At 53.0% G+C, this 56,277-nt stretch carries 51 protein-coding genes, 1 other RNA gene and 10 pseudogenes (1 of these 62 only partly in view); 44 read left to right on the top strand and 18 right to left on the bottom strand.

Translation table 11 applies throughout. The features are described from left to right. Positions 1–233: pseudogene (locus tag ACTVIM_RS07695) on the top strand (IS4 family transposase) (it extends 1,129 nt beyond the left edge of the window). 160 nt (positions 234–393) lie between these two features. Here the strand turns inward: ACTVIM_RS07695 and ACTVIM_RS07700 are convergent. After that, a complete protein-coding gene (locus ACTVIM_RS07700; RefSeq protein WP_445614159.1) occupies positions 394–1,539 on the bottom strand; it encodes an IS701 family transposase in 1,146 nt (381 codons plus the stop codon). A 230-nt stretch (positions 1,540–1,769) separates the two neighbouring features. On the opposite strand from ACTVIM_RS07700, the pseudogene ACTVIM_RS07705 reads away from it, so the two are divergent. Beyond that, positions 1,770–3,103 (top strand): annotated as a pseudogene (locus ACTVIM_RS07705) (ISLre2 family transposase). Between the two features lie 276 nt (positions 3,104–3,379). Here the strand turns inward: ACTVIM_RS07705 and tnpC are convergent. Next, the gene (gene tnpC, locus ACTVIM_RS07710) at positions 3,380–4,828 is read right to left on the bottom strand and encodes an IS66 family transposase (protein ID WP_445614160.1); all 1,449 of its coding nucleotides are present in this window, start codon (positions 4,826–4,828) and stop codon (positions 3,380–3,382) included. A 466-nt stretch (positions 4,829–5,294) separates the two neighbouring features. Then, entirely contained in the window at positions 5,295–6,731 is a 1,437-nt protein-coding gene (locus tag ACTVIM_RS07715; protein WP_445612449.1) for a DDE-type integrase/transposase/recombinase, read from the bottom strand. 168 nt (positions 6,732–6,899) lie between these two features. On the opposite strand from ACTVIM_RS07715, the gene ACTVIM_RS07720 reads away from it, so the two are divergent. The 3 genes and pseudogenes from ACTVIM_RS07720 to ACTVIM_RS07730 form a co-directional block, all read left to right on the top strand. Beyond that, the gene (locus tag ACTVIM_RS07720; protein ID WP_324697644.1) at positions 6,900–7,316 is read left to right on the top strand and encodes a DUF4288 domain-containing protein; all 417 of its coding nucleotides are present in this window, start codon (positions 6,900–6,902) and stop codon (positions 7,314–7,316) included. A gap of 223 nt (positions 7,317–7,539) precedes the next feature. Further along, positions 7,540–8,566 (top strand): annotated as a pseudogene (locus ACTVIM_RS07725) (IS1634 family transposase). 278 nt (positions 8,567–8,844) lie between these two features. Next, a pseudogene (locus ACTVIM_RS07730) lies at positions 8,845–8,969 on the top strand (transposase); the annotation flags it as partial. A gap of 207 nt (positions 8,970–9,176) precedes the next feature. Here ACTVIM_RS07730 and ACTVIM_RS07735 read toward each other — a convergent pair. Both ACTVIM_RS07735 and ACTVIM_RS07740 read right to left on the bottom strand, forming a co-directional pair. Continuing rightward, entirely contained in the window at positions 9,177–10,313 is a 1,137-nt protein-coding gene (locus ACTVIM_RS07735; RefSeq protein WP_445613533.1) for an IS110 family transposase, read from the bottom strand. A gap of 328 nt (positions 10,314–10,641) precedes the next feature. Further along, on the bottom strand, positions 10,642–11,775 hold the full coding sequence (locus tag ACTVIM_RS07740; protein ID WP_445613702.1) for an IS4 family transposase: 1,134 nt from the start codon (positions 11,773–11,775) through the stop codon (positions 10,642–10,644). A 149-nt stretch (positions 11,776–11,924) separates the two neighbouring features. Between ACTVIM_RS07740 and ACTVIM_RS07745 the strand changes: the two are divergent. The 3 genes and pseudogenes from ACTVIM_RS07745 (at position 11,925) to ACTVIM_RS07755 (ending at position 14,089) form a co-directional block, all read left to right on the top strand. Then, positions 11,925–12,475 (top strand): annotated as a pseudogene (locus ACTVIM_RS07745) (DUF6431 domain-containing protein). An 88-nt stretch (positions 12,476–12,563) separates the two neighbouring features. After that, positions 12,564–13,296 (top strand): annotated as a pseudogene (locus tag ACTVIM_RS07750) (integrase core domain-containing protein); the annotation flags it as partial. Then, a complete protein-coding gene (locus ACTVIM_RS07755; protein WP_445614161.1) occupies positions 13,289–14,089 on the top strand; it encodes an ExeA family protein in 801 nt (266 codons plus the stop codon). The pseudogene ACTVIM_RS07750 and the gene ACTVIM_RS07755, both read left to right, overlap by 8 nt. A 616-nt stretch (positions 14,090–14,705) precedes the next feature. Here the strand turns inward: ACTVIM_RS07755 and ACTVIM_RS07760 are convergent. Continuing rightward, positions 14,706–15,254 carry a maleate cis-trans isomerase family protein gene (locus tag ACTVIM_RS07760; protein ID WP_445614163.1) on the bottom strand — a complete coding sequence of 183 codons (549 nt, stop codon included), beginning with the start codon at positions 15,252–15,254 and terminating at the stop codon, positions 14,706–14,708. Positions 15,255–15,504: 250 nt separating this feature from the next. Continuing rightward, positions 15,505–15,785 (bottom strand): annotated as a pseudogene (locus tag ACTVIM_RS07765) (IS701 family transposase); the annotation flags it as partial. Positions 15,786–16,439: 654 nt separating this feature from the next. Between ACTVIM_RS07765 and bioB the strand changes: the two are divergent. The 3 genes from bioB (at position 16,440) to ACTVIM_RS07780 (ending at position 18,735) form a co-directional block, all read left to right on the top strand. Beyond that, on the top strand, positions 16,440–17,453 hold the full coding sequence (gene bioB / locus ACTVIM_RS07770; protein WP_445614164.1) for a biotin synthase BioB: 1,014 nt from the start codon (positions 16,440–16,442) through the stop codon (positions 17,451–17,453). Positions 17,454–17,700: 247 nt separating this feature from the next. After that, complete coding sequence (locus ACTVIM_RS07775; protein ID WP_445614165.1) at positions 17,701–17,934, top strand: YozE family protein; 234 nt, start codon at positions 17,701–17,703, stop codon at positions 17,932–17,934. Between the two features lie 153 nt (positions 17,935–18,087). Then, on the top strand, positions 18,088–18,735 hold the full coding sequence (locus ACTVIM_RS07780; RefSeq protein WP_033019961.1) for a hypothetical protein: 648 nt from the start codon (positions 18,088–18,090) through the stop codon (positions 18,733–18,735). Here the strand turns inward: ACTVIM_RS07780 and ACTVIM_RS07785 are convergent. Beyond that, entirely contained in the window at positions 18,701–18,829 is a 129-nt protein-coding gene (locus tag ACTVIM_RS07785) for a hypothetical protein (protein WP_255358704.1), read from the bottom strand. The two genes, ACTVIM_RS07780 and ACTVIM_RS07785, sit on opposite strands and share 35 nt — an antisense overlap. Positions 18,830–18,958: 129 nt before the next feature. Between ACTVIM_RS07785 and ACTVIM_RS07790 the strand changes: the two genes are divergently transcribed. After that, entirely contained in the window at positions 18,959–19,138 is a 180-nt protein-coding gene (locus ACTVIM_RS07790) for a YozD family protein (RefSeq protein ID WP_033019951.1), read from the top strand. A 48-nt stretch (positions 19,139–19,186) separates the two neighbouring features. On the opposite strand, the gene ACTVIM_RS07795 is transcribed toward ACTVIM_RS07790, so the two are convergent. Continuing rightward, positions 19,187–20,293, bottom strand: a complete 1,107-nt coding sequence (locus tag ACTVIM_RS07795) for a DUF2515 family protein (protein WP_445614166.1) — start codon at positions 20,291–20,293, stop codon at positions 19,187–19,189. A gap of 158 nt (positions 20,294–20,451) precedes the next feature. Here ACTVIM_RS07795 and ACTVIM_RS07800 point away from each other — a divergent pair, with 158 nt between their 5' ends. After that, on the top strand, positions 20,452–20,769 hold the full coding sequence (locus tag ACTVIM_RS07800) for a hypothetical protein (protein WP_033843948.1): 318 nt from the start codon (positions 20,452–20,454) through the stop codon (positions 20,767–20,769). 153 nt (positions 20,770–20,922) lie between these two features. Then, on the top strand, positions 20,923–21,087 hold the full coding sequence (locus ACTVIM_RS07805; RefSeq protein ID WP_445614167.1) for a hypothetical protein: 165 nt from the start codon (positions 20,923–20,925) through the stop codon (positions 21,085–21,087). Between the two features lie 122 nt (positions 21,088–21,209). Here ACTVIM_RS07805 and ACTVIM_RS07810 read toward each other — a convergent pair whose 3' ends face one another. Beyond that, positions 21,210–21,368, bottom strand: coding sequence for a hypothetical protein (locus ACTVIM_RS07810; RefSeq protein ID WP_165570926.1), 159 nt, complete (start codon positions 21,366–21,368; stop codon positions 21,210–21,212). Positions 21,369–21,480: 112 nt separating this feature from the next. Between ACTVIM_RS07810 and ACTVIM_RS07815 the strand changes: the two genes are divergently transcribed. From ACTVIM_RS07815 to ACTVIM_RS07825, 3 genes are all read left to right on the top strand, one after another. Continuing rightward, a complete protein-coding gene (locus ACTVIM_RS07815; protein ID WP_033019945.1) occupies positions 21,481–21,888 on the top strand; it encodes a hypothetical protein in 408 nt (135 codons plus the stop codon). 281 nt (positions 21,889–22,169) lie between these two features. Next, the gene (deoD, locus tag ACTVIM_RS07820) at positions 22,170–22,880 is read left to right on the top strand and encodes a purine-nucleoside phosphorylase (protein WP_144974262.1); all 711 of its coding nucleotides are present in this window, start codon (positions 22,170–22,172) and stop codon (positions 22,878–22,880) included. Positions 22,881–22,922: 42 nt separating this feature from the next. Next, the gene (locus ACTVIM_RS07825; RefSeq protein WP_445614168.1) at positions 22,923–23,813 is read left to right on the top strand and encodes a M15 family metallopeptidase; all 891 of its coding nucleotides are present in this window, start codon (positions 22,923–22,925) and stop codon (positions 23,811–23,813) included. A gap of 382 nt (positions 23,814–24,195) precedes the next feature. Here the strand turns inward: ACTVIM_RS07825 and ACTVIM_RS07830 are convergent, their stop codons facing one another. Further along, complete coding sequence (locus tag ACTVIM_RS07830; protein ID WP_033843945.1) at positions 24,196–24,918, bottom strand: class I SAM-dependent methyltransferase; 723 nt, start codon at positions 24,916–24,918, stop codon at positions 24,196–24,198. Positions 24,919–25,094: 176 nt separating this feature from the next. Between ACTVIM_RS07830 and ACTVIM_RS07835 the strand changes: the two genes are divergently transcribed. From ACTVIM_RS07835 to ACTVIM_RS07845, 3 genes are all read left to right on the top strand, one after another. Then, positions 25,095–25,985 (top strand): cation diffusion facilitator family transporter, encoded by an 891-nt coding sequence (locus ACTVIM_RS07835; RefSeq protein ID WP_445614169.1) that lies wholly within the window; start codon positions 25,095–25,097, stop codon positions 25,983–25,985. 292 nt (positions 25,986–26,277) lie between these two features. Beyond that, complete coding sequence (locus tag ACTVIM_RS07840; protein WP_445614171.1) at positions 26,278–26,667, top strand: CorA family divalent cation transporter; 390 nt, start codon at positions 26,278–26,280, stop codon at positions 26,665–26,667. Positions 26,668–26,700: 33 nt separating this feature from the next. Beyond that, positions 26,701–26,790 (top strand): YjcZ family sporulation protein, encoded by a 90-nt coding sequence (locus ACTVIM_RS07845; protein WP_445614172.1) that lies wholly within the window; start codon positions 26,701–26,703, stop codon positions 26,788–26,790. A gap of 27 nt (positions 26,791–26,817) precedes the next feature. Here the strand turns inward: ACTVIM_RS07845 and ACTVIM_RS07850 are convergent, their stop codons facing one another. Beyond that, entirely contained in the window at positions 26,818–27,039 is a 222-nt protein-coding gene (locus ACTVIM_RS07850) for a hypothetical protein (protein WP_445614173.1), read from the bottom strand. A 60-nt stretch (positions 27,040–27,099) separates the two neighbouring features. Here ACTVIM_RS07850 and ACTVIM_RS07855 point away from each other — a divergent pair, with 60 nt between their 5' ends. The 4 genes and pseudogenes from ACTVIM_RS07855 to ACTVIM_RS07870 all read left to right on the top strand — a co-directional run bounded on the left by ACTVIM_RS07855 (position 27,100) and on the right by ACTVIM_RS07870 (position 27,779). Beyond that, positions 27,100–27,198, top strand: a complete 99-nt coding sequence (locus ACTVIM_RS07855; RefSeq protein WP_011231081.1) for a YjcZ family sporulation protein — start codon at positions 27,100–27,102, stop codon at positions 27,196–27,198. 33 nt (positions 27,199–27,231) lie between these two features. After that, complete coding sequence (locus ACTVIM_RS07860) at positions 27,232–27,378, top strand: YjcZ family sporulation protein (RefSeq protein WP_081897218.1); 147 nt, start codon at positions 27,232–27,234, stop codon at positions 27,376–27,378. Between the two features lie 139 nt (positions 27,379–27,517). Then, positions 27,518–27,625 (top strand): annotated as a pseudogene (locus ACTVIM_RS07865) (DUF1028 domain-containing protein); the annotation flags it as partial. Positions 27,626–27,674: 49 nt separating this feature from the next. After that, positions 27,675–27,779 (top strand): putative peptidoglycan binding domain-containing protein, encoded by a 105-nt coding sequence (locus tag ACTVIM_RS07870; RefSeq protein ID WP_445614330.1) that lies wholly within the window; start codon positions 27,675–27,677, stop codon positions 27,777–27,779. 127 nt (positions 27,780–27,906) lie between these two features. Here the strand turns inward: ACTVIM_RS07870 and ACTVIM_RS07875 are convergent, their stop codons facing one another. Together ACTVIM_RS07875 and ACTVIM_RS07880 are read right to left on the bottom strand one after the other, a co-directional pair. Further along, a complete protein-coding gene (locus ACTVIM_RS07875; RefSeq protein WP_445614174.1) occupies positions 27,907–29,274 on the bottom strand; it encodes an MATE family efflux transporter in 1,368 nt (455 codons plus the stop codon). A 98-nt stretch (positions 29,275–29,372) separates the two neighbouring features. Further along, entirely contained in the window at positions 29,373–30,635 is a 1,263-nt protein-coding gene (locus ACTVIM_RS07880; protein WP_445614175.1) for a two-component system sensor histidine kinase NtrB, read from the bottom strand. A gap of 380 nt (positions 30,636–31,015) precedes the next feature. On the opposite strand from ACTVIM_RS07880, the gene ilvA reads away from it, so the two are divergent. Next, positions 31,016–32,194 (top strand): threonine ammonia-lyase, encoded by a 1,179-nt coding sequence (gene ilvA / locus ACTVIM_RS07885; RefSeq protein ID WP_445614176.1) that lies wholly within the window; start codon positions 31,016–31,018, stop codon positions 32,192–32,194. Between the two features lie 143 nt (positions 32,195–32,337). Here the strand turns inward: ilvA and ACTVIM_RS07890 are convergent, their stop codons facing one another. Next, positions 32,338–32,595 (bottom strand): DUF6154 family protein, encoded by a 258-nt coding sequence (locus ACTVIM_RS07890; RefSeq protein WP_033019935.1) that lies wholly within the window; start codon positions 32,593–32,595, stop codon positions 32,338–32,340. A 138-nt stretch (positions 32,596–32,733) separates the two neighbouring features. Here ACTVIM_RS07890 and ACTVIM_RS07895 point away from each other — a divergent pair, with 138 nt between their 5' ends. Beyond that, the gene (locus tag ACTVIM_RS07895) at positions 32,734–33,525 is read left to right on the top strand and encodes a GNAT family N-acetyltransferase (RefSeq protein WP_445614177.1); all 792 of its coding nucleotides are present in this window, start codon (positions 32,734–32,736) and stop codon (positions 33,523–33,525) included. 54 nt (positions 33,526–33,579) lie between these two features. On the opposite strand, the gene ACTVIM_RS07900 is transcribed toward ACTVIM_RS07895, so the two are convergent. Continuing rightward, the gene (locus ACTVIM_RS07900; RefSeq protein WP_268746086.1) at positions 33,580–33,714 is read right to left on the bottom strand and encodes a hypothetical protein; all 135 of its coding nucleotides are present in this window, start codon (positions 33,712–33,714) and stop codon (positions 33,580–33,582) included. A gap of 6 nt (positions 33,715–33,720) precedes the next feature. Beyond that, the gene (locus ACTVIM_RS07905) at positions 33,721–33,969 is read right to left on the bottom strand and encodes a hypothetical protein (RefSeq protein ID WP_033019930.1); all 249 of its coding nucleotides are present in this window, start codon (positions 33,967–33,969) and stop codon (positions 33,721–33,723) included. 446 nt (positions 33,970–34,415) lie between these two features. Here ACTVIM_RS07905 and ACTVIM_RS07910 point away from each other — a divergent pair, with 446 nt between their 5' ends. The 12 genes from ACTVIM_RS07910 to ACTVIM_RS07965 all read left to right on the top strand — a co-directional run bounded on the left by ACTVIM_RS07910 (position 34,416) and on the right by ACTVIM_RS07965 (position 46,504). Then, positions 34,416–35,042, top strand: coding sequence for a TetR/AcrR family transcriptional regulator (locus ACTVIM_RS07910; protein WP_445614178.1), 627 nt, complete (start codon positions 34,416–34,418; stop codon positions 35,040–35,042). Positions 35,043–35,179: 137 nt separating this feature from the next. Further along, the gene (locus ACTVIM_RS07915; protein WP_144974290.1) at positions 35,180–36,322 is read left to right on the top strand and encodes an acyl-CoA dehydrogenase; all 1,143 of its coding nucleotides are present in this window, start codon (positions 35,180–35,182) and stop codon (positions 36,320–36,322) included. Positions 36,323–36,381: 59 nt separating this feature from the next. After that, positions 36,382–38,016, top strand: a complete 1,635-nt coding sequence (locus ACTVIM_RS07920) for an AMP-binding protein (protein ID WP_445614179.1) — start codon at positions 36,382–36,384, stop codon at positions 38,014–38,016. A gap of 64 nt (positions 38,017–38,080) precedes the next feature. Further along, positions 38,081–39,433: an acetyl-CoA carboxylase biotin carboxylase subunit gene (gene accC / locus ACTVIM_RS07925; protein WP_445614180.1), complete on the top strand. Its 1,353-nt coding sequence runs from the start codon at positions 38,081–38,083 to the stop codon at positions 39,431–39,433. A 22-nt stretch (positions 39,434–39,455) separates the two neighbouring features. After that, entirely contained in the window at positions 39,456–39,668 is a 213-nt protein-coding gene (locus tag ACTVIM_RS07930) for an acetyl-CoA carboxylase biotin carboxyl carrier protein subunit (protein ID WP_031409738.1), read from the top strand. 194 nt (positions 39,669–39,862) lie between these two features. Beyond that, positions 39,863–40,762: a hydroxymethylglutaryl-CoA lyase gene (locus ACTVIM_RS07935; RefSeq protein ID WP_445614181.1), complete on the top strand. Its 900-nt coding sequence runs from the start codon at positions 39,863–39,865 to the stop codon at positions 40,760–40,762. A gap of 11 nt (positions 40,763–40,773) precedes the next feature. Then, a complete protein-coding gene (locus tag ACTVIM_RS07940; protein ID WP_445614182.1) occupies positions 40,774–41,556 on the top strand; it encodes an enoyl-CoA hydratase in 783 nt (260 codons plus the stop codon). 155 nt (positions 41,557–41,711) lie between these two features. Next, positions 41,712–43,265, top strand: a complete 1,554-nt coding sequence (locus tag ACTVIM_RS07945; protein WP_445614183.1) for an acyl-CoA carboxylase subunit beta — start codon at positions 41,712–41,714, stop codon at positions 43,263–43,265. 62 nt (positions 43,266–43,327) lie between these two features. Continuing rightward, positions 43,328–43,517, top strand: a non-coding RNA gene (gene ssrS, locus ACTVIM_RS07950) — 6S RNA. A gap of 184 nt (positions 43,518–43,701) precedes the next feature. Next, entirely contained in the window at positions 43,702–44,142 is a 441-nt protein-coding gene (locus tag ACTVIM_RS07955; protein ID WP_445614184.1) for a MarR family winged helix-turn-helix transcriptional regulator, read from the top strand. 3 nt (positions 44,143–44,145) lie between these two features. Beyond that, positions 44,146–44,784, top strand: coding sequence for an efflux RND transporter periplasmic adaptor subunit (locus ACTVIM_RS07960; protein ID WP_445614185.1), 639 nt, complete (start codon positions 44,146–44,148; stop codon positions 44,782–44,784). A gap of 10 nt (positions 44,785–44,794) precedes the next feature. Continuing rightward, positions 44,795–46,504: a DHA2 family efflux MFS transporter permease subunit gene (locus ACTVIM_RS07965; RefSeq protein WP_445614186.1), complete on the top strand. Its 1,710-nt coding sequence runs from the start codon at positions 44,795–44,797 to the stop codon at positions 46,502–46,504. A gap of 313 nt (positions 46,505–46,817) precedes the next feature. Here ACTVIM_RS07965 and ACTVIM_RS07970 read toward each other — a convergent pair. Then, a pseudogene (locus ACTVIM_RS07970) lies at positions 46,818–47,007 on the bottom strand (IS1634 family transposase); the annotation flags it as partial. 517 nt (positions 47,008–47,524) lie between these two features. On the opposite strand from ACTVIM_RS07970, the pseudogene ACTVIM_RS07975 reads away from it, so the two are divergent. The 6 genes and pseudogenes from ACTVIM_RS07975 to ACTVIM_RS08000 form a co-directional block, all read left to right on the top strand. Further along, positions 47,525–47,976, top strand: a pseudogene (locus ACTVIM_RS07975) (IS701 family transposase); the annotation flags it as partial. A 265-nt stretch (positions 47,977–48,241) separates the two neighbouring features. Next, positions 48,242–49,258, top strand: coding sequence for a Wadjet anti-phage system protein JetD domain-containing protein (locus ACTVIM_RS07980; protein WP_445614187.1), 1,017 nt, complete (start codon positions 48,242–48,244; stop codon positions 49,256–49,258). Further along, entirely contained in the window at positions 49,240–50,742 is a 1,503-nt protein-coding gene (locus ACTVIM_RS07985) for a replicative DNA helicase (protein WP_445614188.1), read from the top strand. The genes ACTVIM_RS07980 and ACTVIM_RS07985 overlap by 19 nt, the downstream gene beginning before the upstream one ends. Then, the gene (locus ACTVIM_RS07990) at positions 50,739–51,485 is read left to right on the top strand and encodes a DUF6063 family protein (protein ID WP_445614190.1); all 747 of its coding nucleotides are present in this window, start codon (positions 50,739–50,741) and stop codon (positions 51,483–51,485) included. Before ACTVIM_RS07985 ends, ACTVIM_RS07990 begins: the two co-directional genes overlap by 4 nt. Further along, on the top strand, positions 51,469–55,881 hold the full coding sequence (locus ACTVIM_RS07995) for a hypothetical protein (RefSeq protein WP_445614191.1): 4,413 nt from the start codon (positions 51,469–51,471) through the stop codon (positions 55,879–55,881). Before ACTVIM_RS07990 ends, ACTVIM_RS07995 begins: the two co-directional genes overlap by 17 nt. A gap of 243 nt (positions 55,882–56,124) precedes the next feature. Further along, the gene (locus ACTVIM_RS08000) at positions 56,125–56,274 is read left to right on the top strand and encodes a DUF2639 domain-containing protein (protein ID WP_081917044.1); all 150 of its coding nucleotides are present in this window, start codon (positions 56,125–56,127) and stop codon (positions 56,272–56,274) included. Positions 56,275–56,277 lie beyond the last annotated feature (3 nt).

Genomic DNA, 56,277 nt, shown 5'->3' on the forward strand with positions numbered 1-56,277 from the left:
AATGGCTCTATCGAAAACAGAAAAAGGAATTGAGCGAATAGAAGGCGATGAGTATGATCAAGGAGTGGGGGATGGATTGATTTCAAGCCTTATGGTGTTCTGAGGCGCTAGCTGCCCAGCTCCTTTCTAAACTCTGTAACATAATCGCTCAACACGGAAAAAAATCAAGGCGTTATACAAAAAAGAGCGCTTTAGACATGATCGAGAGTTTGGTCATCATGCCGTTGTCGTAAGGAATTCCCATCTTATACCATAAAAAAACCTTCTATAGGGAAGGTGTATTTGGCATGCCTATCTTTCCATATTCCCACGGTCACAGCCTCCAAAGATATAGAGTGAAGCCTTGGAGCTACTCGCTCCAAGGCTTCACTTGATGGCTATGCAGGGGACCCCTTAGGCGACATGGAGCTGTTTTTTGATCACATCAATGGGAATCTCTTGCTTTGCGGCGTCATAGATGAACTCAACGACGCTGTGTCCTTTCCGAGACCGAAGAAGCTCCAGTCCGGAAGAGATGTCTTGTTGAGATTCCGCGATGCTGGATACGCAGGAAAATAGCACCACTGCCCAATACCGTTTCACCGCCCGAACGTGACGAACGCGGTACCCATCAAGCTTTAGCTGGTCTTTTGCCTGCCGGAAAACGCATTCGATCGTCCAGCGCTGGGCATAGTAACGCAAGATCTCTTCATCGCCTAGCTCCCGGTCGGTGCTCAAGACAACATGGAGATGATCTGGCGTCATCGGTTCATCCGCCTTCCAAGCCAGCAGCACCACCGCGTCATCAAGACCGTTGAGCGCGCCTTCGCAGCGGTAGACACGATCACGCTCGTTCCCCACCGTGACGAGGCGGGTGTCGTTGGGCTCGATATAGCGGGCGAACTCCTTTGCTTGGACGGGGATGCCTTTCGGGTAGAGAATCCGGTTCGTCTTGAGCATGGCGATGACATGGAATCCTTGTTTCAGGCAGGCTTCGATGAGCGCTTGGGACGGATACCACGAATCCATGAGCATATACATCGGCTGAGCCCGCTTCCCCTTGAGCAAAGAAAGCATCTCGATCGCTAGGTCGATTTTGCTTCTTCCCGCCGTCTTGTCATACAGACGAAAGGCGAACGGAAACGCTTGGGTGAAGGTGTGCACCATCAGCCAAACGAGCGAATGCCCCCAGACCCATTGATGATCGCTGTGAGAGAAATGCCAGTCACACCCTTGAATGGGGTGGGCGGCCCGTGACGAAGGCTTCGTTTTTTGACAAATCGTATCATCGATCAAAAGGAACAGAGGTTGATTCGTCCGTTTGGCCAAGCGTTCGATCTGGCGAAGGATCCATTCTTGCAGCTTCTCAAGCCGTTTTTCCTCGTTCCAAGGGCTTTTCGTGAAAAAGTGGCTCAGTGTCGTTCGATGATTCGGGTGAAAACTCCAGTACCGGACATCCGTCAATGTCCCCGAAAATCCCTTGGTCGTCAAGGCGTCGACAAGATGAACCAGATGCTTGATGACTGGTTTCGAGAAATAAAGCGCCAATCCCAACGTCATGTGTGAGTAAAATATTTGTGGGTGACGTTCAGGAAGGATCCCCGACGAGGGTTGCGAACTTTTGTTCGCGACGCTCGTCGGGGCCACCAAGCGAAGCGCGGTAGGAAAAAGCGGATCTCATGCAAAAAGGACTCTCTCCCTGCTATGATAGTGATTGTCCACATCAACCGAAAACAGGAGGGAGAGAGTCCATGAAACATCTTACCACACAATGGCCTGTATGAAAAGAGCTGGAGGAACCATTGTTGAGAACCCTTCAAAACGTGTTTGCCACCTTGTTGGCGTCCCTTTTGGAGGAAATCGATCAACAACTGGCGGAAGCAAGGGACAAGCGCCGCGATCAGCTGAAAGACAAACGGCCGACCACCCTCCAAACGCTGTTTGGAGAAGTGACGTTTCGACGGAACTACTACTATGATCGGCAGGCAGGGGCGTATACCTTCTTGTTGGATGCCGAGCTGGGCTTTGATGGAGCCCAATCGATCCGTCCTTGCCTCGAGGAAACGGCGGTCGAGTTGGCTGTAGAGTGCTCTTCCTACCGCAAAGCAGCCCGCACGTTGGAGGCGATCGTGGGGTATGCGGTTCTCAGCCATGAGGCGATTCGTCAGCTGGTGTTGGCGGCCCCTATCTCGCTGCACCACCCTGTTTCCCAACGGCATGGCCGGGTGCTATTGGTGGAAGCGGATGGACTGTTCATCTCCCGCCAAGGGAAAGGGAAACGGGCGAAAGAGCAGAAAATCTTGGCGGTTCACGAGGGATGGAGACGGAACGGCTCGCAACTGGAGCTCGTGAACCGGCGCCACTACCTCCATGAAGGGGCGGGGGACGTGTGGGAAGGGTTCGAAGCGTGGCTGATGAAGGAATATGCCTATGACCCGTGCCGGGACCTGTTGGTCGTCAACGGCGACGCGGCATCTTGGATTACCGCCTGCCGGGAGTATTTCGGAAAGCGGGCGTGCTTTCAGTTGGATCGGTTCCATGTGGCGCGGGAGCTTCGTCAGTGTCTGTCCGGCCACCCGCGTTGGCGGGAGGTGCGGAAGAAGCTGGCGAAGCAAGACGAGGAAGGACTTTTGGTGGAACTGAACAGCGCCGTCGGCACGTTGGGGGACGAAGCCAAAGAAGAGCAGTTGGCCGAAATGATCCGCCGGATCGAGTCGATGCCGGGATGCATCCGGGACTACCGGGAGTGGCTGTCGGCGCAAGGGGTGGAGACGGCCGGCATGCGTCCGATGGGCCACGCCGAGAGTGTGATGAGCCGGTTCGCGTACCGGGTGAAATCCCGCCGCAGCTGGAAGGACCAAGGACTTTGGGCGTTTCTGAAGGCGATGGTGGCCCAAATCGACGGAATAGGATCGACGGAATATGGCGGAGAAAGGGGCAGTTGGAGGAGGAAGAGCCCTAGAGGGCAGCCTCAGCCCCGACGAAGCTGGAGCGGATCAAACAGGCCAAACGGAAGGCAGGGCGGTTGTTGGCGAAGGTGATGCGCCAGAACATCCCGTATCTTCAACAGTCATCGGGGACGCCGATCTACCAAGCATTGTCGGCGCTTCGGGACGGTGGGTAGATGTAAAAAAATGGATATAAAAAACCATCTCTAGATGAGGGATGAGAGTCCGAAAGCGCTTACGATATCAATTCCTAAAAATGGTCTACCAACTGGTGATTGACAACGCCCGTAGTGGACCGAAAAAATGTTCTCCACAAAGTCTTGACTGACTCATTTCTCTATGACCACTTTACATTTTTTGACGACCATTTTATAATAAGGTAACTATTCACCCCGATAGTAGTATGTAAAGAAACCCAGCACAAATAGGGCATTTCTGTTATAGAAAACGCCCTAAGTAGTAGAAAGAATATCATCGAGTGTTTCGCCTTTCAACAGACGACACAACGAATTCCACACGTTTTTTTCGTGTTTCGTGAGTGTGGAAACAATGCTTCTTGCGATACAAAAAGACTGGGCGAATGTTTCGTCGCGAAACGTGCCCGAGATGTTCTCTTTCACTTTGACCATACGAAGATCCCGTTCTGCTTGGTTGTTGTCAAAGGGAACATGAGCTTCTCGCAAGAAACGAAGCGCTTCTTCCTTTCGTTTTTGAAGCCGTCGAACAAAGGCAAGTGCCTTTTTTGGGAGGGGCGTCATCGTTTCCAATCGGCGCTGTGCTTTCGCTAAGATGCGATCATACACACGCTCCCATCGTTTCGCTTCTTCGTTAGGGAGTGCACCGTGATGGGCTTCGACCGCCTGTTTGGCGGCGAACAGAAAGGTGGTCATGCGCATGGCCCATGTCTGCCCTTGTTCGATGAAGTTCTTCAGATCACGCAAATGATGGGCGTGACAAAGGGCATGGGTGGCTTCCGTGTAGTTCGGGTACGTACCGAACGCATCATGCATCATCGTCCCTTTATATCGTGGAAGAATCCCGATATCATCGGTCGCTTTCTTTCCACGGGAAGCGTGAGGAGCCACGTACGTATATTTCGATGTGCACGCGACAGGAACCCATGCCCGTTTCCCTTCGATGCACAAACTCGTTTCATCGACATGCAAGATATTGGAATCCAGCAAAGCGTCTTCGATGATGTCCAGGTTGGGTTCCAGCGCTTCGCGTCCTCGTTTCACCATATTGGTAAGAGTTCCTGTGCTGATCGAGTGCTGATATAACGCTTCGATCATCTCACTTAAACGCTTGTACGGAATCAATTGAATATGGTGTAAATAAACAACGAGCGCAATGAGTCGTGGGCCATATTGCACATGATTCGTTACGTGTGGTGGGAACGGGGCTTGTTGGACACATTGGCAATGCGGACACGATTTCACCTCACGCTCGTGTTGGGTGACTTCGATCGCCGCAGGAGGGAGATCGAACACTTGACGGACATCGACTTTGAAAGGTTGGACTTCACACAAAGAAGCCCCACATCCTTGACACCTGTTCACACGATGGACGACACGATGATGGGGATGTTCCACTTGACGGAGCGTCGTTCCACGATGTCCTTCTTGTCCGCCTGGCTTTTTGCCAGATGGCTTACGTGAAGAACGAGGGCGGGCAAAACGGTCAGAGGATGGGGGCAAATGGCTATTGGAGCTGTTTTTTTTCGTGCGTGCTTCCAGCTCTTGAATGCGACCTCTGAGTCGTTCATTTTCTTTGCTTAAGTGCTTGTTTTTCTGACGCAACTGTTCATTTTCTTGGATGAGCTGATGAATGAACTGGTTTTGTTGTTGGATTTTGTCCATGAGGCTCTCCATTGTCAATACAGCTTGTTGTACCGTCAACATGTGATTCACCTCCTTGTCTATGAGTATTCATATCATAGACAAGAAATACAAAAACTATTCAACTCACTTTATTATGTCGCTGAATAGTTACAAAAAATTGTTAACCGATAAGAGATTTGATAAATAATTTTTTTAGGATTTAAAACCGTATTTAGAACCCTTAAGCGAATTGGTTAAGGGTTCTAAATACTATTTTCTCATGGTAGCGTCAAAAGTTCTATGAAAACTCCACACAGACCATCCCATTGAGCATCGTGGGGCATGCAGAGAGCCGGATTCGCCCTTGACCAACACCCGCCAAAGGTGCGGAAGAGTCGTCAAGGGCGACGGGGACAAAAAAGAAGGCAATAGGAAAGCCGCCCTTGCCTTTACCGAATTTTACCTTTGGCGGTGTTCGGTTGGTCAAGGGTTCGCTTCGCCGAATCCGGCAGGAGTTCTGTTCAACGGGCTCTGGAGGACAAAAAAGTTAGGCTGCCTCGTTTTGAAGGAAGTCCTGAGCCATGGCGATCAGCTTCGTCCACCGGGCCGGCATATGCGGCAGCTCGGCGAGCTCCGGGATGACGACCGGCACCCGGCCTTCGAGCGCGCTATGCGGGCGCAGAAAGTTAAAATACGCCACAAACAGCGTCACAAAGGACACCGAGCCTTCCTCGGCGCCAAACCCATGGGTCGGGCGGTAGTTGCCTTTAAAGGTCCGGTTGAATCGCTCGATGATCTGCTTGAGAGGGCGAAATTCTTCCGAGACCGGATCTTCGTTGGTCAGGCCGATTACCTGGCGGACGTCAAACGAAATCCCGTGCTGGGCAAAGAAGTGTTGCGCCAACAGGTAAATCGGGTTGCCATCCACGACGAACGACAAGTCGTCTGGAAGGGACGGCAGCTTCCTGAGGACATCATTGATCGCCTTGATGGCCGAGAGCGTGTCCCGGTTGGGCGAGACGCGATAGGACAGCACGATCTTTTTCACCGCGTCGAACATAAAGAATAGGTAATGCCAACGGCCCTTCACACGAATATATGTCTCGTCCCCACAGAACGAACCGGACAGCTCATACGGAAATCGGTCGACAAAGGGCTTGATCCAAAGCGCGACGCTGTTGGCGTAGTTGAGCACCGTCTGATGAGAGATCGAGACGCCATGGATGTCCTTCAGGGCGGCGGCGGTTTCCCTCGAGGACATCCCAAAGTTGACGTAGTACGTCAACACGAGCCCCAACACGTGCGGCGACGCAGCCAGCCGGGACAAATCGACCTTCGGCTTGATGAGCGACGAGGAAGCCAACGGGAGAAAGTCAAACAAGAACTCCCGAAACAAATACCGCACCTTGAAGGCTTGAGGATTCTGTTGAAACTGTTGGCGCTCTTTCTTCGTCATCCGGCGAAGGTTGGCCTGGTAAAACGGGCAATCGTTGTTCTTGCACTTATAGATGTTGTATTCCTTGCGCTCCTTGATTTTTTCCAACGTCTTTTTGCAGTGCGGACAACGAAAGACCGCTTGCTTGGTGAACCGATTTCGGTGGTTGAACCGGCATTGGCACACTTTGCATTGGTATTGCCCTTTTCCGCCGTTATTGGCGTACAGGTAAGAAGAGGGAGCCTGGCAGCGAGGGCAGGTCAACGAATCCGGCACACGGTGTTTCGCATTCGCGCGGCGCTGGATGGGCCGTAAAGGACGTCTGTGCTGGGCTTCATAGTCTGCCAACAGCTTCCGGTAATCAAGGGTTTCCGGCACATCGATGATCGGAAGGTCATCGACCTGAAGTTTCCGGTACGGCTTTTGGATGGGTTCGTCCCAGTCCTCGAGATGCAAGGATTTCCCCAATATCACACCCATTAAATACACAATGATTTGATATTGGGTCTTGATAATTTCGAGCAAATAGGCTAATAATTGAGGTAACAAAGCTTGTCACTCCTTTGTTTTGGCTGTTGGGTGTCGTTACCTCAATGATGGCCGAAAACAATGGGGGTGGCAAGCTTTTTTTCGTTCAACCGTTGAAACTCAAGGGAAAACCGTGAGTGTGGAGGATAAACTTTTGACAATACCTTTCTCATAGAGGGGGGATTTTTTATGGAACCAAATTTACAGGAGTCTCAAATAAATTGGTACGCAGTCAAAATATTATTTGAATCTATACACTTTGGAAACCCACTTCCCGATAAAATTGATGAACACTACTACGACAATAACAAAAAGCTTTTTGAAGAAAGTATTATTCTTATTAAAGCAAAAACAATCGAACAAGCATACAATATTGCAGAAGAGCAAGCTAAACAATCAGAGCACGAATACTTAAATTCTTATGGTCAATTGGTAAGATGGAAATTTGTGGATATATTACATGCGTTCGAGCTTAATGATGATGAATTTAAAACCGGAACAGAAATTTATTCAAGATTTATACACGCTAAGAAAGAAGATACGTATAAAGATATTATTATTCAGTATTATCCGGAAGCCTTAGATAAAAAAGACGAACCTAAATAAAGAAGAAAATATCAAAAAACATATATTGAGTTTGTTTTGAATATAAAGAAGCCGATTCTCCCTTGAAGTGAGGGGAAATCGGCTTTTTCTATGTGAGAAATTGCTTAACGTCTCACATTTCGCACCCTCTCGACAAAAATCGGGAGGATTTTTTTATCTTCCTGTCGAATCAAACCTTGAAACACAAGGAAAGCAAAGGAGTTTGCCCATCATGGACGTTTGAATTCGGGCCATTTATGAAAGTTCTTATTTGAATAGAATAAGCGCCCTGTTCAAAGATCTTGGCCTTCCTCAGCTGATTGATCATCTCGTTCCCGTGAATCCGCAATGCCAAACTTGAGCCAGCGATATCGTCAAGCTAATCGTTCTGGATATCTTGAGCGGCCGGCAAGCGCTCGTTCATGGGGAACAATGGGCGCATGACATCGATTGGCCGAAGCGGATTCGGCCAGGGCTGGAGCCGTCTTGGTTCAACGACGATGCCATCGCGCGTCATTGGGATCGCCTGTATGAGGCGAATCTCCATCAAGTCCTTTCGTCTTGCCTCGTGCAGATCGACAAGAAAGAAGGTCTCTCTCTTCGCGTCTTCCACGCCGATACGACGGACAAGACCGTTTACGGCGCGTATGAATCGGTCTCGTCAGAGGCCCTGCAGATCACGCATGGCTACAACCGGCACCATCGTTGACAAAAACCAATCGGTTTCGGGCTGATCGGCAACGAAGACGGCATCCCGTTTTCCGGCGATGTGCACGACGGCAACGTGCCGGACAAAACGTGGAATCCCGAGGTGCTCTCCCGTGTCCATGAACAGCTGAAGCAAGCCAAGATCCAAGACGATTGGATTTACGTGGCGGATTCCGCTGCGATGACGAAAGATACACTGACGCTCCGTGGAGATGAACTTCTCTTTCTTGAAAGACCCGTTCTTTACGGATGAGATTTACGTCAAAAAACCAGAACGGGTCGCGGTATTGGGTGATTTGTTTCTGTTGGCCTTGGCCATTTACCGCGTCTTCCAGCGCCGGGTGCGTCCGTTCATCACCCCGGAACGCCCATTCAAGGGCGCGGGAGGCCGGAAACTGACCCGACCCACCGGGCAGGCGATTTTTCAGTTGTTCCGGTATGTGAAAGTCGTCCTACTGGAGCTGCCGGATGGGCACATCCAACGCGCGTTAGGGAAACCGCTCACCCCTGATCAGCGAAGGATCCTGCAGGGATTGGGCATGGATGAGAGCATTTACGTGTAACGTCATACGGAACGACTAGCGATGGTAAAAAAAGGATTGCCATCGCTCGTTGTGTTGGTCGAAATGTTATTCTGAAAAACGAAATAAAACATCCTTTCTTTCTACCCTGTTAGGGTGCGAAATGTGAGACAGAAGACGAATATGAAATCAAAAAAGTGATGGGTATAAAAGGACTGAAATTAGAGATTGATCGCTAGGCTGGAGAATTTAACATTTTTTGAAAGAAGTCTTCCACCTCTAAATAATTAGTCTTATATAAATGAAAGATTGTTATATCAATGAAATTAGATGATAATAATAATGAATGTTGTATTATCATCTTGTTCTGGTTGTAAAATATCGCAGACAAGTTATTGATGGCACCATATCTGACTATGCAAAAGATATGTTTTGTAAATTATCATTTTATTTCAGCACAAAACACCCATTTTTTTGCACATTTCTTCAGAAAGCCCTCTCCCCTTTTCTGTGAAAATCCCCACCACTGGGTGAGTGCTGTATACGCTCCTGATCCGTGTGGGTATACTGAAAATGGCCAAAGAAGGCAATAGGAAAGCAGAGGTGCCCGATTTTCGGACATCTCGTATGATCTGGCTGCCTGTTGGCTATACTAGATAAGTTGTGGTTGGCGGAACGGCTCTTTGCGGGAGATCATGCAAAAGATGATCACCAACATTCGTCGAGCCGTGGCGATGAGGGCTTTTTTCTTCCCGCATCGGGCCGCCAACGACCAAAATTTTCGGGACAAGGGATGTGTCTTGGATCGAGATGCTGACCATGCCGCCTCGCATAACGCTGATCGAAGATGGGGATTGCCTTTGGTGGTGCGCGTGCTCTTTCGCTTTCCGGCGCTTTCATGGTTGCCGGGGGACAACCCCGTCCATGACGCCGCCCGTTCCGGCGTTTCAAAGACGCTCATGTCGGTTCCCATCTCGGCGATGATGACGGCGGCGGTTTGTTTTTTGATTCCAGGCATGGTCATCAGTAAGTCCACTTCCTCCCGATACGGCTCGAGCAGGCGGTCGATGTGCTGGTCGACTTCTTCGATGAGCCGCTCGCATTCCTCCACGTGTTTCCACAAGAGGCGAAGGAGACAGAGCTCATGTTCGGTCAAGGTGCCCAGCAGCGAATCGTACACCGCCTGCTTTTTCGTTTTGAGCCTGCCGCGCAGGCATTGATCCAGCTCGTCCTTGTCCACGTATCCCTTCTCGAGCAGCCGGGCAAGGATGTTTCGTCCGGAAACGCCGAAGAGATCCGAGAGGACGGAGCCTAGTTTGACATTGGAAGACTCCAGCACTTTTTGAATCCGGTTTTTCTCTGAACTCAACTGTCCGACCCACTTTTTGCGCAGGCGGGTAAAATCCCGCAGTTCACGAATGGGCGCTGGGGGGACGAAACTTTTTTCAATGAGTCCATGGCGGAGCAGCTTCGCCATCCACTCGGCGTCAGAGACATCGGTTTTTCTTCCCGGGACATTTTTGATCCGCTGCGGATTGGCCAACGTCAAGTCGACATAGCCCTCGAGGAAAGCAAAGACCGGTTTCCAATACACGCCGGTGGATTCCATGGCGACATGGGTGACCCCATGGTCTTCGAGCCACTCGAGCAGGTCGCCAAGCCCTTTCGAGAACGTTGAGAACGTTTGGATCTCCTTTTGGATCTCCCCCTCTTCTTCCCATAGGGCACAAGCGACGATGGTTTCGGTATGAACATCCAATCCTGCGCAGCGAGGATAGATGACATCCATGATGAAACGCCTCCGTTTCGATGATGGAGTGCGCAAACAGCGAATCCACGGGAGACATGCGGCAGTTTTCTGTTCGTCGTCACCTTTCTCTGTCACAGGAAAGGGCGGACAATGGGTGGTGCACCCAGTGGATTCAAACACTTTTCTGTACAGGGTCTAAGCCACCATTAAGCATAACGTCCTGTTGAACTGTTTGCGCCTATTCTTCATTATGGGAAGAAAAGGGGGATTTTCATCCCCGGGTGGAGGGCAAAAGGTTGCCCATGGATCTTTTCTGAAGGAATGTGCTAATTTTTTTGTGAATTGTTTCGGACGACACGGCTGTTGATTATCCAAAATTATGAATACTTCTCCCGTAAAAATGGGCATGCTCAAATAAGACAGCTACCATCTCTGATTTCCAATCGAGAGGAAGTTGCCCAAATAAAACCCGACGAACGAAAGAAATGAACGTGAGGGTGGTTTGCGTTCGTTTCTCTGTTCGGTCATATAGCCATCTCAATAACACATAGGCAATGAACGCCGCGAACAGCTGATTGTAGACGGCGTTTTTTGTTGTCCCAAATAAGGTAGGTACATTCAAGTATTGCTTGATCCATCGAAAAAAGACCTCGACTGCCCAACGCTCTTGATACATGTCGGCAATCTTTTCTGCCGATACGTCAAAGACATTCGTTACGACGCGAATCTCCTTTCCATGGGCATCACGAAAGATGACCACTCGATGACGTTTCTTCGAACGGCATTGCTTCGTTCCTAGCTGACAAGTAAAATCAGCGATGACATTGGAATCGGAAGAAACAAGACGCTGTAAACGGTGACGACGATGAATCTCTACATTTTCTTTCATGCGAATGACAAAAAGTTGTCCATTTTCCGCAAATTGGTCGATCCGTTCGATTTTAAAATACGCCCGATCTTCCACAAGAATTTGCTTCGGATGTGTCAACGCTTCCCCGACAGGACCATCGTGGCGTAGACCGGTTGTTTCTATGGCATCCATTGGTAACTGGTATTCAGGAGAATAAGCGACATGCAGTTTCATCCCTGACCGTTCCCCATGATCAGGCGCCCATGATAGGCGGTTCTTTCCGACTGTCACCGTTGTCGAATCGACAATGCGAAGAGGTTTCGGGAATCGAAGAGATCGCCGTGTTTGGCGGTTACACCTCGAAACGATCAGTGCAAACAAACGCTTCATGATTTCATATGGAATCTCCTTCGCCTTGTTTGCCACCGTCGAATAATGAAAACGCGGCAATTGGTAAGTGGGCGCCACATCAGCACCATGACGAAAACTCTTCCACTCATGGACAGCCGCGAGAAGGAAAAAGTCGATTAACGTACGTACGGTAAATTTACGAGATGAGTCGTGATAACCGACTGCTTCTGTGATGGTTTGAATGTCTTCGTCTGACACAATTTTTTGCATCAAATTCGGGAGTGTGGTATGCTTGTTCATAGAGAGCACCTCTTTCCTGGGTTTGTTTGTGTGGTTACTTACATTCTACAGGAAAGGTGCTTTTTTTTCTATGTTTTTATGGATATTATTGGTTAATCAACACACGTGTTCGGACGAAGATTGCCATTCGTTTCAAGGGGGGAGGAAGTGTGATCCAGTTTCACGACTTTGGCATTGACATTCAAACGTATACGGATCGTGGGAAAGAGAACGATTTTCCTGATGTAAACCAATGTCCCCACTGTCTATCCCGCCGCCCCTTGCACCGTCACGGGTATTACCAACGCTATGCGTTGACGGCCGAGGGGGAGTATCGCCTTTGGATCGCGCGGTACGCTCGCGAGAATGCCGCAAAACCGTGAGTGTGCTGCCTTCGTTCCTCCTCCCGTATGTTCAATATACCCTATCCGTCATCTGGCAAGCGGTCAAAGCATGGCTCGAACCACCAGGACGAGGAGCGAAGACCAAACAGGTTGGTTTTCCCACCAAGGGGGTCATTTTGTTTTCTGTCCGACGATTTTTCCGGAATCTCTCCCGTTTGCATCACGCGGCGGCGAGGAGGTGGGGGATCATCGGCCCTGTGGGGAACGCAAGAACCGAACGGGCAGTCTGGTGGATGCAGCTCTTGGAGGGACGGGGGGTGAGCTCGATCATCCAAGACCTGTGGGTCAACGAGAGATGGCATCTGTTTGCAGATTAAACCGTTTCCTGATTTTGCGTTAAAAACCAAAAAAGGGGACTGTTGATGTTTCCACAAACCCTTCCTCTCGACGAATCTCGAGCCGTTTCCCCAGAAAACGTTTCTGATCGCTTATATCGATGACTGCTCGCGGTTGGTGCCGTACGTATAGTTTCCCTTCGGAGAAGTTTGACGGGCTGTGGGTCGTCACAAAGGAAGCGGTGCTTCGTTGCGGGAAGCCGAAACGCATTTACTCGGACAACGGGAAAATTTACCGGTCCGAGGTGCTGCAGTATGCGTGCGCCGAGATGGGGATTACGCTCATCCACACCCAGCCGTATGACCCGCAAAGCAAAGGGAAAATCGAACGGTTCTTCCGCACCGTACAGACGCGGTTTTATCCGCTGTTGGAGCTGAATCCGCCAAAGTCGCTGGACGAGTTGAACGAGCGGTTTGGGAAGTGGCTTGAAGAAGAGGATCACCGAAAACCACACGCCTCACTGGACGGAAAAACGCCGCATGAGGTGTTTCAGTCCCAAGTGGAACGAGTGGTGTGGGTCGAAGACATCGATTGGCTGGATGCGATTTTTCTGAAACGGGAGCACCGCAAGGTGAAAGCCGATGGCACGATCACCCTGAATAAACAGCTATACGAAGTGCCGCCTCGGTTTATTGGACAGTCGATTGAACTCCGCTATGATGAACGAGGCGTCTATGTGTACGAAGACGGCAAACGGGTGGCGGAAGCCATTCGGGTACGTTTGGAGGATCACGCCCATGTGAAGCGTCACCGGTCGCCGTTTGCGGAAGTTCCAGCGAAGGAGGGAGAACACGGTGTATAAATCGTTCTACTCTCTTTCACGGGAGCCGTTTGCGAAAGAAACCGCCCCATCCGAGGCGTATCAAGGGGCAGCGTTTCAAGAAGCGCTGCGGGCGCTGGAGTACGTGAAACGAACCCGGGGAATCGGGCTGTTGACCGGAGAACCGGGGGCGGGCAAGACATTCGCCCTTCGGGCGTGGAAAGAATCGTTGTCCCCTTCTTTGTATCACGTGGTCTACTTCCCGTTATCGACCGGAGGCGTGATGGATGTTTACCGAGGGCTGGCCCTTGGGTTGGTGGAGGAACCGAAATACCGCAAGGTGGATCTCTTCCGCCAAATCCAGCAGGCCATTGAGCGGTTGTATCATGAACGGCGGATCACACCAGTGTTGATATTGGACGAGATGCATTTCGCGAAGGATGCCTTTTTACAGGACATCGCGATCTTGTTCAACTTTGAGATGGATTCGACCAACCCCTTTGTCTTGATGTTAGCCGGGCTGCCCCATTTACAGGGGAAGCTGCGGCTCAATCAGCACCGCCCTCTCGACCAGCGCATCATCATGCGATGCCGGATGGGACCGCTCGAGAAGGAGGAGGTGGCGGGCTACATCGAGCATCGGATGAAACAGGCCGGGGCGAAGCATCCGATCTTCACTCCATCGGCGTTAGAGGCGATTGCCCTGCAGTCGCAGGGATGGCCTCGGGTGATCAACACGCTGGCTACGACATGCCTGCTGTACGGGTATCAGCTGAGAAAGGACGTCATTGACGAAGAAGTGGTACGTATGGCCACAGAGGAAATGGGGTATTAGCACGAAAGGGGCCGAATCGGCCTCTTTTGTGCTTTCTCTTTTCCATCGGTCCACCAGGCGCGCTGGAAATCTTCATCTGAAAGAGCGTGCAAACGTTCCGAAAGAATGTGCAAAATCCGGAACAATCCGCAAAAATTTTGCACATTCTTTCGGAATCCGCCTGAAATAATTTGAAAAAGGGATTCTGAAATAATGTGCTAATTTACACCCGGCCGACCGACACGTTGGCGAAAGGAGCCCCGGACCGGTTCATCGTCTTAGTGCTGGATAACGCCCGAATTACCAAAATGGTGAGAGTGTGTTTGCAGGAAGAAGGACCGTGTGTTCACTTCATTTCCCTTTCCTCCCTATTCTCCGCAACGGAACCCGATCGAACGCTTGTGGAAATGGCGGAAAGACACCGTCATCGCCAATGTGCTTTCACAACGATCGAAACGATATCACTCAAGCCATTGCCCGGTTGGTGGACTACACCCGAGAAAATGCTGAAACGCCTAGGAGGCTGGTGATTTACTCACGCAACCGCTTCTCGCAATCGTTTCTTAAATAGAAAAACCGGTTGCATCAGCTTCTATGTTCACGCGTTCCATCATCGATCAAGGCAAACAGCGTTTTTTCACCAGCCTTCTAGAGCCGAAATATGTTCAACAATTTCCTCAGGTTCTTGGTTCCATAGAGGTGTTTTCATTGCTTGCGCTGGGTTCCGACTATCCCCTTTCAATCCAACAATTTTATAATCCGTTTTTTGGAGATAGTTTATCAAAACTGTATTATTCCAGACAGTATAAGGAGTTACTATGAAAATTCGTTTAGCATTAAGAAAATGTAGAGCCTTAAGAATTGCTGAAGAAGGAGTTACAGCGGGAACACCTGCCGTTTTAGATATTCGATTCAAAAGTTCTTGAGTGAATTGTTGACCTCTGTAAAAACTCCCGGTTGTGAAACCGTAGACCACTACATCCACTTTAGCTCGAGCAAGTTCATTAGCAGCTCTTTCGATATGTAAATTGAACAGGTCCATTCCTTCCTCCGATTCTACACCACTAGGACCTGCTATTCTTGTTGCATGCACAGTTGCTACTTGTAAAAGGTGTTCATAGAAGTCCACTTCAATTGTTGTATTTCCGGCAGGAACAATAAGGCCAACTCTTTTTTTTGGACGCATAACATCCCCCCTAACAATCAAAATTTAGTAAAAATATAATATTAAGGTTCATCCCCACAACATGTACTTGACAGACGGTACGCTTCATCATTTGTTTCCCGTTCTTTCTTGGATGCATAAGCAAGGTATGTGATGAAAAAATCAAGTACAACTTTTGGTGAAGAGCCAATATTGATAACTTTTTGTATAACTGTAGATGAGTATTTTTGTTACAGTAATTCCCATACCCTGAGAGACAAACAGGATACCCTTAGGCGACATGAAGCTGTTTTTTGATCACATCAATGGGAATCTCTTGTTTTGCATCGTCATCGATGAACTCAACGATGCTGTGCCCTTTCCGAGACCGAAGAAGCTCCCGTCCGGAAGAGAGGTCTTGTTGAGATTCCGCGATGCTGGATACGCAGGCGAACAGCACCACGGCCCCATACCGTTTCACCGCCCGAACGTGGCGAACACGGTACCACCTGACTTCAGCTGGTCTTTGGCCTGCCGGAAAACGCATTCGATCGTCCAGCGGTGGGCGTAGTAACCATGAGGCATGAACCTCCTTGTGGGTAGTTGGTGGTACATCGATTCTAACCAAGGAATCGGGTTCATGTCTCCTTTTTTATTTCGTTGTAAATTTATGTTAGTGAATTTGCTCATCTACAGTATACTAATTTACTTGTGGCTTTCGAAACAGTTCTTTTCGGGAAAGCATGCAGTAAATGGTGACAAGCATTCGGTGCGCGATCGCAACGAGTGCTTTTTTCTTTCCCCAGCGAGCCACCAATGACCTAAATTTCGCCGACAACGGTTGATTCCTCCATTGCGATCACGTCCATGTCGCTTCATAATAATGTGGATTTAACATATCCCCCCGAGAAGTCTCCCACTTCTAAGCGAAGTGTAGGTGGGGGAGGTTCATTTAATTGAATTCTGTTCAGTTTTATTTATCAGTCACAATGGACACAAACAGTTTTGCACAGGGTCGAACCACTATTAAAAAGCACGTCTTTTCAAACTGTTTGCATTCATCATTCATTATGGTAAGGAGAAATGGATTTTCATGCCTAGGTGAGGAGTAAAATTTACTCATGGGTGTTTTTTGTGAAAAAAGTAAACTTAATCATTAAATAGGTTGACAAAACTCCGCGCCGTGCCCTACGATAAATGTAACGAAGTGGAAAGGGGAGCGGAATGATGGGGAATTGGATGGAATTGGCAGAACGCGTGTTAGCAGGGCATGAGTTGACGGATGACGAGGCGCTGGCGATTCTCGACTGTCCGGATGAGGAGCTGCTTGCCTTAATGCAAGGGGCGTATCACATCCGCCGCGCCTATTACGGAAACAAAGTGAAACTGAACATGATCATCAACGCCAAGTCCGGGCTCTGTCCGGAAAACTGCGGCTACTGTTCGCAGTCCGCCGTATCGACGGCGTCGGTGAAAACGTATAAAATGGTCAATAAAGAAACGCTCATTCGCGGCGCGGAAGAGGCGTATCGCCTGCAAATTGGCACCTACTGCATCGTGGCCAGCGGGCGCGGGCCAAGCGATAAAGAGATCGACATCGTTGTGTCTGCGGTCAAGGAAATTAAAGAGCGGTTCGGGCTGAAAGTGTGCGCCTGCCTGGGGATCTTAAAGCCGGAGCAGGCTGCGCGGCTGAAAGAGGCGGGGGTGGATCGCTACAATCACAACATCAACACGTCGAAAGAGCACCATCCGAACATTACGACGTCCCATACATATGACGATCGGGTGCGGACGGTGGAAACGGTGAAAGAAGCCGGGATTTCGCCTTGTTCCGGGGTCATTATCGGCATGAAAGAGACGAAGCGAGATGTCGTCGACATGGCGCGCAGCCTGCGGGCGCTTGACGCCGACTCCATTCCCATCAACTTTTTGCATGCGATTGACGGCACACCGCTGGCGGGGACGAACGAACTGAACCCGCGCTACTGTTTGAAGGTGCTGGCGCTGTTCCGCTATATCAACCCGACAAAAGAAATCCGCATCGCCGGCGGGCGGGAAGTGAATTTGCGCTCGCTCCAGCCGCTCGGGCTGTATGCCGCCAACTCGATCTTTGTCGGCGACTATTTGACGACCGCCGGACAAGAAAAATCGGCAGACTATCAGATGCTTGAGGACCTTGGATTTGAGATTGAGTTTGCCCCGGCGCCACAAGCCAGAGTCGGCGAAAAGGCATGGATATAAAGGACGATGGAAAGACGCTTCCTTGTTGCCGGGAGCGTCTTTTTTCACGCCCCGCACCTATTTTGCCCGCGCTTAGCGGACCGAATGGCCAACTTCCGTTTCCGCTGGCGCTGCCGGTCGGCCCATCATTGGCATGAAAAAAGCGCTTGTTGCGTACGATGGCAATACGAGAGGCAAAAAACGACTTCACAAACCGTTCGGCGCTCATTATAATAGCAACAAAGAGAAAGGAAAGGGATGGGGGAATATGGAAAAAACATTTTACCGCTACTTATTGCGTTTCCGTTATGGGCATGCGGAAGACCCGATCGTTCGTTTTGCGAACGGGGCGTATGCTGACCATAGTTTTCCGAAAGGATCGGTCGATTACGAAGAGCTAAGCGGCTATTTAGAGTTGAACGGCGATTATTTGGAAAGCATGGCCGTCTTTGATGAACTGTGGGAGCAGTTTGTGTATGAGGCGTCGCTACGAGCCCGCTGACAGCGGGGGCGGTCGCCGCATCGTAAGGAGGCGTTCCCGCTTTGTTTATGGGAGCGCTTTCACAACGTCTTTTTCCGCGCGCTAGAAGGTGTCCACCTCGTTTGCCTTGCATATACTATACTAACCATTTGTTCAAAAGGGTGGGAGATGCCGATGAGCGCGCCGAAACGCCCGAAGTTTTCCATTGGCGATGTCGTCGTCAACACATTGTACGGAACGGTCGGAACCGTCACCGGCATTCAGCAGGTTGACGGCACGTTTTTATATGAAATCAACCATAGCCATAGCTTGTTTGCTGAGCAAGCGCTCGTTGCCTTGTCCGAGTTTGCCGGTGATTTATGGATCGTCGAGGAGGTCGAAATCGAACTGCCGTTTTTCCTTGGCGAGATCGTCCGCGTCCGTGATTATGGCGGCCATTTGTTTAAAGTCGTCGGCGTGCGGACGGAAATTTACCGCTACTACGGGGAAGGATGGGAAGAGACGATTTACGAGTTGAAGCGGTTGACGGACGGATGGGAGATTGAAGTGCCGCTTGAAGACATTATTCCGGTGGCCCTAGGAGAAGAGACGTCCGTCACGCTCGTGCAGGATATTGTCATCGCGATGCCAGCACTTTGGCCGCTGCCGGCCGACAACCGAAGCAGCGGGCCGTCTGTTGATGAACTGCTCGATGTGTACAATGATTATAAAGCGCTGTACGAATGGTTCGGGGATGAACAATATAAACAAATGATGGAAACGGTTGTCCAACGTCTACGAACGATCGTCAATCACCAAAACATAGAAACTGATAAAGGATGAAGAGAAAATAAGGAACGCCAGCCCACATGACCAGTGCGCCGAGCCCGTTGACGACTGTTTCCATCATTTTGTCCGCCGCTGTTGGCTTGTCCATCGGTTTCGCCTCCATGTTTTCGTATGGTCAATACATACATATGGGGAAGAGAACGAAGATAGAACAGCGTCATTTTTGACATAAAGGAGAAAGCCGTGACATACAACATTACAAAGGGGGCGAGAGGCAGTGAAGGAAATTGAAGTGGTGATCGACACGGAAGAAATCGCGGAGTTTTTTTATGAACAGCTGATCCGCCGCGGATTTGTGCCGACGCAAGAGGAGCTCGCGGAACTGGCTGACATTACGTTTGACTATTTGCTGGAAAAGTGCCTGATTGATGAGGAAATCGATGTCGACGACGAGTGACAGCTCGTCGTTTTTGTCGTCTTGGCGAAAGAAAGCCATGAGGAAAGCTCACTCGGCCGCCTGAGCGGCGGCTTTCATCATGGCCAAATGCCGCTCGTAGCGGCCGGTCATGTCGCCGGAAGCCGGGAGCGGAAGCGTTTCAAGGGCGCGGATGATCGTATGATCCGTGAACCAGTCGCGCTGATCGGAAAACGAATGAATGAGATCGGGCCACACGGATTCCAGCGTTGGGCTGTAAAGGCGGTGTCCGCCGCGGTCGGCGGTAAACCGCTGCGGCCAAACATCAGCGCGGGAACCGCTATGGGGGACGCGGCGGGCAAACCGAACAGCGCCGCGGAACAGCCGAGCATCGAACAAAAGCAAGCTGTACAGCGTTTTGCCGATATGAATGCGGTGGTGGACATCGATGAAATTACGCACCGTCGTGCCCGCTAGATTGACGCGGCCGTTTTGCTCAAACGGGATGAGCACATCGTTGAAACCAAGCCATTGCTCGACGATAAACGGCCAGCTTGACAGCACGCGGGCGCGGAAAAACGGGTGCTCGACGACGCGGAGCTGGATGTAGTATTGTTCGTTCACGATCAAGGCAACCGTGAGAAGCGGGGCGTCCCCGGTGTGCCAAAAAAGTTCCCACAGCGGCTGCATAAACGAGGACACGCCCAATGCCGGCAACAGGTGAAAGAGCGGCGTTCTTCTGCGCTTGCTTTCCGCATACAGCAGAAGCTGCGGATAAGCGTCATGAAAAATTAACGCGTTGGCCCGCTCCAAAAACAGAAAAAGGGGAGCGATCATTTCGTTCGGCAACAAGCGCGGCAGCAAACCGCCGCGCAAGTCGGTCATATTCCAGCCGCCGTTGCGTGAGACAAGATGGGCCAAAAACGCCCAGTGCAGTTCGGGATAGCGCTCGAACATGGCCAAGTAAGCGGCGGTGCGCGTGACGTTGTTGCGGTTTTGTTCCGCTGTCGCCCGCCGGACGGCGGCGATGATCGCCTCCTCTTCCGGACGCGCGGGGCGAGGCGGCCGGGCGGCGCGGCGAGCGATCAGTTCGTGAAGCAAACCGGCGTCGGCGAGGCGGACCGGATGGCGGTACAAAAAAGAGCGATAGGCATGCTGCAGCGGGTGGCGCAGCCAATCGAGCGGATGAAAGGGCATCGATCGTCTCTCCTTTCGTTAGGTAGAAGGGCTTTGATTTCGTTCAATGGAATCCTTTCGACAAAAGACGGGCGGTTTTGCTGAAGGAATCGACACTGGCAGTCACCAATAGTATAAGATACAGATGACCGATTTATAGGGGAAAGGAGAGGAAAACGATGGTTCGCTTCTGGGGGAAACGGAGATGGATGAGCAAACGCGTGTACGAGGCCGTCGTTTTTCAAACGCCGCGTTGCGGGGAGCCAAAAGGCTATCGGCAAGTGTGCCGGCTGACGGTGACGGCATCAAGCCACGATGAGGCGCTGTCGATCATCTATCGGACGTTCAATGTTGCCGATTTGATGCCGAAACATTGCCAAGCCCGATTTATGGGGACGGGGGATATCGTCTTGATTGATGAAGGGCGGAAAGGACAAACGTACTATCGCCTTTGCCCTGACGGCTGGAAACGAGTCGAACGTCAAGCGGTTTGTTGACGGAATATTCATATCGAACGCTAAGATGCTTGTTGACGGAATATTCAAAAAGATAGTCGCCTGCTGCGAGCGAAAATGGTATAATAAAAGAAAAATGTCGAATAAAGCCCGACGCTTTAGGGAACGGATAAGAAAGGAAAGGGGGCGAAGGCGATGGAATTTCGCCGTCAGCGGCGTGACGTGCCGACAGTGGCGCTGGGCATCGATGACGACGAGGAGCTGAACGAACCGGCGACGAAAGAAGAGATCGAGCGCGGGGACTATACGAGAGTCGTCACGCTCGCCTGGGATGAAACCGAACCGGCGGAATCGCAATAGGGGCTGGCCGAAAAAGCGACCTGCCCTCAAGAAAGACACGACTGTGGCAGGAAAGCGGCTGGTGCTTCTATATAGCGATGAGAGAGGGTGTCCCAGTCCTTTTGGGACACCCCCGCGGTTGGCTATGATTCTGGATGCTGGTGATGACCCGGCCCGTTTTTTCGGCCGCCGGCGGCGGAGTACTCTTTGGCGTGCGCGGCGTCTTCAGCGATTAACGCTTCCTTTGGGATATGGTTGTTCTTTTTCTGCCCGTTGATGCGGTTGCGGTGCTTTTTGCCCATTGTTTTCCCTCCTTGAACCGTTGTCATGGGTAGTGTATGCGGGCTGGCAGCGGTTCATCGGCGGAAAATGTTTGCAGGCGGGCGCGCAAAAAAGAAGGAAGGGGACGAAACGATGACCGCACTAGCGTTATCGCTGCTATTATGCGGTGCTTTGATCGCAGGGTTGCTTTGGCTGAAAGGGCAAGTCGAGCGGGTGTTGTTCCGCTGGAGGAACGTTCCGTTTCTCCATGCCGTCAATATTGTCGTCATCGCTGCTGTCGTCGCGGCTTCGTATTACCGGTGGAGCGGCATCGGCATTTATTTGCGCGACTTGGCGGACATCAGCGGTTTTTGGTACGTGTTCGCCGGTGCGATGCAGCTTGTCTTGCCCCTTTACTTGTTTGCCTGCTGGCTCGCTGCTAGATGGCGCGAGCGCGAGAAAAAATATACGCGCAGCGAAGACAAAAAAGTGCTGTATATTAACGAACGATATTTGGCGCGCCGTCATCGCGGCGATGACCGTCGTTCCAAAACATCTTGAAAAAGGGAGAGCGGCTCTCCCTTAAAATTTTGTCTTTTCCTTTTTGGATGTCGATGGTTGGTTGTTCGATTTGGATGACGGATTGGTTTTGTTGGCGTATTCAACGGCTTGCGCCAGTTTCTTTTTCATCGTTCCTGCCCCTCCTTTCCCGCTGATGCCGGCCTTCATCGTGTGCCCGCCCGCCGCTGTCGCTACTCTCAAGGAAGACTGCCATTTTTCGCAAAGATGTGATATGATAAACGAGAGCATCGACTGATGAGATCATCAAAGGAGGAATTCCGTTGAGCGTCCACATCGGAGCAAAACAAGGGGAAATTGCGGAGCGCATTTTGTTGCCGGGCGATCCGCTGCGCGCCAAATACATCGCGGAAACGTTCCTTGAGGGAGCGGTATGCTATAACGAAGTGCGCGGCATGCTCGGGTTTACGGGCACGTACAAAGGGCACCGCATTTCAGTGCAAGGAACGGGCATGGGCGTTCCTTCCATTTCCATTTATGTCAACGAGCTCATTCAAAGCTATGGGGTGAAAACGCTCATCCGCGTTGGAACGTGCGGGGCGATTCAGCCGGATGTGCGCGTGCGCGACGTCATTTTGGCGATGAGTGCTTCGACCGATTCGAACATGAATCGGCTCATTTTTCGCGGTCGCGATTATGCGCCGACCGCTGACTTTCAGTTGCTGCGGACCGCCTATGACGTGGGTGTCGAAAAAGGGCTGGCGCTCAAAGTCGGCAATGTTTTTACCGCTGATATGTTTTACAACGATGAGCCGAACTGGGAAACGTGGGCTCGCTATGGCGTCTTGGCGGTCGAGATGGAGACGGCGGCGCTCTATACGCTGGCGGCCAAGTTCGGTTGCCGCGCGCTGTCTGTGCTGACCGTGAGCGATCATATTCTCACCGGTGAGGAAACGACCGCCGAAGAACGGCAAACGACGTTTCATGATATGATGGAAGTAGCACTGGAGGCCGCCATCCGCAGCGGCGTGTGATGAGGTGTGGAAGCGGCCTCGAACGAAAAGGGGAAAAAATCGATGAAACAGCCATGGCAAGCGGCAATGCTGGCGTGCTTATTGCTCGCCGGCTGTCAAGCAGGGGAAAGCGCCGATCACCACACGGCCGGCTCGTCGGGACAGCCGCCGGGGAGTGCGGCGCCGAGCGATCGATCAGGGGAAACGCCAGACGGCCCAAAAAGCCCACCAAACGGCGGGACGCCGCCGGCAGCGAATGGCGGTCAGCCGGGTGCATCCTCACATTCCCCTCATCCGGCCGCTCCTGACTTGCAGCTTGAGGAGAAATATTGGAATGTCGTCAAAGTGCAAAACGGACAAAAAGTGATCATGAATCCGGACAACATTTTGGTGCTTGTCAATAAAGAGCAGTCGCTTCCGCCGGACTATAAGCCGTCCGATTTAGTGGCGCCGCGCGTGCCGTTTTCCTTTGCCGACCCGAAGGCGGAAAAGCGGTATATGCGAGCGGAAGCGGCGGCGGCCTTGGAGGAAATGTTTGCCGCCGCCCGCCGCGCCGGCGTAAAGCTGGTAGCTGTGTCCGCCTATCGGTCGTATGAACGGCAGCAGGCGATTTTTGCTGAAGAAGTGCGGAAAAAAGGCGAGAAACAAGCGGTTCAAGCTGTCGCCCACCCGGGGCAAAGCGAACATCAGACCGGTTTGGCTGTGGACATTAGCAGCCGTTCGGCCGGTTATCAGCTGACGGCGGCGTTCGGCGCGACCAAAGAAGGGAGATGGGTTGCCGCCCATGCGCACGAGTACGGGTTTATCATCCGCTATCCGAAAGGAAAAGAAGCGGTGACCGGTTACGAGTATGAACCTTGGCACATCCGTTATGTCGGGAAAAAGGCAGCGGCGGTGATGAAAGAGCGCGGTTTGACGCTCGAAGAATATTTTCAAATGGTGAAAAAAGTGTAGCCAGCCGCGGTGGAGATGTCTAGGAGGATGGGAATTTCATCCTAGATACGGGTTTTCCATGTTATTTCCTTACATCACCGCCCTTCCAGAACCGGTCGCGTTCGGCGTGTCAATTCACGAAAAAGGGGTCCCGCTCATGGCGGAACCTCTTTCTTTTTCGCGCTGATCAGCGGTGGAGAGCTTTTTGGCGCCTCTTGAGCCCAAACGCCGCGGCAGCGCCGGTGTCAGGTGGCGGCGCGCGTCGGCTAAAGGGGCGCCTCTGTTTTGACCGATCCCACATCGCAGGAAACGGCTGTACAACGCGTTCTTTTCCTCGCCCCTTGCTGCTTGACGTTCTCCGCTGTCGCGGGCAGCGCAGCATGGGCCTTCGCGCGCAGGTCGTTCATTGGGAGAGGGCGTCGGAAAGCGGCTTTTCACACCAAAAAAGGCAATAGCCAAGCCGATCGCCAAATTGAGCGGTCAACTGTTGATGCGTCTGCCATATGCGTTCCGCTTCCGGCGCCGGCGGAAAGGCGATCATGATCGGGGCAGCGTTGGGCGGCGCTTCTGCTGCCGCTGCATAGGAAAAATGCCGGCAACGGAACTCGCTCTGACGAAGCGCCTCTTTCCATTCCGCCGGCGTCAACAGCTGCCTAAAGCCGTAAAAGGCGGCGATGCGTTGCTGTTCGGCGGCTGACAGCCGTTGATGGCAGGCTTCAATGCCGATGAATGTGCCGCCTTGTTTCAGCACGCGCCGGATTTCGGCGAGCGCTTCTTTTAGGGACACGAAGGCGAGCACCGATTCAGAAAGAACGAGATCAAACGTTTCAGCAGGAAACGGCAGCGCTTCGACGGATGCGCGCTGCAGCTGGACGGGAACTTTCAGGGCGGCGAAGCGCTGTTGGGCCTTGGCGATCATCGTCGGATGGAGGTCAATGGCGGCAACGTCCGCCCGATACTGCTTGGCGATATACGCGGCTGTCTGGCCGGTTCCGCACCCGACATCGAGCACGGATGTGGCGCGGTCAATGTTAAGTTTACGTAAGATTTGTTTTGTTAACTCAAAGCCGCCGGGATGGGCACCGTCAATCCCCATGTCCGCCAGCCAATCCAAGTATGAAGGCATCGACTTCCCTTCCTTTCACTTCGATTTAGTTTATCATACGCCGGCGCCCTTCTTTTTGCCTTTAGGAAAAAAAGTTTGCTTGTCTTTATACTTGTGCAGCAAGGAAATTTTCTTGCTGTAGACCCAACCGCCTCTCAGCTGGTACACTGATACATGCAACGATCAGATTCGTTAGGTTGGTGAAGGATGTGGAATGGAAACGACGGCCCGAGGCTGGGGCGTTCTTGAGCATCGTCGTCTATCTTTTGCTTGCCGCCGGCAAGCTGCTGGTTGGGGAGGCGACCGGTTCGGATGGACTGAAAGCCGATGGCTGGAATAATTTCAGCGACATCATTGCTTCTTTGGCTGTTTATGTCGGCATGAAAATCGCCAGAAAACCGCGCGATCGCAACCACCCGTACGGACACTCACGCGCGGAGAACATCTCTTCCCTGCTGGCCGCCTTTTTGATGATGTCGATTGGCATCGATGTCATTGCCGGCGGCGCCCGCTCGCTGTTTCAAGAGGAAACAACGGCGGCGCCCGATCCGTTGGCCGCGGCGGCCGCTGCTGTTTCAGCGGTGCTGATGACGGGCATTTACGCGATCAATCGGCGGCTCGCCCGCCAGACGAACAGCGCGGCGCTGGCGGCGGTGGCGAAAGACAATTTGTCGGACGCGCTCGTGAGCGTCGGGGCGGCCGTGGGCGTCATCGGCGCCCGTTTCGAATGGCCGTGGCTCGATCCATTGGCGGCGCTCGTCATCGGCGCGGTCATTTGCAAGACGGCATGGGACGTGTTTGTCGATACGGCGCATACGCTGACGGACGGTTTTGATGAGCGGAAGCTCGCGGTGTACAGAGACGAAATCGCCGCGGTTGGCGGCGTTCGCGATGTCGCCGATATTAAAGCTCGCTTGCTTGGCAATGAGGTGGTGCTCGAAGTTACGATTCGCGTCGACTCGCACTTGACGGTGGCGAAAAGCCATGAGATCGCCGACGAGGTGGAGCGCTTAATGAAAAAGCGCCACAACATTCAAGCTACGCACGTTCACGTTGAGCCGCAATCGCGCGCAAAACGGCAAGGTTAGATCAGGCTGGACGGTTTGTCTATCGCTTCCGCTACGGTTGGCCGCGTTCCCTTGAAGAGAACAAGAAAGGGTACGGGTCCGCACGGGAAAATGGTCGCGGCGAAGCCCGGGTGGTGATGGAAAATCGTCCGTTGGCGCGCCGCGGCCTAGCAGAAGCCATCCTCGCCTTTGACGACTAGTTTTTTCGCAACCAGCAAACAATATCATTAAAACGGTTTGTGACAGAAAGGACGTCAATGGATGGCGATGCAACAACACTTTCATCCGGCAGTCGATGAGGCATACAGGCGCTATGCGCCGGCGGGCAACCGGTCCATGCTGGCTCCATTTCACCGTCGCATCCCGACTGGATTTAGAGCGCCTTCTCTCGTCATGGTCGCTCCACCCGTTCGCCCAAAAACGGCTGATCGATGGAACGGACATCCCAACCGTCGAGAGCGTCATTTTTTTACCGATGACGTTTATTTCCAGCGTCTATGGCATGAATTTTACGTTCATGCCGGAGCTGAAATGGAGTTACGGTTATCCGCTCGCATTGCTCCTTATGGCCACTGTCGCCGCACTCATCGCCCTCTATTTCAAACGAAAAGGCTGGTGGGGGAGACGGGAACGAAAGAAAAATAAGGGTTTTGCTGGAAAAATGGGCATTTGCCCGGCCATTTGGGCGGGCGGGCGCATATGATGGTCCCGTCAATCCATAAGGGAGGTGCCCGCCATGAGCGGTTTTATCAGCAACGGTTATACACTTGTGATCGTCTTGTTTATTTTATTGATTATTGTCGGTTGTGCTTGTGTCGGTTGGTAAGCGGCAGCCTGGAAAAACAGAAACGTTTCATGGGCAGCGCGATCTGCCCTCCACCCATGGATGAAAATCCCACGCCAGTTCGGCATTTTCACGGAAATTTCGCTGCAAGCGTAACGGCGGCCCGGTGGACGGGCCGTCTTTCTTATTGCCATGAGCGGCAAATGACGCTCGATCTTGGGCACTGCTCTTTTGTTTGGAAATGTTTTCCTCATCGCCATGCGCGACAAATACCCATTTTTGCCGAAACACCTAACCATTTCCTGATTTTTGAATAGTCTACTAGTACAAAAACGAAGGAGGTGCTGGCAAATGGGTGCAGCTTACGGCGGCGGATTTGCGCTGATCGTCGTTCTGTTCATCTTGTTAATCATTGTTGGATGCGCATGTATCGGTGGTTGGGTCTATTGATGAGCTCCACCTGCTAGCAAGGAGGTGACGAAAATGCCATACGGCTTCTACGGGGGCTGGGGCTGCGGTGGCTACGGCTTTGGCTATCCTAGCTACGGCTATCCTGGCTACGGCTATGGGTTCGTGTTGATCGTCGTCTTGTTTATTTTGCTCATTATCGTCGGAGCCACTTGGTGCTAAGCGGATGATGAGCAAGCGGGGAGGCGGCCGGATAACGGCAGCTTTCCCCGTCATTTTTTTGTCATAGGCAGGAAGACCGAGGGGGAGAGAAGAATACGTAAGAAGAAGCAAAATGCAACACAACGTGGAGGGTGGGAACATGAAACGCATTCCGAAAGACGTAGTGGCAACGTTTTCGATTGTCGCCTTTGATCCGGCGACGGGGGAGCTCGGCATCGCTGTTCAGTCAAAATTTTTAGGCGTCGGCGGCGCGCGCCGCGGACGATGAGGCGCTCTATCAGGCACTGACGACGTATATACATACGGAAAATTTTGAGGAGCGCGAGCTGGAAAAGGGAAAGATCGACCTTGACGTGCTCGCCTATATGAAACAACAGCCGTCGCCAAAGGCGGCGAACTAAACAGCAGCCGGTTGTCAACCGGAACGTTTGGCGGCTTGTCCGTTTTGACATCGTCGCAATGAAGGATGCCCCGAATGATGGGCATCCTTCGCTTTGTTGATAGGCCGCTGACCCGGGCGCCTCTGCCTTACGAGGCGAGCGGCGTGCGCTGGTTTCCGTGGCGGCGCCAGACGGCCCGCAGGCGGAAGCTGAGAAAGAGCGCCCCGGCAGCCAATCCGGCGATGAGGCCGATCCAGTAGCCAAACGCCCCGGCGTCAGTCAGCGAGGCGAGCGCCCAGCCGACCGGAAGACCGATCCCCCAGTAGGCGAGCAGGGCGGACCAAAATACCGCCTTGACCTCTTTATAGCCGCGCAGCGCTCCTTGAATGGGAGCGGCGATCGCATCGGAAAATTGGAAGAAAATAGCGTACAACAAAAACGTTTTTGTCAACGCTGCTACGGTCGGATCGTTGGTGTACAGCTGCGCGATGCTGCCGCGGAAAACAAACAGAAGCAGGGCGGCAGCGGCGGCGACTGACAACGAGAGGCCAAGGCCAATCAGGCAATATTGCTTTGCTGCTTCTTCGCGTTTCGCTCCCGCCTCGAAACCGACGGCGATCGTCAGCGCTGTCGACAAGCTGAGCGGGATCATATACAGCAAGGACGCGAAATTCATCGCGCTTTGGTGAGCGGCGACAGTTTCCGCGCCAAATCGCCCGACTAGGAGCGTCACAGCAGCAAAAATGCTCGTTTCAAAAAAGATGGCTGCCCCGATCGGAGCCCCCGTTTTAAGCAGCTCTTTCCACGCGGCCCATGAAGGCCGATAAAAACGAGCGAGCACGCGGTATCGCGACAAGCGGCGAAACTTCAGAGCGGCGAAGGCGGCGGCTGCAAAACAGTACGCGTACGTTATCGCCGTTGCATAGCCGGTGCCGACGCCGCCAAGGCGAGGAAACCCGAAATGCCCGTAAATGAACAGCCAGTTAAACAAAACGTTTATCGGCAGAGCCGTGAGCGTAATCCACATTGTCACTTTCGTCTGCCCAAGCGCATCGATCCAATGGCGCAGCGCCGAATAAAGAAAAAGCGGGATGATTCCCAACGACAAGGCCAGCAAATAATGGGCGGCAATGAATTGAACATGTGTTTCCAAGGACATGGACCGTAAGACGAGCGGAACCGCGCCGGCGCCGACGAGAACGATGATCACAGCGAGCACAGCCGCCAAATAAAGCGCTTGTGTGACAATGTGGGCGATGTCTTCGTGGCGTCCGGCCCCGAAGTGCTGGGAAACGATCGGAGACAACGCGAGCAAAATGCCGCCGATGCCGGTAAATACCGGCACCCACAAACTTGAGCCGATCGCCACGCCGGCCAAATCTTCCGCGCTCGCGTGTCCCGACATCGCGACATCAGCCACATTCATCATGTACTGACCGGCCTGGGAAACAAAAATAGGAAGAAACAAAGCGAACAAACGTCGCCATTTGTGATCTACGGGAACGGATGCTGCCATGATGACCCTCCTTTCCGTCTGTGAAAAAACGGAACATTGTGCGAAATCCTCCATGTTCCCGATCTCTCGAGCGCGGCCGCAGCCCGTCGTGGAACGGGTTAGGGCGAAAAAAACGGCGGCCGGTTGTGAAGCGGAAATTCGATCATAAAGCATGTCCCCGCCGGGCTGCTTTGCACTTTCATCGTTCCGCGGTGCAATTCAACAATTTTTTTGGACAGCGATAAGCCGAGTCCTGTTCCTGTTTCTTTCGTTGAAAAAAACGGGTCAAAAATATGGCCGATGACCGACGGAGGAATGCCGGGCCCGTCGTCGCAAAAGCTCAGCTGAACGAGATGAGGCCTTTTCCGGCTCCGAATCGTGACGTTCATCGTTTTGTTCACTTTCGCCTCAATCGCGTTGCGAAACAAGTTTAAAAATACTTGTAAAAGCTGGCGGCGGTCGCCGTTCATTTCGTAGTCGTCAAGCTGTCCATCGAGATCAAAATGGACGTTCACGTGATGGAGCAGCGCTTCGCTTTGCAAGAGAATGCCAACATCTTCGCGCAAAAAACGGTGCAAATGGAAAGTTTCCATTTTGACATCGGCCGGTTTGGCGATGTTTAAAAAATCTGTAATAATGCCGTTGGCCCGATCAAGCTCAGGGATGAGAAGGCGTTCGACGAGCGAGGCCATTCGGTCAGGCAAGTCGTGTTTCAACAGCTGCAAGTAGCCGCGCACGGTCGTCAACGGGTTGCGAATTTCGTGGGCGATGCCCGCCGCGATCCGCCCGGCGACCGCTAATTTTTCCGTCTCTTTCATCATGCTGAGCGACTGGAACACACTGATGACCCGTTTGATCGATCCGTCATCGTTATAAATAAAGCGGGTGTTGACGATGCCGTAAAAACGATCAAGCACCTCATAGTTGTAAAGCGGCTCGCGTTTCTCGAGCGAGTGGATCGTTGCAATCAGTTCATCGGGCAGCTTCAGCAGCTCGCGAATATGTTTGCCGATGATCGCGTCGCGGTCGACGCCGGTGTCTACCGCTGCCTGCAAATTGCAAAGCGTGATGATGCCGCGCTCATCGACGAAAACAATATGATGCGGGACCAAGTCAAGCAGCGGTGTCAAAAACGCTTCTATTTTTTCAAACGGCACGTCGCGGTACAGGTCGATGTCCCACCGCCATTCCGCCTCTTTTTGCGGAATCGGAGGAATGAAGGCAAGGTGCGGTTGGCCGGCCCCCCGCTTTTTTTCGACCGTGACCCCATTTTCGTAGTCGACGAATGTGAACGGAAACGGAAGCTGCTCCATGAGCCGCTCATAGGCGCGCAGCTTCCGTTCCAGTTCGTTGATGCGCTGGCTTGCCCATTGGTCATTCATGCTTTCAAACCCCTTAGCCAAACATGGTTTCGCGTTCCGCATTCCCTTCTTCCATATTAGCAAATTCCGCTCTATTTGCCTATTCGAAAACGGACTTTCTTAAAAAATAAAACTATGTTCTAAATAATCAATGAAACTGAACCTCAAACTAACTACAGGGATGTGAAGCGGTGAGCCGTTTACGGTATAATCATGGTGGGCGGAGGCGTTCGCAGCTTGTTTTCGGCGCAGCGCTGCGGGAAGCGGTCGGTCTTTTTGCCTGCGCGCTCGTGTTGAGATCGAAAAACTGTGCCGCCGGGGGCAAGCGATGGAAGCGCCTTCGCACCATGCGGCGGAAAAAAAGACGGCTCGCCGGAGTAGAAAGAAAGGATGGTTTCTTGATGTTAACGTTAAAAGACATTGAACAAGCGAGGGCGAAAATGAAAGGTATCGTTCACGAAACGCCCTTGGAGCATTCGCAAACGTTCAGCCGGCTGTCCGGCAATGAGGTATACATGAAGCTGGAAAATTTGCAAAAGACCGGTTCGTTTAAAGTGCGGGGGTCGTTCAACAAAATCATGTCGCTGACCGATGAAGAGCGGGCGCGCGGCGTCATCGCCGCCTCGGCCGGCAACCACGCTCAAGGGGTAGCCTATGCGAGCAGCATGCTCCATATTCCGTGCACGATCGTCATGCCAAAAGGGGCGCCGCTCAGCAAAATCGAAGCGACGAAAAGCTATGGGGCGGAAGTGGTTTTGCATGGCGATGTGTTCGATGAATCGCTTGAGTATGCGCTCGAGCTGCAGCGCAAGCGGGGCATGACGTTTGTTCATCCGTTTGACGATTTGGCCGTCATCGCCGGCCAAGGAACGATCGGCTTAGAGTTGATTGAGCAGCTGCCTGATGTGGATGTTGTCCTTTGTCCGGTCGGCGGCGGCGGATTGCTTGCGGGGCTGGCGTTTACGTTAAAACAGCTGAAGCCGTCAATTGACGTGTACGGCGTCGAGTCGTCGGCTTGCCCGGGCATGACGGCGGCCATCCGCCATAAACAGCCGGTCGCCATCGCCGCCTCCGATACGATCGCTGATGGCATCGCGGTGAAAAAGCCAGGCAATCTTACGTACCAATATATCGAACAATACGTCGATGGGGTCGTTTGCGTGGAAGAGGCGGAAATTTCACGGACGATGCTTTACTTGTTGGAACGGAACAAGCTGCTTGTCGAAGGTTCGGCCGCTTGCCCGTTGGCGGCATTGTTGTATCAAAAGCTGCCGTTTCGCGGCAACGTCGATGTAACGCTGATTTCCCGCATCATTGAGCGGGGGCTGGTCGAAGCCGGGCGATTCGTTACGTTTACAACGGTCATCTCCGACAAGCCCGGCCAGTTGAACAAACTGCTGCGCATTATTGCGGAGCTCGAGGCGAACGTTATGTCCATTCATCATCAGCGCATCGGCGCCAAAGTGCTGCCGGGTCAGGCGGAAATTCACTTTTCGCTCGAGACGAAAAACGAAGACCATATTCAGCAAATTTACCAAGTGCTGTTGAAAGAAGGATATGATGTGCAATTTTCCCGTTGAATCGGCCGCGCGAAGATCGTGCGCCCCCTTTGTTCGAACGGGCGGTTGTGCCTGAAACCGTCCCGAGCAGGCGCTAAAGCGTCTCCGCTAGGGCGGCTGCCCCGGTCAGATGATGCCGTCTGTACCGAGGGACAGCCGCTTTTTCAATGCACGCCCGGCACATGTTGCGGCCGCGTCGCGCCGAGGCCTTCGCTGGCCATTTTCGCTTTCAAGCTTTCGAATACGTACAAACCAAACATTCCAAGCAGCTCTTCATCGCTCATCTCATTGATCAGCTTGAGCACATGGCGGCGGTCAAGCTCGTCTAAAATCGACATCGCCACCGCTTCGGCGTCTTCTTCATCTCCGGTCAGCCGGTCTTTGTAATAGTCGTACAGATCGTCGATCAACTTCATACGCATGCCCGCCCCTGCTTGTGAAGGGCGGACTTCCTCCTTTTCTTCGCAGTTGGCCGAGGCTGGCCGTGTTTTTGGCCATTGACAACGGATATATGCTATCGTACCATGGAAAACATATCATTCGAAAGGCGGGGGAGCGTCATGATTCGTCGGTTAACGAAGGAAGACCATGAGCCAGTGTTTTTATTTTTACAGCAAGACCCGTCGTTCAACTTGTTTATTATCGGCGATATTGAGTCATTCGGCTATGACGCCGATTTTCAGGATGTCTGGGGGCAGTTTGACGTCAACGGCTCGCTGAAGGCGGTGCTGCTCCGTTATTACGATTCCTACATTCTGTACGCGCCTGGCGATTTTGATGCCGATGGCTTTGCTCGTCTCATCCGCGAGACGGCCGGCCCGTCTTTGTCCATTCAGCTGTCCGGCAAAGAGGAAGTTGCTAGGCAATTCGAAGGGCGGCTGCCGCTTGGGACGAAGCGAACGCTTTACTTTTGCGAGTGCCGGACGGATGAATACGCCCGCCAAGAAAACGGGGCGTTCGCCGTCAAGAAAGCCGGATTGGCCGATGTCGACCGGATTCTCGACTTGCGGGGCCGCATTGCCGAATTTGAGACGAGGCCGTCATCCCGCGATATGCTGGTGAAAGGGATGGAAACGAATTCAGCGAGAACGTATTATATTGAACAAGATGGCAAGATGGTGGCGGCGGCATCGACAACGGCGGAAAATTCGCTGTCGGCGATGATCGTCGGCGTCTGCACCGATCCGGAACATCGAGGAAAAGGGTACGCGAGCGCCATCGTGGCGAAGCTCGTTTGCGATTTGTTTGCTGAAGGGAAGATGCCGTGCCTGTTTTACGACAATCCAGCCGCCGGGCGCATTTACCACCGCCTTGGGTTTCGCGATATCGGGCTGTGGGCGATGTACCGCTAGCAACGAAAAGCGGAAGCTCCGCCGGCTTGCTTCTGCGCAGAAGCAAGCCAGCGTTTATTGTCCGTCTGCGCCGTTCGGCGTGCCGCGGCGGATGTGCTGATCGCCGCGCTCCCGCATCGCTTTCGCCTTGTCGTTGACGAGCTGTTTTTGGTCAACGATGGAAGAAGGTGTTTGTTTTTTGTTCGCCATATGGAATCACCCCAATGGAGACGATTTAGCGCGCTGAATGAACATATCCGCATCTTCGATCAGCCCGCAGACGCCGCATTGGACGCGGTAGCTCGGGCCGCGGTACGGGAGATGGAACGGTTCGAGCGCTTCGTTTGTGTATTCGTGCTCAATATCGCCGGTGTGCGGGTCGAGCTTGACCGCCCGCGGGTGTTGCTCGATGAGGTGAAAGCGCGTCCGGTTCGTTTTGCAGTTTGGACATAGCATCGGTTCCAAGCGAAACCACCTCCGGTTTTATCTTTTGGAAAAACGGTCGTGATTATGTACGAAGCGGCCGCTTTCTTTTCGCTTGTGCGGCTAGAAGGCTGGTGAAAAACGGTTGTTTCTGTTGAGCAATGGGGGACCATTTGAAAGGAGATCCTAAGGCGACAAGGCTTTTCTATTGGAGAAACGGGCTTGGTAAGCGGCTCGCTCCCTTCAATCACCGGTCTCCTAGAAGAGGCACCTTGCCCGATGCGGAGGCGGCGAAAGACGCTTCGCTTTTGGGCGCCGAACGATTTTTGCTGACAATGACAGCAGTTTGAACGAACGATATTAGGCGGGCGCTCCGCCAGTCGAACGATTTTTGTTGACAATGACAGCCCGAGTCGAGTATCTTAGTAAACAAGAAGAAGATTTTGCTTTTTCCGAAATGTTTTACAGCTCAGACGAAGGAGACTGTTATGGCAGAGAAACCGCTTCGAGACCGCATTATCGACACCGCGCTTCATTTGTTTGAAAAGTACGGCTACCACGGCGTGACGGTCGATCGCATCGTTGCCGAAAGTGACACGTCCAAAGGCGGATTTTACCATAATTTCAAATCAAAAGACGAGCTGCTTTATCACATTCATGACGTCTTTATTACGTATGCGCTGACTAAAGCGCAGGAGGCGTATGAAAGCTGTTCAACGCCGACCGAGCGCTTGTACGCCATCGTTCAGTCATTTGTAAAAGTCTTTCATTTATATAAACCACATATTACCGTCTTTTATCAGGAAAGCACGTACTTAAAACCGGAATACGCCGAACCGATCAATGAAAAGCGCGAAGAATTTAAACAAATTATTTTTCGCGTCATCCGCGAGGGGATTGAAGCCGGGGAATTTCGTCCGGAACTGTCGGTGGAAATTGCCGGCATGTCGATCATCGGCATGGTCAACTGGACGTACAAATGGTACAATCCGGACGGTCCGCTGTCGATTGAGGAGATCGCGGCGTATTTCGCTGACTTCATTTTGCATGCGGTGCTCCGCACACCGCAGAACCCAACAGCGGCGCGGTTTTTGTTGCCGCCCGCCGCGGAATAATCCGCGCACCGCTTACAGACCAACTAGTCGGTTTTGAAAGCGTTTTTTTCGCTACAGTGCTTGCGGCTACGCCGTTCGGACAAAACCGACTAGTCGGTTTAAACTTATAGAACACTTTTATGGGGGAGAGGGACAAGATGGATTTTTCATTAACGAAAGAGCAACAAATGATTAAAGAAATGGTTCGCGATTTTGCCGAGAAGGAAATTGCCCCATACGCGGCGAAATGGGATGAAGAGGCGCATTTTCCGCTGCATGTGTTCCGCAAGATGGGCGAGCTCGGGCTGTTGGGCCTGCCGTTTCCGGAAGAATACGGCGGCGCCGGGGGCGATACGATTTCATACGCCATCGCCGTTGAGGAAATCGGCCGCGCCTGCGGCGGCACCGGGCTAAGCTACGCGGCCGCTGTGTCGCTTGGGGCGAGTCCGATTTATTACTTTGGAACAGAGGAGCAGAAACAAACGTGGCTCGTGCCGATGGCCAAAGGAGAGACGCTTGGTGCTTTTGGGCTCACGGAGCCAAACGCCGGGTCCGACGCTGGCGGCACGCGCACAACGGCGGTGCTCGACGGCGATGAATATGTCATCAACGGCGAAAAATGCTGGATCACGAACGCCCAATACGCGCGGCAAGTCATTGTCACCGCTGTGACAGGCAAAGATGCGCGCGGCAAAAACATCATCACCGCTCTCATCGTGCCAACGGACTCCCCAGGATTTACAATCCGTTCGAATTACGACAAAATGGGCGTGCGCGCGTCCAATACGTGCGAGCTTGTTTTCGAGAACGTCCGCGTGCCGAAAGAAAACGTCTTAGGCGACCCGCAAAAAGGGTTTAACCAGTTTTTGTACACGCTTGATGGCGGCCGCATTTCGATCGCCGCTTTAGCCGTCGGCATCGCGCAAGCGGCGTTTGAGAAAGCGCTTCAATATGCGAAAGAACGCATTCAGTTTGGCCAGCCGATTTCCAAGTTTCAAGCGATTCAGTTTAAGCTCGCTGACATGGCGATGGAAATTGAGCTTGCCCGCAATATGGTGTACAAGGCGGCTTGGTTGAAAGATCAAGGGAAACCGTTTACAAAAGAAGCGTCGTTCGCCAAGCTGTTCGCGTCGGAAATGGGGTTTCGCGTCTGCAATCAGGCGATCCAAATTCACGGCGGCTATGGTTACATGAAAGAGTACGGCGTTGAACGCCATTTGCGGGATATCAAGCTCATGGAAATCGGCGAAGGCACATCGGAAATTCAACGGCTCGTCATCGCTCGCCAACTCGGATGCTAAAAGCGGAACGATGCGCATATCCATAACAGTGAATTCGGACAAAGGGGAGGAGAAGGCCGATGTTGACGGTGACGGTGGGGAAATTGTTGGAAGAGAGGGCCAGGCAATATGCGGATCGCGAGGCGGTCGTGTACGCCGACCGCAACTTGCGTCTGACGTATCAACAGTTGAACGACTATTGCCGCCTCGTCGCGCGCGGGTTGATGCGGCTTGGCATCGAAAAAGGGGAGCATGTCGCCATTTGGGCGACGAACGTTCCGGAATGGATCGCCTGCCAGTTTGCGACCGGGAAAATGGGGGCGGTGTTGGTGACGGTCAATACGAACTACCGCGCGGCCGAGCTTGAGTATTTGCTTCGCCAGTCCGATTCGACGACGCTCTTTTTGATTGAGCAATATCGCGACTCGTCGTATATCGATATTTTATATGAAATCGTTCCCGAATTGCGCACGTCGGTGCCCGGACAGCTGCAATCGAAACGGCTGCCGAAGCTGAAAAACGTGGTTTTTCTTGGCGACAAACGGTACCCGGGCATGTTTACATGGAACGACATCTTGGCGATGGCGCACGACGTGTCAGAAGAAGAGCTCGATGAACGGTTAGAGAGCCTTGATCCGCACGATGTGATCAACATGCAATACACGTCCGGGACGACCGGATTCCCGAAAGGGGTCATGTTGACGCATTACAACATTGTCAACAACGCTCACCAAGTCGCGCAATGCATGGGACTTGGCGAAGGCGACCGCCTTTGCATCCCCGTGCCGTTTTTCCACTGCTTCGGCTGCGTGATGAGCACGTTGGCTTGCGTGACGGTCGGGGCGACGATGGTGCCGGTTGTCGAGTTTCATCCGAAGCGGGTGCTCGAGACGGTGGCGGCGGAACGGTGCACGGCGCTCCATGGCGTGCCGACAATGTTTATCGCCGAACTGAACGACCCGGATTTCGACCAATACGATTTGTCATCGCTGCGCACCGGCATTATGGCCGGCTCCCCTTGCCCGGTCGAAGTGATGAAGGCGGTCATCGAAAAAATGGGGATGACAGACATTACGATCGCCTACGGACAGACGGAAGCGTCGCCGGTCGTCACGCAAACGCGCACCGACGATCCGCTTGAGCTGCGCGTTGAAACGGTCGGCCGCGCCTTGCCGGGCGTGGAAGTGAAAATCGTCGAGCCGGGCACGAACAAGGAAGTGCCGCGCGGCGTGCAAGGGGAGCTGTGCACGCGCGGTTATCATGTCATGAAAGGATATTACAACAACCCGGAAGCGACCAACGAAGCGATCGACGAAGATGGCTGGCTGCATACTGGCGATTTGGCGACGATGGATGAGAACGGTTACTGCCGCATCACCGGCCGGCTGAAAGATATGATCATCCGCGGCGGGGAGAACATTTATCCGCGCGAAATCGAGGAGTTTTTGTACAAACACCCGAAAATTTTGGACGTTCAAGTCGTCGGCGTGCCCGATGAAGTGTACGGCGAAGAAGTGATGGCGTGGATCATCTTAAAGGATGGTGAAACAGCGACAGCCGAGGAAATTCGCGAGTTTTGCCGCGGCAACATCTCTCGCCATAAAATCCCGCGCTACATCGAATTTACCGACTCATACCCGATGACAGCGTCCGGGAAAATTCAAAAATTCAAGCTGCGAGAAATGGCGAAACAGCGCCTCGGCTTGACGACGTAACTCGCCGCGCCGGGCGGACGAAACCGCCCGGCGGCATTCTCAGTTTTCGTGAAAGGGTGAGACCATGTTTTCGAAAGTGTTGATTGCCAATCGCGGCGAAATTGCCGTCCGCGTCATCCGCACGTGCCAAAAGCTCGGCATCCGAACGGTCGCCGTCTACTCGGAAGCGGACGCCGATTCGCTCCACGTCAAGCTGGCGGATGAGGCGTATTTGATCGGCAAGCCGCGCGTGGCGGAAAGCTATTTAAATATCGAAAAAATCATTGAGGTTGCCAAAGCGGCGAAAGCGGAGGCGATCCATCCCGGCTACGGGCTGCTCTCGGAAAACCCGGCGTTCGCCCGCCGCTGCGAGGAAGAAGGAATCGTCTTCATCGGCCCGAAGGCGGACGTCATTGCGGCGATGGGCAGCAAAATCGAAGCGCGGCGGACGATGGAAAAAGCCGGCGTCCCGATCGTTCCAGGCGTCACGTTTGCGTTGGACAGCCCCGATGCGGCGGCGGAGGCGGCGGCTTCGATTGGATATCCGGTCATGCTGAAGGCATCAGCCGGGGGCGGCGGCATCGGCATGCACATCGCCCGCGACGAAGCGGAGCTGCGCCAAGCGTTTGAAGGGAGCCAAAAACGGGCCGCTTCGTTTTTCGGCGACGGGACGATGTACATTGAAAAATATATTGAACGCCCGCGCCATATTGAAATTCAGCTGCTCGCCGATTCCTACGGGAACTGCGTCTACTTATGGGAGCGCGAATGCTCGATCCAGCGCCGCCACCAAAAAGTGGTGGAGGAAGCGCCGTCGCCGTTTTTGGATGAAGAAACGCGGCGGAAGATGGGCGAAGCTGCCGTCCGGGCGGCGCGTTATATCGGCTATGCGAACGCCGGCACGATGGAATTTTTGGTCGACGAACAAAAACACTTTTATTTTCTTGAAATGAACACCCGGCTGCAAGTCGAGCACCCGGTGACGGAAGAAATCACCGGCATCGACATCGTCGAAGAGCAGCTGCGCATCGCCGCTGGCGAACCGCTCCGCTATCAGCAGGAAGACATTCGCCGCGACGGGCACGCCATTGAAGTGCGCATTTATGCTGAGGATCCGAACACGTTTTACCCGTCGCCCGGCCGCATTACGGCGTTTTCGGCTCCGCAGGGCGAATGGATTCGTCATGAAACAGCGGTTCAAAGCGGCATCACGGTCACGCCGTTTTACGACCCGATGATCGCGAAGTTGATTGCGAAAGGCCCGGATCGACAAACGGCGATTGAACGCTTGCTCGGCGCGCTTCGCGACTATCGGGTCGAAGGGATTAAAACGAACATTCCGCTGCTGGAAGCCGTATTGTCCCATCCGGCGTTCCGTGCCGGGGAAACGACGACCGATTTTCTCGCCAACTATTGGCAGCCAACGAAAACAAAATGAAGCAGAAACGGAGGAAGAAACGATGAAGCAAGTTGCCGCCACGATGGCCGGAAGCGTCTGGAAGATTGTCGTTGCCGTCGGTGACCGCGTCGAAGAAGGGCAAGATGTCGTCATTTTGGAATCAATGAAAATGGAAATTCCAGTTGCCGCTGAGACGTCCGGCGTTGTGAAGCACATTCATGTGCAAGAAGGAGATTTTGTGAACGAAGGCGACGTGCTCGTTGAGATCGAGTAGGGAAGCAGACGGTTCCGCCAACAGGTAGCGTCTAACGCTGAACGAACACTCCACGCCGACCTCATTGAGCATCGAGGGGGATGGGGAGAGCCGGATTCGCCCTTGACTAACACCCGCCAACGATAGGGGAAGGGGACCGTTTGGCACGGTCAACGACAAAACGGCGGAGACGAAGCGAAAAGGGGGAGCAGCGCATGAGCCGATGGCCGGCGAAGGTGACGATCAAAGAAGTCGGCCCGCGCGACGGCCTGCAAAACGAAGCAGCGCCGATCGCCACCGCCGATAAAATCGCTTGGATCAACCTATTGTCAGAAACGGGGCTGTCGTACATTGAGGTGACTTCCTTCGTCCATCCGAAATGGATTCCGCAGCTCGCCGATGCTGCCGAAGTCGCAGCCGGCATTCGCCGCAAAGACGGCGTCACGTATGCGGCGCTCGTCCCGAACGAAAAGGGGCTTGAGCGGGCGCTTGGCGCCGGGGTGGATGAAGTCGGCGTCTTCATGTCAGCGAGCGAAACGCACAACGAAAAAAACATTAACAAAACGATCGCCGCCACGTTTCCGGTGCTTGAAGCGGTTGTGAAGACGGCAAAACAAGCCGGAAAAACGGTGCGCGGCTACGTCTCGACCGTGTTTGGCTGCCCGTATGAAGGGGCGGTCCCCGTCGATCAAGTGCTCACGGTCGCCGACCGGCTGCTGGCGATGGGGGTTGACGAACTGTCGCTTGGCGATACGATCGGCGTGGCGACGCCCAAACAAGTTGAAGACGTGCTTGCCGAGGTGCTCCGTCGTTTTCCGGCGGATCGGATCGCGATGCATTTCCATGACACGAGAGGGACGGCGCTCGCCAATATTGTAGTGTCGATGGAAATGGGAATTACGACGTTTGACAGCTCGCTCGGCGGCCTCGGCGGCTGCCCGTACGCCCCAGGGGCATCGGGAAACGTCGCCACTGATGATTTAGTGTATATGCTTCATGGCATGGGAATTGACACCGGCATCGATGTCGAGCGGCTGACGAAAGCGGCTTTGTTTATCCGCGACAAAATCGGTCGCCCGCTTCCGAGCCGCTATTTGCAAACGGTTCGATCATAGGGGGGAAACACGTGGGCACACTTGTATCGTTTGAAACACAAGAGCATGGCATCGCCGTTGTGACCTTAAACCGTCCGGAAGCGGCCAACGCGCTGTCCAGAGCGCTTCTGTTCGAGCTTGGCGCGCTCTTTCAGGAGATCAAATTTCGGAAAGACGTGCGCGTTGTCCTGCTGACCGGAGCCGGAGACAAAGTATTTTGCGCCGGCGCTGATTTGAAAGAGCGGGCGGGGATGAATGAAACGGAAGTGCGGCAAACCGTTGCCTTGATCAGCAAAACGATCAACGAGGTGGAGAAAGTGCCGCAGCCGGTCATCGCCGTTTTAAACGGCTCGGCGTTTGGCGGCGGGTTGGAGCTTGCCTTGGCTTGTGACATCCGGTTGGCTGCCGATGACATCCAGCTTGGGCTGACGGAAACGTCGCTCGGCATCATTCCGGGGGCGGGGGGAACGCAGCGGCTCCCACGCCTTGTTGGCATTGGAAAGGCGAAAGAATTGATTTTTGCCGCCAAGCGCATCACCGCCAAAGAGGCGGAGCGCATCGGCCTTGTCGAATACGCCGTGCCGCGCGCCGAGCTGATGGAGCGGGCGCTTGAATTGGCCCGGCAAATCGCCGAAAACGCGCCGATTGCCGTCCGGCAGGCGAAACGGGCGATCCAAAGCGTATTTAACGTTGATTTGGAGACCGGTCTTGCCATTGAACAGCTCGCCTATGAGGCGACCATTCCGACGAAAGACCGGTTGGAAGGGTTGCAGGCGTTTAAAGAAAAGCGGAAGCCGGTGTACAAAGGCGAGTAAACCCGCTTAGACAAGGAGGGGAGACGGAAGCCGCACAACGCGCTTGCGCCGACCCGGCTTTTCGCGGGGATCCGAAACGACATCCAACCTTGTTCCGGACGAACACGCGGGATGGAACAGCCAGATCCATCAAAACAAGGAGGGGAAACAACGAGATGAAGGAAACAGCTAACCAACCCAGCACGCTCGCCGCGGAGCTGGAGAAAAGAGCGGCGGAGATCAAGAAAGGCGGGGCGCCAAAATATCATGAAAAAAATGCGGCCCAAGGGAAATTGTTTGTCCGCGAGCGGCTGAATTTGCTGCTTGATCACGGCTTGGAAATGGAAGACGGATTGTTTGCCAACTGTTTGGCGGGCGATTTGCCGGCGGACGGGGTGGTGACCGGCATCGGCAAAATCAACGGCCGCACGGTCTGCGTGATGGCGAACGATTCGACCGTCAAAGCCGGCTCGTGGGGAGCGCGCACGGTCGAAAAAATTATTCGCATCCAAGAGACGGCGGAAAAGCTGCGTTGTCCGCTCATTTATTTGGTCGACTCGGCCGGCGCCCGCATTACCGACCAGCTGGAAATGTTCCCCGGCCGGCGCGGGGCGGGGCGCATTTTTTACAATGAGGTGAAGCTGTCCGGCAAAGTGCCGCAAGTGTGCCTGCTGTTCGGTCCATCAGCCGCCGGCGGCGCCTATATTCCCGCGTTTTGCGATATCGTCATCATGGTGGAAGGCAATGCCTCGATGTACTTAGGCTCGCCGCGGATGGCGGAAATGGTGATCGGGGAAAAAGTGACGCTCGAAGAGATGGGCGGCGCCCGCATGCATTGCACCGTTTCTGGCTGCGGCGACGTGCTCGTGAAAACGGAAGAAGAAGCGATCGCCTATGCGCGCCGTTACTTGTCGTATTTTCCATCCAATTACAGCGAAAAGCCGCCAGTGGTCGAGGCCAAGCCGCCGAAATCATTTGATAAAACGATCGAAGACATTTTGCCAGAAAATCAAAATGCGCCGTTCAACATGTATGATTTGATTGAGCGGATCATTGACGAAGGATCGTTTTGTGAAATCAAAAAACTGTTTGCGCCGGAAATCATTACCGGACTGGCGCGCCTTGCCGGCCAGCCGATCGGCATCATTGCCAACCAGCCGCGCGTCAAAGGCGGCGTGTTGTTCCACGATTCGGCTGATAAAGCGGCGAAATTCATCACGCTTTGCGACGCGTTCCATATCCCGCTTTTGTTTTTGGCCGACGTCCCTGGCTTTATGATCGGCACGAAAGTCGAGCGGGCCGGCATTATCCGCCATGGGGCGAAAATGATCGCCGCCATGTCGGAAGCGACGGTGCCGAAAATCTCGGTCATCGTCCGCAAAGCGTACGGGGCCGGACTGTACGCCATGGCCGGGCCGGCGTTTGAACCGGACTGCTGTTTGGCGCTTCCGAATGCGCAAATCGCCGTCATGGGGCCGGAAGCGGCCGTCAACGCCGTTTACGCCAACAAAATCGCCGAGCTGCCGCCAGAAGAGCGGACAGCATTTGTCGAACAAAAACGCGAGGAATACCGGCGCGATATCGACATTTATCGGCTCGCTTCCGAGCTCGTCGTCGATGGAATCGTGGCGCCGAACGAGTTGCGCAACGAGCTGATTCGTCGATTTGAAGCCTATAGGTCCAAGTATATGGTCTTTTCTGAGCGGAAGCACGGGGTGTATCCTGTTTGAAAAAATGGATGGTTGTCCCTCTTGCCAACGGAAAGAACATCGTGTATGATAAGAATCACCAATCCGCTGCTGCGTTGTGCGTTGTAGAATGAAGTTTCAACCGATGGCAATAAAAAGGGAGTTCTACATCGGAGCGGGAATGTCACGCCTCAATATTCGTGATGGAGGACGACAGGAACGCTTCTGCGAACACCCACTTGGTGGAGCGTGGTTGAGAAACTGCATTCAGCCGACGGCAACCGCGGCGCGGATTCTGCCAGCGACAGACAAAGGCGTCCCAAACGGGGGCGCTTTTTTCTTTGCGCCGCAGGGTGATGAGTTGAAAAAAATCGGGAACAATATAGTTGCTTTTTCCGTTTTTCGTGCTATAATCATATTTCGTGTAGAAATAATTCGTATTGAAACTATTTGGGGGATGAACGAAAGGAGGGAAGCGATGGAAGGAACAAGCCGTAACTTGATGTACGCGGTGTTTCGGACGCAAAAGGCGCTGTATCGCCTCATTCGTGAAGACGCCGCCCGCGTCGGGATTACGGAAGTGCAACTGGTCGTGCTGTACACGCTGATGAAAAAGGAACACATCCGCCTTCACGATTTGGCGGAAAAGCTCAATTTAAGCAACAGCAATGTGAGCGGCACGGTTGACCGGCTCGTCGGCGCCGGCCTTGTTGTTCGCGAGCCGTCGAAACAAGATCGGCGCGCGGTCATTTTGAGCTTGACGGAAAAAGGGAAAGAAATTGTCGCCTTGGCGTTTGGCGAGCAGTCGGTGCTGCGCCGGCGGCTTCGCCTCGTCGAAGAACGGGTTTCAGAGGAAGAAATCGCACAATTTTTGCAGCTGCATGAGAAAATCAAAACGATTTTGCTTGAGGAGGAATGAACGTTGAACGTCAGACGTTTGCTCGTATTCAATATCATTGTGCTCATTTTGCTTGTCGGTGGAGGATTTGCCGCCTATTATTATGTCAATGAAACGACCAACTACATTAAAACGGACAACGCCCGCATTGACGGCCAAGTGATCTCGGTTGCTGCGCCGCTGTCCGGAAAGCTGACATCTTGGCGGGGAGAGACAGGAAAAACGTTTTCTGCCGGGGAAGAAATCGGTGCGGTGTCTGACGGGAAAATGACGGTGCCAGTGACCGTGCCGCATCGGATGACGATCGCCCAGCAAAGCGCGATCAAAGACTCGTTTGTCGCCGCGGGGACGCCGCTCGTTCGCGGGTTTGATTTGAACGATTTGTGGGTGACGGCGAATATTGAAGAGACGGATATTGAAGATGTGAAAGTCGGGCAAGACGTCGATATTTATGTGGACGCCTATCCGGATCGCAAGTTCAGCGGCAAAGTCGAAAAAATCGGAACCGCGACAGCGAATACGTTCAGCCTGCTGCCAAGCTCGAACGCAACCGGCAACTACACGAAAGTAACTCAAGTCATTCCGGTGACGATTTCCATTGACAACTATAGCGGATCCGGACTTGTGCCGGGCATGAACGTCACCGTCCGCATTCATAAGTAGGTGATCGATGATGACAGCTTTTGTCATTGGCTATATCATATTTGCCGTTTTCATTTTGGCGGCCGCCAATATCGCGCTGCGCCGGCGCGGCCGGGCGGCGGCGAAAGCAAAGGACGAAGCGGCCGACCGTCGCGTTCAGCCGGCAGAGGAAACGGAAAGACCACCGCTTTCGACGGAAGCAGGGGAACGTCCTGCGGCGGGCGGCGGGCCGACCGGCCTCGGGGAGATCGGCAGCCGCGGCAAGGTTGTGGTGACCGTCATGCTTGGCGCGTTTGTCGCCATTTTGAACCAGACGTTAATCAACGTCGCTTTGCCGCATATGATGCAAGATTTCAACGTCGAAACGTCGACGATTCAATGGCTCGTGACCGGCTATATGCTTGTCAACGGGGTGCTCATCCCGATCAGTCCGTTTTTAATCGCCAAGTTTCCGGCGAAACGGCTGTTTTTATCGGGCATGTCGTTTTTCGCCATCGGCGCGTTTGTCTGCTCGATCGCTCCGTCGTTTGCCGTCATGCTTGCCGGGCGGTTGACGCAAGCGGTGGGTGCCGGCATTATTATGCAGCTGATGATGGTCATTATGTTGTCGATTTTCCCGCCGGAACGCCGCGGGGTGGCGATGGGAACGGTGGGAATCGCCATGATGTTTGCGCCGGCGATCGGGCCGACGCTGTCCGGCTGGCTTGTCGAGCATTACACATGGCGGCTGCTGTTTTACGTCGTGTTGCCGATCGCGCTGGTAGACATTGTGCTTGCCTCCGTCTGGCTGAAACATACGCCGCGTAAAGGCAATCCGGTGCTGGACGTGCAAGGGGCGGTCTACTCGACGATCGGGTTTGGCGGCGTTTTATATGGCTTCAGCGAGGCCGGCAGCAAAGGCTGGGGCGAGACGGAGGTCGTGGTTTCGCTCGTTATCGGCGTGCTGTTTCTCATCATGTTCACATGGCGATCGCTCCGTTCGGAACATCCGGTGCTCAATTTCCGCGTGTTCCGCTACCCCGTATTTACGTTGGCGACCGTCATCGGTTCGGTCATCAACATGGCGATGTTTGCCGCGATGGTTTTGCTTCCCGTGTATTTGCAAAACTTGCGCGGTTTTACGCCGCTCGATGCCGGTTTGCTGTTGCTGCCGGGGGCGATCGTCATGGCGATCATGTCGCCGATTTCCGGTTGGGTGTTTGACCGCATCGGCGCGCGGCTGCTTGCCATTGTCGGCTTGATCATCACCGCTGTGACGACGTGGGAGTTCAGCAAGCTGACGATGGATACGCCATACAGCCATTTGATTTGGCTTTACATTTGCCGAATGTTCGGCATGTCGATGCTCGGGATGCCGATCATGACCGAAGGGTTAAACGCCTTGCCGCGCCATCTGTACAGCCATGGTACGGCCATGTCGAATACGATTCGCCAAGTGGCCGCTTCGCTCGGAACGGCGTTCTTGGTGACGATCATGTCCAACCGGGCCAAGTTTCATGTCGAAACGTACCGCAATGAAATGACGGAAAACGATCCGTTCTTTATGGGGCTTGTCAGCCAGCTGAAGCAAGTCATCCCGAGCGATGACGCCATTGCCCAGCTGCTGTACGGTTTGGTGCAGCAGCGCGCCACGGTGGAAGGAATCAACGACGCCTTTTTCGTCGCGACTGGCTTAACGGTGGTGGCGCTCGTCATGGCGTTTTTCTTAAAAGGAAAAAAACAGAAATCCCCGTCAGCATAAGAGGCCGGTGATTTCGTGTAAAATGTTACTGATCCCACCATTTCTTAATTAGAGAAACTTTGCATCAGCTTTCTTTTTTGAATGAAAATGCCGTTGATTGGACTGGGACAGCGGCTTTTCACCGACCTTATAAGCGGGGAATAGAGAAGCGGCTTTGTATGGCCGCTTCTTTATTTGCGGAAACGAGGGCCCTAAGGCGACGAACATCAAGAAGTTTCCCACTTCAAGCGTGTGAAGGGCGTAGCCCAACGGTCAGTGGGAGATGAATTTCCGTCGGTGTTAGCCAAAGATTTTGGATAATCAGTCTTCAATAAAGGAATCGTGAAATGCTTTTGGCCAGACGCTCCAAGACAGCGCGATCCGCTTCGTCTTCGCGCCCAAAACGAATCCATCCCCTTCGCTTTCACCTATTTGGCCTTCGGATCCCATTCGTTGTGAGCAAGCTGAAGATACGCTACGGTTATTCCATCCTTGTTTTTGCGTGTAACTCGTCGTATGTACATGCATAAATCGTTTCCCTATAAAATTTAGAATTTTTTTCTAGGAGGCTGGTGATTTAGTGCAAAATGCTACTGATTCCATCTTTTTCTCAATTAGAGAAACTTTGTAGAACCAGCTTTCTTTTTTGAATGAAAATGCTGCCGATTGGTGTGCGACAGCGGTTTTTCACCAGCCTTCTAGGATCCGCATCGTGAAATCCTCGATATTGCAGTATTTTGGCCATTTTCATTTGCCTAAAATAACTTCTGTATTATCATTTTCAGCTGCAAAAGCGGATGAGAGAGGTGTGAAAGTAGTACATAAAACAGAAAATGAAGCTGCCAAAATTACTGTTTTCATTAAAGTTTTCTTTTTCATACTGTATATGAGCAAATTCGCTAACATAAATTGACAACTAAACAAAAAAAGGAGATATGAACTCGATTCCTTGGTTAGAATCGGTGTGCCACCAACTACCCACACGGAGGTTCATGTCTTAGGAATCGATGAGCACATCATCAAGGAATCCAGAAGTTTTTCATGATGCTGGGACTGGCGCTTGATTTCTCGCAGCCGGTCATCAAGCCTCTCGTTCATCTTGTCGACGCCCTGTACCAAGGGATGTTCGGGGACATTGACCGATGTCCGGTACTGGAGTTTTCACCCAAATCATCGAACCACGCTCAGCCATTTTTTCACGAAAAGCTCTTGGAACGAGAAAAAACCTGCTTGAGAAGCTGCAAGAATGGATCCTTCGCCAGATCGAACGTCTGGCCAAACGGGAGAATCAACCCCTTTTTGTTTCGATGGATGATCCCATTTGCCAAAAAACGAAGCCTTCGTCACGGGCTGTTCGCGCCATTCAAGGGTGTGATTGGCACTACTCGCACAATGATCATCCATCCGTCTGAGGGCATTCGCTCGTTTGGCGGATGGTGTACACCTTCACGGAAGCGTTTTGTCTCTATGATAAGGCGACGAGAAGAAGCAAAAGAGTGTCAGTGTATCTTTCGTCATCGCAGCGGAATCCGCCACGTCAATGGATCTTGGCTTACTTCAGCTGTTCATGGACACGGGAGAGCCCCTCGGGATTCCACGTTTTGTCCGGCACATTGCCGTTGTGCCCATCGCCGTAAAACGGGATGCCGTCTTCATCTTATGAATTTCTCTTAAATTTGCCGCGAATCATTCATATACGCCTTTTCTCTTTTCTTGTATAATAAAAAAAAGAATCCAGTTTGTGGGAGTGACGCGACGTTGGAACAAATCGAAAAGCGGCTGGCGGCGTTTCCAAAGCGGACGATTTCGCTTGTGGAGCTTGAGAAGCTCATCGAGCCTTTTGCACGCACGTATGAGGAGTTTGCCGAAATCGTGCTCGGGCTCGAGGCGGACGGGACGCTTGAGATGATAAAGGCAAGAGGGCGAACGACGCGGACGCCGTCGCTTGCGTTTCAATATCGAATTCATAAACATCGCTTGATGGAAGATTATTACCGCGAGCTGCAGCGCTGGCAAAATCGGCTTTATCCGGCGATTCAGCTTGACGCATATTACGGCAAAGACCCGTCTGTTTGGGAGCGGGACAAACCGTTTATTGTGCAAATCGACGACTATTTGAACACGCATTCGCTTCCTCACGAGGCCGTGGCCGCGCCGGAGCGGAGCATGGAGCTGGTCGGCGATGAGAAATGGATTACGGAAGGCGGCGGGAGGGAGGTGCTTGAGCGCATCGGCCTTTTCGATCGCCTCCGCATCATCCCCGTTTCCGATCCGCTCATGTTCGCCGTCCATCCAGGGAACATGGCGCAAGCGGTGCAGCTTCATCTCATTGTCGAAAATAAAACGACGTACCAAGCGCTGTTGCCCGCGCTTTTGGACACCGTGTTTTCGACGCTCATTTACGGGAAAGGAAAAACCGTCATCAGCAGCATCGCTCAATTCTCGCTGCAATATCCGGTGAAAGCCGACCATCGCTTTTATTATTTCGGGGACATCGACCGCGAAGGGGTGGCGATTTGGCATTCGCTGTTTCAAAAGAAGCCGGCTTTGCCCGCGCTTCCGTTTTATCGGGCATGCTTGCAAAAAGAACCGGCGCGCGGCAAAGAGTATCAAATAGAGCGGACGGAGGCGCTTGCTTCGTTTCTTTCCTATTTTGCGCCCGATGAGCGAGAGCGGCTTTGCGAGCTGCTCGCCTCCGGCCTGTATTATCCGCAAGAGACGCTTAAAACGCGGGAATTGCAGCACATTTGGAGGGAATGGCAGTGGACAAGCTAGAATTGGCAGGGGTCACAGACGGCTATCGCGAGCGCATGAGGCGGCTGGCGCTTTTTAGCCCGCTTTTGGACCTTGAACGAATGCGCTCTGCCGACCTCGGCGGGCAGCCGATTGACATGAAAGGGCTCGGGCTGTTGACGCTCCTCTTTTTCTTCGAACAAAAGCTGATGCGGCAGTATAAAACAGGAGTTAAGCAGCTCGCGGCGTTTTTAAAACAATTGACGGAAAACGTGTACGCATTGGATGACGAAGCGTGCGAACATTTGGCGCGGACGATTATTCAAACGTTCCGCCCGACATCGGGAAAAAAGCGGAGCTATCCGTTTTACGATTGGGAACGGCGCGAAGAGAGCGCGATCGAATATTCACTTTTAAAAGCGCACGGTTTTGATGCGAAAACGAACACGCAATATTATACGCTCGATGAAGACGGGTTGGAGCTTGTGTTTGCGACGAAAGAGTTTTACAGCGAGTTTCAGTTGTCGATCAACCAGCTCATGTTGCGCAAGCAGCTGGAAAAAGGGGAGTTCGCCGCGGCGTTGAAACAAATCAACGAAATGCGCATCGACGTTGAAACGCTCGAAGATCGCATGACGCGGCTGAAGCATGAAATTCAGCGAAGCATTATTTCCGAAGAAACATTTGAGCGGTACAAGCAGCTTTTGGACGACATTTACAGCCGGCTTGCGCGCGAGGACGAGGAGTTTAAGGAGCTGCGCGAATTCGTGAACGACACGAGAGAGCGCCTATATGCCCGGGATATTCACCAAAAAGAAGGGAAGACGTATGAGCTTGTGCTCAAAATTGCCAGAGAGTTAGAATCGGTGCATTACGCGCATTCGGCGCTCCTAGATAAGGCGCTTTCGTTAAAAAATACGACGCTTGTGACGGCGCAGGAATCGCTTTATTATACGGGGCTCCATTCGTTTAATTTCGACCAAGACATCGTGTCGCGCATCGTTTCGGCTCCGCTCCCCCTTGAGGCGATGAAAGGGGTGCTTCATCCATTTTTAAAGGTGGAAGAAAACAAGGTTTGGTCGCCGATGGCGATTTTCGCCGAGCAAAACATTACCGAAGAGCGCAAAGAAAAGGCGGGGCCGCGTTTTTTAGAAGCGGAAGAGGCCGAAGGGGGCGATCGGTATCGGGCATGGCTCATAGCGAAATATAGAGAGTTGATGCAACTGTTTTTAAAGGCGCACGAGCAGGAGCGCGCGGGCACGCTCGCCGCGTTTTTCGATTATTTGGACGACATCGGGCAGTCGCATTTGTATGAACAGCGCTCGTTTTACGATTTTTGGATCTTGATGCACCAGCGCTCTCCCGTCGAGCAAGGCATGGAAGGGGAAGAAGGAAGCGCGCTTCTCGGCGAGGCGCTCGCTTTGCTTGGCGGGCGCGTGCTCGAGGTGCAAGAAGCGGATCGCATCATCCGCCGATGCGAGCGGTTTTCGATTCAAGACATGATTATAACGGTGAGGGAACGATGAGAAACTATCCAGAACAAAAAGTCATGCAGGCGTTTCAATTGTATACGGCACTTGCGCGGCAAGGAGTGGCAGGCGCGCAGGCGGTGCAGCTTTATAAGAGCGATGATGAAATCCGCGCGCTGTTGGATGCGTTCAGCCGCGAAGTCGACTGCGTCATCGTGTTGACGAGCGAACGGTTGTTTCTCGTGCCGCGCACGAAACTGTCGCCGTTTCATGTAAGCAACGATTGGATCAAGCGCCATTATCTTCGCGCCGGCGCCACCAACGGCGATTTGTATTTGCTTTATTTTGCCGTTCTCGTGTTGTTCGGCAGCTTTTACGACACGTATCAAAGCCCAGAGCCGACGCGGAACTTTTTGGCGATGGACGAATGGGTGCGCCTTGTGCAAGAGCGCATCGACCAATTGAAGCGGCACGATCCGGACGAATTGAAACAATTTGAGCAAGAGTTTTCATACAACTGGAGCCTCATCATTGAAAAATGGGAGGCGATGGACGATGTTAAAGAGACGGCGAAACGGCAAAGCGGCGCAACGATTAGCCGCCTCAGCTTCCTCGATGTGGCACGGCGCTTTTTAATCGACCAAGAGCTTGTGGTCGACATCGGCAACGATGAAGTCGCTTTGACAGAAAAAGCGAAAACGATCATCCAGCGCTTTTTCATGGAAGTCGAGTACAACCGCGGGATTTTCGAGTTTATTTACGGATTTGAAAGGGAGAGGGACGATGCCAGCGATCAGTAAAATTCGGCTGACGAACGTCGTATATGAAGAAGGCCGCAAGCGGTACAACGATGAAATGTTCCGATTTGACGGACATAACGGGGCGATTTTGCTGGAAAACGGCGGCGGCAAAACGGTGTTGATCCAGACGGTGCTGCAAGCGATCTTGCCGCATGTTGATTTAGCGGACCGAAAAATCAAACAGACGCTTCAACTCGAAAACGCGCCGGCGCATATCGCGATTGAATGGCTGTTGAACGACAAACCGCGCCGGTACGTCGTAACGGCCGTGTCGCTGTTTATGACGAACAACGGACTCGACTCGCTCCGCTACGTTTACGAATACAACGCGAACGACCCGCACGGCATTGAAGGCATCCCGTTTGTGCGCGAAGGAAAAGGCGGGAAGCGGCCGGCGGAACGGGGCGAAATGCAAGATTACTATCATGATATGAAAGCGAAATCGATGTTCGCGCGCACGTTTGCGACCATTAAAGAATACAAGGCGTTTCTTGAAGAGCAGTACCATATTATTGAGAGCGAATGGGAAAGCGTCGTGAAAATCAACAGCACGGAAGGGGGCGTCGAAGCGTTTTTCGACGAATGCAAAAGCACGAACCAGCTGTTTGACCGCCTGCTCATTCCGATTGTCGAGAGCGCGATCGTCGGCCATGACGCCAAACTGTTTGCCGACATGTTTGAAAAGCAGCTTGCCAGTTTCAAACATTATAAGACATTGAAAGAGACGATTGAAGAAAACAAGCTGATCCAGCAAGAACTCGAGCGATACGTGGAGACGTATGAGGAGTTCCACCATCAAGAGCTCGCGTATATGAAAGCGAAGCAACGGGCCAAAGGGGTATGGCTGGAGACGCTCCAGCAAAAGCAAGCGGGCGAAAACGAGCTAAACAACAACGCCGCCCAATGGGAAGAATGGAGGCAAACGGAAGCGGCGCACCGCCAAAAGCGAGCGACGTATGACGTGTTAGTGGAAGAAGCGTGTTTGCGTGAGCTGGAACGCGAATATGAATGGGCGTTAGCGCAAGAGAAAGAAAAGGAAGAAGAACTTTGGCGCCTTGAGCGCGACTATGATTCGCTGCGGCTTGCCGGATACAAAGAAGCGAAAAAACGGCATGACGAAGCGCTTGCCTATATTGAGGCGGAGATGGCGAAGCGGAAAGACGACGAGACGCTCGCTCGTTGTGAAGAAGAATTGGAAATGGCGCGCCGCGCGCTTCTTGGTTATTTTATGGAGCAGCTTGAGAAAATCGGCCAAGAGGAGCGAAGTGTGCGCTATGAACTGAATCCGATTCAAACGCAAATCGAACAATGGACGAAAGACATCGAAACCCTCAAACGGACGGCGCAAGAGGCGCGCGAGAAGCGGGCTGGCATTCAAAGCGTCATCGATGCAAGAGAAAAAGACATGGAGTCTATAAAGCAGCGCCTATTGGCGAATCCGTCGCAGCAGTCGGTCGAGGAAGAAATGGGAAAATGGATCGAGCGCGAACAATGGTTGGACGAAGAAATCGTCCGCTTGCGCCAAGAGATGAAGCAATCCAAGCAAGCGGAACGGGCGGCGGAAGCGAACAAAGAGGCGCTTCAAAAGCAATGGGCGAAGCAGCAGGCGGCGAGCGAGGCGCTGGCGCAGCAGCTCGAAACGCTTGAGAACGAAGAGCAAGCGCTCATTCAGACGCTCGCCTCGCTTCGTCCGCAATGGGCCGCACTGGATAGCGTCTACATCCAAGAAGAGACGATCCGGATGAGGCTTCAGGAAGAAATCGAAAAAAGAATGAAAGAGCGAGAAGCGCTATTAGTGCAAGAACGGATCGTGTCGCGGCTTCACGATGCATACGGCGAACAAGACGTCTTTTTCGCCGACCCGTTTTTAGCAGAGCAGCTTGCTTCATGGAAAAACCAATTTGATTTCGTCGCGACGGGTGTTGAATATTTGCAGTCGCTTACAGAAGACGAACGCGCGAACAAGCAGGCGTTTCCGCTCTGGCCGGCGGCGCTCATGACGACGGCGAAGGCAAAAGAGCGGCTCGTGCAAAAAGTGCGGCAAATGAACGACCGCTTGCAGCTGCCGATCGTCGTGCTGTCGACGGATGAGGCGGCGCGCGTGGAAGAGACGGGCATGCCGCATGAATGGATCGCGCCGCGTTATTGGGAGGAAGCGAGCGATCCGGCCTTGTTTGGCGCTTGGAAAGAACGCATCCGCGAAAGCGCCCGCGACATGACGCAGCGCCGTCAAGAGAAAGAAGCGGAGCTGAGGCTTTGGCAAGACGCGCAACAAGCATGGCGCGCGTTTTTGGCGGCCCACCCGTACGAAGCGGTCGAATCGCTCCGCGCTGAGCACGCCGAACTGTTGCGCAGCATTGAACAATTGACGCTTGCGATCGACAAAGAAAACGCCCGCATCGATGAATGCCGCGCCCATCTCGAGCGAGCCGGATCGCTCATCGGCCAATACGAGGAAGAATGGCGCGGATGGCGCGATAAAATCAAGGATGCCGGTCAGTATATGCAATATAAAAAAGAAGTGCAAGAAGCGCGGAAACAAGCGCAAGCGCTCGACGAGCAACTAGCGGCGCTTGCCAAAGATATCGCGCGTCTCGGCTCCCGGCTTGAAGAGGCGCGCGCCCAAAAAACAGAATTGAAAGAGCGCCTTCGGTCGTTAGAAGCCCAGCGCCGCGCCGTTGAACAAAACTACGACTATCGGTCGCTCCGCTCTCTTGCGCCGATTTACTCACGGGAGAGCGAAGAGGTCATTCGCGCGAAAATTGACCAATGGAAGCTGCGAATTCAAGGGATTGAAACGACGTACAGCGAGTGGCAAACGAAGCGGGAGTTTCGACAAAACGAGATTGACAGGCTGACAAACGAAATCAACAAGCTGAAACAGAAGCGTCCCGACCTTGACGAAACGAGGACGTTTCCAAGCGACGGCGCGCAGCGGCTCGAACGGCTGGAGGAACAAATCGCGTCGGCTCAAGAAACGCTAAAGCGCCTGAAACAAAGGACGCAAGAGGCTTTAAAACGCAAAGAGCGGCAAAGCGGCGTCGTGCAAACGAAAGAGCAGCAGTTTCGCGAAAAATTCCCGAATGAGGCGCGGTGGCCATTCGCTGCGCCGCTTGCCGACATTGCCGCGCAGTTGGAAGCGGAACAAGAAGCGCTCGCAAAGCGGAAAGCGTTTCTCGAACAAGAACGCGAGCGCCTTGACAAAGAGATGAAAAGCATCGAGCAAGCGGCGCGTCAGCTGGAAGTAGCGAAAGAGGTGCATCATTTCAACGCGCCGACGATCGCCGCCTTATCGTTGAGCGCGGAAGAAGCGACGGCATTTTCATACGACCGCCGCGGCTTCATCGAAGGGGTCACGGAAAGCTTAAAGGCGGGAAAACAAGCGGTCGAAGCGGCAAAAGAGCGCGTCGAGCGCGCCAAACGGTCGTTTCGGGAGTTTTGCCGCACGTCGATTCAAGATATGAAAATGCAACAAATGGCAATTAATGGAATTGAGCATAAAGAAACGTACGAAGACATTATCAGCTTTAAGAAACATATGATGAAAAGCGTCGAAAGCGCGACGAACTACGCGAATGAACATATCCGGCAAAAAGACGCCGAGCTGCAGGCTTTTATCAACCATATCCACACGCATTTGCGCACATTGGTCGAAGAATTGAGGCAAATTCCGAACAAGACGAGAGTCAAAGTCGGGGACGAATGGAAGCGCATTTTCACGTTTACCATTCCGGAGTGGGAAGAAGAAGTCGGAAAAGCGCGCATCCGCAACCATATTGAATGGATGTTGCATCAGCTTGAGTCTGAGCGCTTTTTAAACGAACACGGCCAGCAAGATGAAGCGAAAGTGCGGAAGGAAATCGAAATGTGGCTGCAATCGAAGCAACTTCTCCAAATCGTCATGAACAACGAAGGCATGAAAGTGAACTGCCGCAAAGTGACGAACGACAACAAAGTGACGACGCGCTCATACTCGTGGGAGCAAAGCAACGTCTGGTCCGGAGGCGAAAAATGGAGCAAAAACATGACGCTCTTTTTAGGCATCCTCAATTACGTCGCCGAGAAAAAACAGCGCCTCCAACCGACGATGAAGCGCCATCGCACCGTCATTTTGGACAACCCATTCGGAAAAGCGTCAAGCGACCACGTCTTAAATCCGGTGTTCTTTATCGCCGAACAGCTCGGCTTTCAAATTATCGCGTTGACGGCGCATGCGGAAGGGAAGTTTCTCCGCGATTATTTCCCGATCATTTACAGCTGCCGCCTGCGCCCGTCGTCCGACCCGAACAAACAAATCATGACGCAGGAAAAATGGATCCATCATGCCTACTTCCAAGACCACGCCCCGAAATCGCTCGAACGGCTCGGCGAAACGGAGCAGTTGGAGTTGTTTTAGAGAGACCATTCCGCAACGGAAAGGGAATATAAGCGTGTGCGGAAAGCTTCTTCTCCCTTCCAACATGAACGAAGCCGAGTTCGACAGGTTTGAAAGGCAATCCTAATGTGACAAGGCTTTTGTATTGAAAAACGAGGTTGGTAAGCAGCCTGCTCGCTTAAATCACCGATCTCCTAGGGCGTTCTCAACTTTTGTGTAGGCGCATATACATAAAGACAAGCCAAGCAAAAGGAGGGAGCGCCCGTGGCGCATGTCGGATCGAAAGGATGGCTTGTCGCCGAACTGAAAAAGGCAGGCATCGCCCGCCATCCGGTCGGGCGGAAAAAAATCGAGACGTACAAGGCGACGGAATTGTATGGGCTGTACCGAAAATATGCGCAAAAGACGCGCTGAGCC

This window comes from Geobacillus sp. YF-1, from assembly GCF_052692335.1.

What these genes read in the sequence shown, in the direction of transcription:
- ACTVIM_RS07840 (WP_445614171.1), top strand. Translation starts at nt 26,278, where the DNA reads ATGCGCCGGCGGGCAACCGGTCCATGCTGGCTCCATTTCACCGTCGCA.
- ACTVIM_RS07985 (WP_445614188.1), top strand. Translation starts at nt 49,240, where the DNA reads ATGGCAGTGGACAAGCTAGAATTGGCAGGGGTCACAGACGGCTATCGC.
- ACTVIM_RS07740 (WP_445613702.1), bottom strand. Translation starts at nt 11,775, where the DNA reads ATGAACAAGCATACCACACTCCCGAATTTGATGCAAAAAATTGTGTCA.
- ACTVIM_RS07890 (WP_033019935.1), bottom strand. Translation starts at nt 32,595, where the DNA reads ATGCGTATGAAGTTGATCGACGATCTGTACGACTATTACAAAGACCGG.
- ACTVIM_RS07880 (WP_445614175.1), bottom strand. Translation starts at nt 30,635, where the DNA reads ATGAATGACCAATGGGCAAGCCAGCGCATCAACGAACTGGAACGGAAG.
- ACTVIM_RS07895 (WP_445614177.1), top strand. Translation starts at nt 32,734, where the DNA reads ATGATTCGTCGGTTAACGAAGGAAGACCATGAGCCAGTGTTTTTATTT.
- ilvA (WP_445614176.1), top strand. Translation starts at nt 31,016, where the DNA reads ATGTTAACGTTAAAAGACATTGAACAAGCGAGGGCGAAAATGAAAGGT.
- ACTVIM_RS07955 (WP_445614184.1), top strand. Translation starts at nt 43,702, where the DNA reads ATGGAAGGAACAAGCCGTAACTTGATGTACGCGGTGTTTCGGACGCAA.
- ACTVIM_RS07965 (WP_445614186.1), top strand. Translation starts at nt 44,795, where the DNA reads ATGACAGCTTTTGTCATTGGCTATATCATATTTGCCGTTTTCATTTTG.
- ACTVIM_RS07945 (WP_445614183.1), top strand. Translation starts at nt 41,712, where the DNA reads ATGAAGGAAACAGCTAACCAACCCAGCACGCTCGCCGCGGAGCTGGAG.
- ACTVIM_RS07860 (WP_081897218.1), top strand. Translation starts at nt 27,232, where the DNA reads ATGCCATACGGCTTCTACGGGGGCTGGGGCTGCGGTGGCTACGGCTTT.
- ACTVIM_RS07735 (WP_445613533.1), bottom strand. Translation starts at nt 10,313, where the DNA reads ATGGATGTCATCTATCCTCGCTGCGCAGGATTGGATGTTCATACCGAA.
- ACTVIM_RS07810 (WP_165570926.1), bottom strand. Translation starts at nt 21,368, where the DNA reads ATGGGCAAAAAGCACCGCAACCGCATCAACGGGCAGAAAAAGAACAAC.
- ACTVIM_RS07760 (WP_445614163.1), bottom strand. Translation starts at nt 15,254, where the DNA reads ATGCGTCCAAAAAAAAGAGTTGGCCTTATTGTTCCTGCCGGAAATACA.
- tnpC (WP_445614160.1), bottom strand. Translation starts at nt 4,828, where the DNA reads ATGTTGACGGTACAACAAGCTGTATTGACAATGGAGAGCCTCATGGAC.
- ACTVIM_RS07805 (WP_445614167.1), top strand. Translation starts at nt 20,923, where the DNA reads ATGGAATTTCGCCGTCAGCGGCGTGACGTGCCGACAGTGGCGCTGGGC.
- ACTVIM_RS07825 (WP_445614168.1), top strand. Translation starts at nt 22,923, where the DNA reads ATGAAACAGCCATGGCAAGCGGCAATGCTGGCGTGCTTATTGCTCGCC.
- ACTVIM_RS07990 (WP_445614190.1), top strand. Translation starts at nt 50,739, where the DNA reads ATGAGAAACTATCCAGAACAAAAAGTCATGCAGGCGTTTCAATTGTAT.
- ACTVIM_RS07910 (WP_445614178.1), top strand. Translation starts at nt 34,416, where the DNA reads ATGGCAGAGAAACCGCTTCGAGACCGCATTATCGACACCGCGCTTCAT.
- ACTVIM_RS07785 (WP_255358704.1), bottom strand. Translation starts at nt 18,829, where the DNA reads ATGGACAAGCCAACAGCGGCGGACAAAATGATGGAAACAGTCGTCAAC.
- ACTVIM_RS07700 (WP_445614159.1), bottom strand. Translation starts at nt 1,539, where the DNA reads ATGACGTTGGGATTGGCGCTTTATTTCTCGAAACCAGTCATCAAGCAT.
- ACTVIM_RS07920 (WP_445614179.1), top strand. Translation starts at nt 36,382, where the DNA reads ATGTTGACGGTGACGGTGGGGAAATTGTTGGAAGAGAGGGCCAGGCAA.
- accC (WP_445614180.1), top strand. Translation starts at nt 38,081, where the DNA reads ATGTTTTCGAAAGTGTTGATTGCCAATCGCGGCGAAATTGCCGTCCGC.
- ACTVIM_RS07930 (WP_031409738.1), top strand. Translation starts at nt 39,456, where the DNA reads ATGAAGCAAGTTGCCGCCACGATGGCCGGAAGCGTCTGGAAGATTGTC.
- ACTVIM_RS07830 (WP_033843945.1), bottom strand. Translation starts at nt 24,918, where the DNA reads ATGCCTTCATACTTGGATTGGCTGGCGGACATGGGGATTGACGGTGCC.
- ACTVIM_RS07795 (WP_445614166.1), bottom strand. Translation starts at nt 20,293, where the DNA reads ATGCCCTTTCATCCGCTCGATTGGCTGCGCCACCCGCTGCAGCATGCC.
- ACTVIM_RS07780 (WP_033019961.1), top strand. Translation starts at nt 18,088, where the DNA reads ATGAGCGCGCCGAAACGCCCGAAGTTTTCCATTGGCGATGTCGTCGTC.
- ACTVIM_RS07915 (WP_144974290.1), top strand. Translation starts at nt 35,180, where the DNA reads ATGGATTTTTCATTAACGAAAGAGCAACAAATGATTAAAGAAATGGTT.
- ACTVIM_RS07800 (WP_033843948.1), top strand. Translation starts at nt 20,452, where the DNA reads ATGGTTCGCTTCTGGGGGAAACGGAGATGGATGAGCAAACGCGTGTAC.
- bioB (WP_445614164.1), top strand. Translation starts at nt 16,440, where the DNA reads ATGGGGAATTGGATGGAATTGGCAGAACGCGTGTTAGCAGGGCATGAG.
- ACTVIM_RS07900 (WP_268746086.1), bottom strand. Translation starts at nt 33,714, where the DNA reads ATGGCGAACAAAAAACAAACACCTTCTTCCATCGTTGACCAAAAACAG.
- ACTVIM_RS07855 (WP_011231081.1), top strand. Translation starts at nt 27,100, where the DNA reads ATGGGTGCAGCTTACGGCGGCGGATTTGCGCTGATCGTCGTTCTGTTC.
- ACTVIM_RS07720 (WP_324697644.1), top strand. Translation starts at nt 6,900, where the DNA reads ATGGAACCAAATTTACAGGAGTCTCAAATAAATTGGTACGCAGTCAAA.
- ACTVIM_RS07995 (WP_445614191.1), top strand. Translation starts at nt 51,469, where the DNA reads ATGCCAGCGATCAGTAAAATTCGGCTGACGAACGTCGTATATGAAGAA.
- ACTVIM_RS07845 (WP_445614172.1), top strand. Translation starts at nt 26,701, where the DNA reads ATGAGCGGTTTTATCAGCAACGGTTATACACTTGTGATCGTCTTGTTT.
- ACTVIM_RS07935 (WP_445614181.1), top strand. Translation starts at nt 39,863, where the DNA reads ATGAGCCGATGGCCGGCGAAGGTGACGATCAAAGAAGTCGGCCCGCGC.
- ACTVIM_RS07775 (WP_445614165.1), top strand. Translation starts at nt 17,701, where the DNA reads ATGGAAAAAACATTTTACCGCTACTTATTGCGTTTCCGTTATGGGCAT.
- ACTVIM_RS07815 (WP_033019945.1), top strand. Translation starts at nt 21,481, where the DNA reads ATGACCGCACTAGCGTTATCGCTGCTATTATGCGGTGCTTTGATCGCA.
- ACTVIM_RS07875 (WP_445614174.1), bottom strand. Translation starts at nt 29,274, where the DNA reads ATGGCAGCATCCGTTCCCGTAGATCACAAATGGCGACGTTTGTTCGCT.